Below are 57,671 nucleotides of genomic sequence, written 5' to 3'. Positions count from 1 at the left end.
ACAGGTGGTGACCTTGGTTTCTGCAGACGGCTCCAATTATTTGGAATATCAGATCGGCAATACTTTGACCTATAAAAACGGTAATCCCGTATTTATCGATGTACCTCCGGTAATCGTTGGCGGAAGAACCTATCTGCCCTTACGTGCAGTTGCAGAAGCAATGAATTGTAATGTAAACTGGAATGCAGCTACCCGTACCGTATTGATCAACAGATAATTGAATACACTAAAAAACAGAAAGATTCCAAAAGAATCTTTCTGTTTTTTAAAAGTGCCTTCCTTCAATTTTCTTGACAATATCCACCAAAAATAATATACTAAACAGGACCGATATGTTTTTGACAGCTTGTGTAAAATATATCAAAAGGAGAATCCAAATGCAAATCAAAAAACTTATTTCCTTCACGCTATGCCTTGTGATGCTGTTATCCTGCATAATCACCGTATCTGCAGCACCCACATGGACAGGCAGATTCAGTGACTTAAGCGGATACACTAATGGTTATGTTGGTGAAAACTATGCGATGACCACGTTTACCAAAACAAATGGTACCGAATCCGTTGCAGGTGTGGACTACAAAGCATCTTCCGGTGCTCCCTTCAATGCTGACGGTTCTTTTACCATGGTAGTTGGTGACTGGGGTAAATATGAAATCACCGTCCCCTACACCGGTGTGTATGCATTCCAGATTAAAACCCTTTGGATTTCCGGAAATCAGACCACTACCTTCAAAGTTTCCACCGAAGACGGTTACTACACCGAACAAAGCATCTGGCAGACCGGTTGGACCAGCGGTTCTTATGCTGACCAGCCCATCTATTTAAAAGAAGGCAAAAACACCATCAAAGTGGAACTGGTAGGTCCCAACAACTGTATTTTTTCAGCCATTGACTTAGGAAAACTGGATGCGAAGGGCGCTGCTGCCTCTTTAGACTTTTTAGAGTTAGTCAAAGCGGAAAGCTCCACCGAACCTGAAGCTACTCCTACTCCCACCACAGCACCTACGACCACTCCCGAACCCACTCCTGCACCGACCCCCACCTATGTTCCCGGTGATGCGGACGAATGGACCGGTAAATTCGGAGATTTAGAATCCCATAAAAACGGTTACTTAGGCGAAATTTACACCATGACCACTTTCACCAAATCTAACGGTACTTCTTCGGTGGCAGGTGTGGACTACAAAGCATCTTCCGGTGCTCCTTTCAATGATAACGGTTCCTTTACCATGGTGACCGGCGACTGGGGTAAATACGAAATCACTGTCCCCTACACCGGTGTGTATGCAATGCAGATTCAGTTGGGTTGGATTGGCGGTAGCGGAGATACCAAACTGATGGTTTCTGCCGACAGCGGTTACTATTCCATTCATAATATGATGCATGCAACCTGGTCCAGCGGTTCTTATGCTGACCGTCCTATCTTCTTAAACGAAGGGAAAAACGTGATTACCATTAAAGTAATTGACGGAAACAACTGTATTTTATCCGGTATTGACTTAGGTAAATTGGATAAAAACGGTGCAGCTGCATCCTTAAACTATCTGCCTTTGGTAAGCGTGAAAGAAGACAAATTCACCGATTTAAAAATCAACAGTGCTACCGGCACTGCATCTGTAACTTATCAGAAATTCTATGATGATGATGCCGCTATGCTGGTATTGGGAGAATACGAATCCTACGATAAACTGGCAAATGTGAATCTGACTCAGATTAACACCAAAAATCAGGAAATCAACTCCTTTGAAACCTATTCTATTTCCCTTGTTAATCCTAAAGGTGATTTAAAAGCAATGCTCTTGGACGACACCTTAAAACCGGTAATTACCGAATCCGTTTCCAAGGAAATCACCCGTCTGACCGGCAAAAAGGTTTCTATCTTAGGTGACAGTATTTCCACCTATAAAGGATATTCCAACAACACCTCTTACAATTCCACCCTCGGAGACAATATTGTGTACTACGATGGTGCTTATATGGGCTTCACCGATGTAAACGAAACCTGGTGGATGAAAACCATCGATGCAACCGGTATGGAATTATGTGTAGATAACGCATACTCCGGTGACAAGGTTTGTACCTACGGTATTTCCAGAGCACTGCAGCTTCACAATAACGCAGGCGAAAATCCCGACGTTATCGTGGTATTCTTAGGAGTAAACGACTTAATCGGCGGATGTTCTGCTTCCAAATTTGAAACCAACTACAACACCATGATTTCCGGCATGAGATCAAAATATCCCGATGCAGAAATTTATCTGATGTCCTTCCCCTACTATCAGAATTCTCTGATTACTTCTTACTGTGACATTATTGAAGAAACCGCAGCTACTTACAACTGCACCTTCGTTGACTTATACCGCGACGCAGGAATCAATTCCTCCAACGTATCTAATTATATGGTGGACGGATTCTTACATCCCAACTATGCAGGTATGACAAAAATCAGTGAATGCTTAGTTGCAGCAATGTTAGCTGAATAATCAAATGATCAAACAAAAAAAGGCACTTTAAAGTGCCTTTTTTTATTGTGAAATTCACGATTATTTTTTTTCTATCGTAGCGGTTATTACGCTGCTGTTACTTCCTTAGCCTTAGATACGCAGCCTACAATAATGCTGACAACCAGCATCGCCATCGTCAATAAAAGACCGGCTCCAACCGAGCCAAACGATAAGAAGAGTCCAATGGCAACCACTGCACCAGCAATCACTACCAATAAAACAATATTTAAGAGACTGTAAAGCTTTTTCATCCCTTTTGCAGCAGCAATAACCAGTACGATCCAGAAAGCGGCTAAAATCGCACAAGCAATTAAAGCAATCCTACAGTAGAATTTGAAGATAGAAATCGCTCTGATGATATTGATTTCACTCTGATCCACAAAATCCAGGATAGGTTTTGTAATTTCTTCAAACAACAGTTTTTCAGTTTCATATTCCATACTGCTACTGTATTTATTTAATTCGTTATTCACCAGATTAACCAAATCTCCTTTGTGAATCTGCTGCATATTCAACCCAATGCTAGAAACCTTCACAACATCGGTAACGTGCACAGGACAATCAGCCAACTGCGCAAATGATAACCAAGGCAACATCACCATACAAACAAAAGTGATAAAGGTCATCAAAAGCATGGTAACCGGATTTCCCTTTCGTGCTTTTTTCGGAGCCACCGAAGTTACGGGAGCGGCATAAGCATATCCATTATAAACAGGTTGGTTTGGATCTGGTTGGTATGCATTCTCATTGGGAATATATTGGGGTGCTTCTTCCAAAGGTTCAGCAGTTTGCGGCTGTTGGAAAGTCTGAGGCTGCCCGGGTGCCTGATTATATGTAACCCCACCATACATATTGTTCTGTTCAGTAGGGCTCAAAGGTTCTTGCTTGTTCATAATAATTCCTCCTCTAATATAGAATGATTTTCTATATTGTTGTTTTTTACAGTATTTTTCCTAAAATTCTGTCTGAATTCCGCTAAAAATTTCCTATTCGGTTTTAGTATAGCATTATTTCAAAAAAATGTCAACATAAATGTAATAATCTCATAGTATCGTGAGAAAATGATAAACGAAGAAATAATTATTGACTTTCTAAAGAAAAAATGATATAATTGTATTATAATGTACTGAAAAGAAAGGATGTTTCCTATGAAAAAAATAATTTCTGTATTACTGATTTTGGCAATGCTTTTCACTCTTTGTGCTTGTAATTCCACCAAAAAAGGCTCTTCTGACAGTAAATCTGCAGGAAAAAACACTGTAGTCGGAAGCGAAGAAGCTTTTTTTGTAGATGATATTCAATGGGGTGCCTCCCAAAAGGAAATCAAAAAATCCAGCACCGGAACTATGCAGATGGAAACAGATGGTTATCTTTACTATTATTACAAACAACTGGAAACCGCTAACGTTACCGATATTGGTGTAGCTTATAACTTTCAGGATGACAAATTAACCGAAGTGTTTGTAGACGCTGATTACACAGAAGAAGCTTTCCGTAGCTTGGCAGATTATTTCATAGCGGAAGAAGTTAGTGTTGATATGTTTTATACCGAGTCTGATAACTGCAGAATTTATCTGCAAAAAGACGAAACTGCAAGCAGCATCAGTATTACTCTGCAGCCGATTGAAGAATAGGATTTTTATTCAATCTTTTTGTTTTTAAAACAAAAAAGACCCGTCTTAATGACGGGTCTTTTTGATTGCCGTATAGATGAACTTAGTTTAATTTTTCCAAACTACGCAGAGACATTGCAATAGCCTGTTCCCGGGTGGCATTGGCATACAAGGTTGCTTCCTGGGAGGAAGTTGTATTTTTAGGAGCAAATAAATTGTTTCCAATACCTGCTAAAATACCATTTTTTACCATAAAATAAACGCTGGGTCTTGCATAATCGGAAATTTCGGAATCATCTGCAAAAGCGTTTACGCCGGAATAGTTGAGCGAATACTGATCATCGGTTGCAATAGTCCAATCCGGCCACTCACATCTCTTATATACACGGGTCAGCATGGTCGCAAGCTGTTCTCTGGATAATAAAGTATCGGGAGCATATTCCGTTTCACTGATTCCCAAAACTGCACCGATGTTATACGCTTTTAAAATATAGTTTCTGTTTTCGTTGGATGCAATATCGTTAAATCTACACTCGGAAGACATTACCGCTCTACCGCCTGTCATAGCTTCAAACAAATTCACACAAACTGCAGCAAATTCCCCTCTGGTGATGGGGTTAGTCATATCTTTTCCAACTAAAACATCGGGAATCAATCCCTTTTTGGCTGCTTCTTCCAATTCGGGAGTGGACCACTCTGCAGAATCAGTCCAGGTTTCCCATTCGCAAATATATCCTAAAGAATCCGCAGTAAAGGAAATCCCTCCAATCCCCTTCGCTCCTTGATTAACACTATCGTTCCACTGTCCAATGGTATTTCCTGTGGTATGATAGACGTTATACATCATCATTTTATCTTCGTAATCACCACTCTGATTAGCGTAATCAGGCTGATTTTCTCCCCAATTGGTATATTCCATAGCTTCTTCGGTAACCCACTGAAAGTCCTCATTTTGACTTGCAGCATAACCACCTAACCAATAACCGTTTTTATTTCCTTTGGCAATCAGCGTTTCCACAAAATCCTGTTCCTGTTTAGAAGTAATGGTAACCAGATGCCCGCCTTTTTGCTCACATGCAACTTTCGCTTCTTCCCAGGTTAAGCCTTCCTCAAACACTTCATATTTATGATTATTAAAAACATTATCGGCAATCTGCTGATATTCTGAATTATTTCGTATTAAAACAAAGGGCCAGGAAGTGCTTCCATCTACCAACCCCTCATAAGTATCACCGGAAAGTGAACCTTCGAGATAAACAAAGCTATAAGAGAACGGTCTTTCAATCCATTCAACACCTTCTACTTTATATCCTTTGTCTGTTTCATATGCTTTCACAGTGTAAGAGCCGTTTGCCGCATTATTTTTTCCGGGCATATTGTAAAATTCAAATTTCCCTTCCCCATTTTCAATGGTAAGGGTAAGACCAGTTTGTCCCTGAGTGGCATAATACCAGCCTTCATAAGTGCCGTCAAGACTATCGTTTGCAAAGGCTGTGATTGCCAATGATGAAATCATCAGCACAAACGCTAATAGCATTGTAATAATTCGTTTCATATAAATCTCCTCTCTGATTTTCAATTATGAAATATGCACCACAAATATTATAACATATTCTGCCTGCCTTGTCAAAAATTTTTTTGAAAAAACAGGAATAGTTTTTTCTGAATAATTCATTCCCGAAGGTTTTATATATAACAAAGGACACATCGGTTAAATGTGTCCTTTGTTGATATGAAAAATCCTTTTTCTATGACAAAATATGAGCCATTTCCATAATTTATTTCCACATATCAGATATTTTAAAAATTCTCAGAGAAAGCGCAATTGCCTGTTCTCTGGTAGCAGTTGCATAACCTAATGTTTCATCTCTGGGACTAATGTTTCTGGGGGCAAAATGGGTTGCATCAATCCCTTTGATAATGCCAAGTTTGGTCAAATAGTATACAGAAGGTTTTGCATAATCGGATATATCGCCATCATCCGCGAATTTGGTTACACCGGATGTATCCAGATAGTAATTTGCATCATTACTTAAGGTCCATTCCGGGAAGGTGTAAGCCTTAATGGTTCTGCAAAGCATGGTAGCAAGCTGTTCACGGTTAATATTGGTAGTAGGCGCAAACTGTGTTTGAGCTACCCCATCAGTAATGCCAACTCCATATGCTTTTGCAATCGCAGAAGCATCCTCGCTACCGGCAATATCGGTAAACGGTGTTTTCACAACAGATACATCTTGCTCTGTCAATTTTTCGTAAAGCTGAACTGAAATGGCTGCAAACTCAGCACGGGTAACCGGTTTAGAAAGATCTTTCTTTTTCAAAGTTTCCGGAATCAGATTGTGCATATTAGCTTCGGTCACCTCGGACATTGACCAAGCTGACGTACGTCCAAAATAGAATTTTCTGTTGCTATCGTTATTTGCAATCCCTTCCACATATAACTCACCGCTATCGGTACAATAAAATTCTCCACTAAATGGAATGGTAGACCAAATGGTGCCGGAGCTACCACTTGTAATTTTGTTACCTTTCATATAAAAGGTGTTCTTTTCCAAATCCATTTTCCCAGTGAATTCGTAATTAAACCACTCATAATCGTAACCTTGACCTTCCACGGTAGTGATTTTGGATTCGCCCTTAAAATTCCCCTTTTCATCACACTCTGTAACAGTCATATTCATATATCTTTCCACAAAAGTTCCACCGCTATGTCCTGTGTATTGACCATACCAGCTACCAACAATATCTTCATATTGTAAGCCGGTAATCGCATAGGAAGTAATACAACAAACATTCAGTAGCAAAAGTGTTGCCAATAATAACCATAATGTTTTTTTCATATTCATCATAACCTTTCTTTTTTCTATAAATCAGGAATTTTAATCGGAAAATACTGTGTTATAAACATCATAAATATGTATCTACATGTACAGTATATCACGCCTTTTCTATTTTGTTAAACCTCAAATGTGAATCAAATTTAATAGAATTTTTATCAACTTTTGTTATTCTTTTGTGAGCTGCTCCCCACTATTATTGAACACCTGCAATTCTCCGTTTTCGTATTTGTACGGAATGGCAATGCTAACTTCTCCATCGCTCGCATCAAATGTTGCTTCAATTTCAGATGTTTCGGTATTAATGGTGTATGTACTTTTCATCCGTCCACCCACTGTCAGGATATCACCTTCAAAAACAAAACTGTTGGGATTGTTACCGTATACCCATGTGCCTTGAAGGTCAGCAACAACCTGTTCTACTGAAATTCCTACACTATCAGCAGTTTCGATTCTATCCGCATTAGACTCAAGATTTAAGGTGACAGTTGTAGTCAACTCCGAATTCTTTTTATCTTTCATTGAAACTGTAATCTCTGTAGAATCCGGCAAAATAAAACCTCTTAAAAAGGTAATGGTACCATCGGTCATTGCCTCTTTAAAATAATTCCCCAAAAGCTCATAATGTTCTCCGCCATCACTATAATAGTTGGAAAGCTCATCCACTTCTACTTTGTTTTGAAAACAGTTAATTTCAAATAAATCCTGGCACTCAGCCGGATTTTTTTGTTTGTTTGTAAATTCAAACTTTACAAGATAAACATTGCTTTCTTTCGATAAGGCGGAATTTGCTTTTTCAACACCTAAGCAACGCAATGTCCCTTTCTCGGTATCAAGAATTTCCGGGTCAGCTTGTTCTGCTGCCATTTGCTCTGTTTGAGCAGTATCGCCGGTATTGGTTGTTTTGGTTGCTCCGCAACCTGCAAGTGTCATCAGCATGAAACCTGCCAATAATAAACATAGAATTTTTTTCATTGCTAGTCCCCCTAAAAACAATTTTCTTCTGTTATCATTATAAAAAAATAAACAGATTGACCATGTGCTTTTCTTTGTTTATCATACCATAAAATAACTAGTTTGTCAAATCAAACAAACAACATTTTTTGAACGATACTTTCTCCCTTTTCGGCATAAAAAAAGTTAGACACATCACTAGGGAAAAACCCAAAATGATGTGTCTAACATGAAAAATTCAGTTGAAACTTAAGATAAGTCCGAAAAGACTTTGCAAACTGCTATAAATCGCTGTAGATTGTGCTTTTTTGAAAACGAGCTATATTGCTATATGCGAAGTTTTCTAAAAAAGTGCAAGATGCGGTAATTTTAGCTGTTTTTATTATTTGCTAGCTTCTTCGATTGCAACTGCAACTGCAACAGACATACCAACCATGGGGTTGTTGCCTATATCTGTAGTAGTAATAAATAATGCGATTTTAAGCTTCTGAATCGTTGATTTGGTAATATTTACTTTGTTTTGATTAAACTTTTGTGGACAAAATGCGGACACAAACTCGTCCACGAAAACAAGATTTATTTTTCATTTATATTATACCACATATCTTTTGATTTGTCAAAACCAATTCGATTTTAATTTGCTTCCAAAAGGCAAAACACCAAGGAAAACCTTATACTTATATTGATTTTCCGATAGGGTGCTAAAAACCATATACTGTTATTATTTTCAATTTGTGTCGTATGGGTAGTTCTTTTATAGACTAACTAAAAAACAAATGACAAAAATTAGTGTTTCCTATTTAGAATACCCTCAATATTGTCACGTTCAAATTTCTTCAATTATTACATATCTTTCTTCACTTGTTCGCTTCTCTGTTATAATATATCCATTCCTCTTTAATTTTGCTTTGATTGATGGCCACTTTAATAATCTGCCATTTTTATCCTTGAATCCTAATTCTGCACAAAGTTCATCTCTATCTTTTTTATATAGTTTTCTCAATAGCCATTTAAGACTTAATTCAATGACATCCTCTTCATCTGCTTTATGCAGATACAAATTCTTCAAATCATTTCTGTACCTACCACGCACTTGAATTTGAGCATCTTTATCGGTAGTATGAATAATCATAAAATCAATAGGTCTTTGCGTTTCTTCTTCATTACCTATCGAAATACTTGTTTCGAAGGATTTGTTAATAAATAAAACATCTACATCTTTTGGAATTTCCCTATGATTTATAATATATTGCCGTTGTTTTTTCTGTTCTTCACTTAAAGGATATTTTTCGTTGCTCTTACTCCACAACGCCGCTGTTTTAACCCCTCTTTCATCAAGTAGTGCTTTATATTTTAATATTTCACTAATTCGGGTTATGTATATTACCCCTCGCTGATTGGGTTGAATTTTGTTGAGTAATAGAGACAAGTTACTATAATATTCTTCGTTTTCGTTTTCATAATGTCTTGGTATTCCATGCAATTCAATTTCATTTAAACAATAGCCAAATTCTTCGCGAATTTTATCGGGCGTTGCACTCATAGCTACAACTGTATTTCCGCCTATGTTAATTCTTGTCGCAATTAGTCCAAGTGCATATTGATGTATATTATTATCTTTTTGCCATTTTGACCACGCAATTTCATTATGAAGCTCATCGCACACAATAATTGCATCTCTTTCCCAAATGTCATATTTAGGTGCTTTTTGGTTAAGTGTAGCATATCCTGCATAGGTCATAACTCTTATCCCAGGCAATTTCCACTCTTCCTCGCCTGTCCAATAATTATAATCTAATTCAGCACCTTTACTTTGCAACAATTGTTCTTTGCCTGCACTTCCATCAATTAAATATAACATTCCTTCACTAAATATACTATCATCTAAAGACTTTAGCTGTTCTTTTGCAAATGTTGATTTTCCACTTCCACACGGAGCATAAATTAGATTTAATCCTTCGTCTTTTATATCATCAATATCAATGATATTAGATAAATATTCTCCCTGCATATTACATCACTCCTTGTTTGTTTTGTTAATATAATTATACAAAAAAAGAGCGAATTTGTCTATTGACATCGCAACTGAAAATAGTGGCTTTGAAAAAAATGCCGATATCACCTAACCTTTTCCTTAGGAGATATGCCTCTCTTTTCAGAAATGCGATTTGTGCAATATATACAAACCGCCCCACTTGAAAATAGCGGAGCGGTTTTAAATTAAATTTACTTATAATTTACAAATCCCAAATCACAAACATCTATATTGGCACTTGATAAAATACTATTGACATTAGTTAATAATGATTGGACTCCTTTTGAGGCATATTCATCTACTGATTGTCTAATAGATTGTGGAATTTCATCATCATTAAACCTAATACTCATATTTTTTTTGAAATCTATTTTATTAAGACTAATTTTAGGGTAATATGATTTAATTACATTATCAGGCGCAATAACCATTGATACATCTGCACTACTGTCATTATCATATATTTCAATAATTACATTTGCTATATCATACCCACTAACATAATCAGGGTCATATCTCATCAGAATTGAATCTGTTTTTTCTTTATACATAAGAGTTATAGTTGCATTAGAAAGGTATTTTTCAAGTTGATAAACGGTGTTGCCGTTAAGATTTTGTTCATATCCGTTTTTAATCAAGTATTCTTTTGCTTCATTAAAACCATCTTTTTCTATTGTTGTTTTATTTTGGGGCGAGTTTTGTTCAGTATATGATACTTTATTATCGTAATTATTTTTTGAAATTACTGGAAGCGCTTTTGTATGCACATATGAGCCATTTATTTTATAAAAAAAGCCTATTTCTAATTCTTCAACATTTTTTATCATATTTTTTTCTAAAGAACTTTTATATATTGTAAATCTTGCATTGGCTTTTTTCCCAGAAGAAATACCCTGTGAAAAAAGTCCATTTACCATAAATCCATTTACTGATGTATAAGAATTGTCGCTAGTTAGTGTTGTATCTTGCAAAGAATTGTTCTCCACTAGAAGATTAATTATCAAATCTCCATCTTCATCATAATTATAATTTAGGTATGTTGCTTTAATACCATTCTCGTTATATATAACCATATTAGCATTTTGATTTATTGTCTGCTCTTGTGACTTCTGTGTAGAAAGTTTTACTGTGTTTGTGTTTGCATCCCAATCAACATATAAACCTAATGCGTTAGAAATTGCTCTTACTGGCAAGTATGTAGTGCCTTCTATCGTAAAAGGCTCTACATAATTACCGTTAGTATCAGTAGGATTAATAGTCTTATTGTCTAATGTGATTTTGATGTTGTTATACCAAAGTTCCTTCACAACTGAACCATTTGTTGCGAATACACCTGTTATCGTAATAGATAATCCTAATATTAATCCAATGATAATCCCTTTAATTTTGTCTTTCATTTTTCTCTTCCTTTCATTTTTTATAATAATGTTTATAAATTATATGTATTTCCCTCGTTTCAAAGCAACATAGACATTCCACCACAAATTAAAAAAGTGCATAACCCATATTTCAGAGCCATGCACCGAAAAACGCACAAGCTCTGACATAAGGTTGCTACACTCTTATATAACTTGCATCTACACAGAGAAGTTTGTCAGATAGTACGCTTTTACCATTAACGTACTTCTACTGTGTAATTCTTTGCAAAAATACAAGATTATATAACTAACCCATTATAATTAAGAGTGTAGCATAACCATTATAACACTAATATCTGTCTTTTTCAATACTTTGATGACATTTTCGTCAGATTGCCAATAAATATATTATTAAGCACATTTGTACCTCTATTCCTTAAATCATCTGTCAAATGCTGATACACATTCAATGTAACATCTATTTTCTTATGTCCTAACCTTTGCTGAATGTATTTCAGCGGAGCATCGTTTTCAAGCAACACAGTTGCGTGGGTATGTCGCAAACTATGAAAATCAAACTCCTTTATATTTAATTCGTTATGTATTACTCTTGATGTATGTTGCATTGTTCGTGGTGTGATATATGTGCCATCTTCCCGAACACAAACAAAGTGTATTTCTTTATCTGTGGGAGCGGTTGTGATTTCTTTTCTTTCCGTTTGATAATAATGTGTATATCTATCTGCAAAATAGGAAGCGGCTTTTTCTTGTTTTTCCTTTTCTGCTGAAAGCAATGTGAACAATTCGTCATCAATCTCAATCACTCTATCAGACTTATATTTAGTTGATGTAAAATACCAACATCCCGAGTTACCAACTGCTTTTCCATTGGTTTGTTTCTTTTCTCCCTCTGTTCTTTGGTATTGTCGCCATTGAATTTGTTTGTTGATAGATATTTTCTTTTCGTGCAAATGAACATCATCCCAAGTCAAAGCAAAAGTTTCGCCTAATCTCAAACCACAATGCAAGCCAATCATCAAAGGCAAGTGGGAAGATGAAGAAACAGGAAATCTTTCAAATATAGATGCTATCCGTTCTCTTGTTAAATAAATATGTGGTGATATTCTTGTGGGTACATCTGTATTTTCATTCTTTGGTATCTTTAGACTTAGTGCTGGAGATTTCGCTAAGTAGTTGCTATAAATTGCATAATTAAAGCATTTGGTTAGTATTCCCTTAACGGCTGATAATGTGTTGCTTGAATAGCCATTATTATGCAAATATACAAGTAAATTTTGAAGTTTATCTCTATCAATAGTATTAACCTTATATTTACCCAAAGTTGGTGCTATCAGGTTTTTAATCTTCTTCCTGTAATTTTGAATTGTAACCTCGTTAAGTATTGCACTACAATCATTCACAATCCAATGTTCCAAAAAATCAGCAAAGCTCATTGATGTTGGTTCTACTACTTTCCCACAAGCGTTATATTCGTTTAATGCCTTAATGCCCTCAACTCTTGCAAGTTCTTCATTTTCAAAACCGCCTTTACTTATCCATTTTCTTTGTCCACCTACCGGTGCAGTTTCAAATCTGTATTCATAGGTAAATCCCTTTTTGACAGATTTTCTCTTTCTGATGATGATATTATTTTTCATATTCTCCTCTTTCCCCTCATTATCGTGGACAATTTGTGGACAAAAGCGGAATGTGGACAAAAAATAAAGACTCCTGAACCAAAATTCAGAAGTCTTTAAATTGTTGATACTACCTATTATTTGCTTGCTTCTTCGATTGCAACTGCAACTGCAACAGACATACCAACCATGGGGTTGTTACCTGCGCCGATCATGCCCATCATTTCAACAAACACGTGCTTTTTATGTGTTTATAAAGTTGTACCTTTGCGAACATATAGAAAAACGGAGCGGTTTTGTGCCGCTCCGTGTGTAGCATTATAAACCAAGTAATTGTTTTTTCTTTTCGTCAAATTCTTCTTGAGATATGATACCGCTATCCAACAGTTCCTTATACTTTTTCAGTTCGTCAGCGTTACTTTGTGGTATTTCCTGTTTTATTGTAAAGGAATTTCATAATAAAACCACCTTTTTTAGCATTCTTGTTACCTTTATCGTATCACACTGTATTGTCTCTGTCAAGTATGTCAACAAAATGTCATGGTCAGTTGCATCGGAGCTTGCATTGCTTTTCAAAGCGGACAGCCCCCTCTTCTTTTTTAACCGTAAAAAATATTGACTAACAATTCCAATATATTGTTGAATACTGTAAGATAAAGTAATTTCAAAAGTAAATACCCCCGTTTTCACGGGGGAGTATTTAGTTTTTCCTTTTATGATGTCGAATTAATCAAATTTCAGTAATCTTTTCGAATTGATAACAGCATAGTGAGAGAAATCTCCATTGATCACTTGACAAACCACCACACCTGTTTTCTCATCAAGTATTACACAACAAATTCTTTCATATTCCAACGGTACCCGCATTCTCTCGGGCGGTGTGATTATCAGCGCTATCAGATCGATTGACAGGTGTACAACCGCTGATAAATGTACTCAGTAAAAATACCGCTAAAATAGGAAAGTCCAATTTTTGTGTTTACTTTAATATTCTAATCTCATAGCTATTAAACGAATGTACTCCTTCACCTCTGAGGTCATCAGTAAATAAGGTATAGGCCTTAGTCTCGCCGGAATCATTTGTATATACCATTCCAAAAGACGGATAAAGATCAGAAGTATTGGCAAGTTTCGTTATGATGTACTCCCCTGAACTTAATACATCTTTCTCATATAAAACTTTATTTACCCCTTCTTTATAGTAAAATCCATCATAAACACTAAACGAATCCATAGCATCATTTTCCAGATAGAATATTTTGAAATCTGTGATATCTCCCTGTGCTTCAAACACTACTTCTTGTCCATAATTCAAATCGCTCAGTGTTACATAGCGATCAGGATCATACCTATCATAGTCATGGAAGTCCGCTATCACTTTACTTGGCTCTGTAAGATTTACGGTATTTGTCTCACCATCCCATTGTACACTCTTACCCATAGCAGAGGCAACCGCTCTTACCGGCAGATAAGTTGTGCCATCAATGATAAAAGGCTCTACAAGATTTCCGCTTGCATCCTTTGGTTCAATTTGCTTCCCGTCTATGCTTATTTTGATGTTGTTGTAATTTAATATCGCATTCTGCGTTTTGATAGCTGCAGAAACACTCGTAATTCCTGCAACAACACTCAGTGTCAAAGCAACACCCTTAATAAAACCTTTCAGTTGTTCTTTCATATGATTATTCCAACCTTTCATACAGTTTTGATTCAATTATACTATATCCCCTTGAAGTTTTCAAGACTAAAAATCAGTATGCATACTTTTCCTTTTCGGCATGAAAAAGTTAGACACATCATCGGTATAAACCTCAAAATGATGTGTCTAACATTAATGCTTAAGAAAGTCCGCAGACATTTAAAACTGCTATAAATCGCCGTAGATTGTGTTTTTTTAAAAACGAGCTATATTGCTATATGCGAAGTTTTATAAAAAAGTGCAAGATGCGGTGATTTTTGCTGTTTTTATTATTTGCTAGCTTCTTCGATTGCTACTGCAACTGCAACAGACATACCAACCATGGGGTTGTTACCTGCGCCGATCAAGCCCATCATTTCAACGTGAGCCGGAACGGAGGAAGAACCTGCGAACTGAGCGTCAGAGTGCATTCTTCCCATAGTGTCAGTTAAGCCGTAAGAAGCGGGGCCTGCAGCCATGTTATCGGGATGCAGAGTTCTTCCGGTACCGCCGCCGGATGCAACGGAGAAGTATTTTTTACCCTGCTGGATACATTCTTTTTTGTAGGTACCTGCAACAGGATGCTGGAATCTGGTGGGGTTGGTGGAGTTACCGGTGATGGAAACACCAACATTTTCTTTGTGCATGATTGCAACACCTTCACGAACGTCATCACAACCGTAGCATTTAACTTTTGCTCTTTCACCGTCGGAGTAAGCTTTTTCAGAAACTACTTTCAGTTCGCCGGTGTAGTAGTCAAACTGGGTTTTCACATAGGTGAAGCCGTTGATTCTGGAGATAATTTCAGCAGCGTCTTTACCCAGACCGTTTAAGATAACTTTTAAGGGTTCTTTTCTAACTTTGTTTGCAGATTTTGCAATACCGATTGCACCTTCAGCAGCAGCGAAAGATTCGTGACCTGCTAAGAATGCGAAACACTTGGTTTCTTCTCTTAACAACATTGCTGCTAAGTTACCGTGACCGATACCTACTTTTCTGTCGTCTGCAACGGAGCCGGGGATACAGAATGCCTGTAAACCTTCGCCGATTACTTCTGCAGCGTCAGCAGCGTTGGTAACACCACGTTTGATTGCTAAAGCGGCACCTAAAATGTATGCCCAGCAAGCGTTTTCAAAACAGATGGGCTGGATGCCTTTTACGATGTTATAAACATCGATACCTTTATCTTCACAGATTTTTCTTGCTTCTTCGATGGAAGCGATTCCGTTTTCTTCCAAGCATTTGGTAATGCCGGCGATTCTTCTTTCGTAACCTTCAAATAATGGCATAATCGTTTCCCTCCTTATTCTTTTCTGGGATCTACGTAAGACGCTGCATCAGCGAATCTTCCGTAGGTACCGGTTGCTTTCTTCATTGCTTCTTCAGGAGCAGTGCCTGCTTTGATCATATCCATCATTCTGCCGAAGCTGATGAATTCATAACCGATGATGTGTTTTTCATCATCCAAAGCAATTTTGGTAACATAACCTTCTGCCATTTCCAGATATCTGGGACCTTTTGCAGAAGAGGAGTACATGGTACCAACCTGGCTTCTTAAGCCTTTACCTAAGTCTTCTAAGCCTGCACCGATGGGTAAACCGCCTTCGGAGAATGCAGTCTGAGTTCTACCGTAGATAATCTGCAGGAACAGTTCTCTCATAGCAGTGTTGATCGCATCACAAACCAAGTCGGTATTTACTGCTTCCAGTAAGGTTTTGCCGGTTAAGATTTCTGCTGCCATAGCTGCGGAATGAGTCATACCGCTACAGCCGATGGTTTCAACCAACGCTTCTTCAATGATACCGTCTTTTACGTTTAAGGTCAGCTTACATGCACCCTGCTGAGGAGCACACCAGCCAATACCGTGAGTTAAGCCGGAAATGTCTTTTACTTCTTTTGCCTGGACCCATTTGCCTTCTTCCGGAATCGGTGCCGGACCATGGTTGGGGCCTTTGGCTACACAAGTCATTTGTTCAACTTCATGTGTAAACTTGCTCATTACTTTGAACCTCCATAAATGTATGTTAAAAATATTTTTTACCGAAATATATTATACATAATTTTACCCTGTTTGTCCACTATTTTTCCAAATTTTTTTAATTTTTTTATTGCAAATTTAAAATTGCCGAATAAATTTATATGAAACTGTATTTTTTTTCGTGCTTCTTCATATAATAAACCATACTGAGAACGTAAAAAACGAAAAAATATCAAAGATGATACTTATCTAATTTTATTTGGAGGAATCAATATGCTTATCCTAAAGGTATCCAAAAATTCCAATCCCGGTTCTGTGGCCGGCGCATTGTCGGGCATTGTGAGAGAACGTGGCTCCGCTGAGCTTCAGGCAATCGGTGCTGCTGCTGTGAATCAAGCGGTAAAAGCAGTAGCTATTGCCAGAGGTTTCTTAGCGCCCAGCGGTTTTGACATTGTGTGCGTTCCTGCTTTTTCAGAAATCGAAGTGGCAGGCGAAGAGCGCACAGCCATTAAATTTATGATTACCGATAAAAACAGCTGAATATCCGAATTATTTTTTGTGAACTTACCTCTGTTTATTTTACAGTGATTTTTAATTTTAACGCTACGAAAGGAGTCTTCTCTTGAAACATCTGAAACATATTGTAAAGGCCACCAAGGGTTGGCTCCTTGTTCTCTTATTGCTGGTGTCCGTTGGATGCAAATCTCAAAAAGAAGAAAAAACCGCCGAGGTTATCACTCCGACTCCAAATAAAACCGCGTCACCCACTCCCTCTTCACAACCAACCGAAACTCCTCCCCCTTCCCCCATACCAACCGAGCCACCTGCTCCGGTGTATGAAATGGTGGGACAAGCTTCTACCAATATTTTCGATAACATTCCCCAACGAAACAACAATCTGAAAATTGCTATTGACGCCATTGACGGAATGATACTGAATGTGGGAGAAGAGTTTTCTTTCAATCAGACTGTGGGTCCCAGAACAAAAGAAAAAGGCTACCAGGAAGCCATTGGTTATGACGAAAACGGTGATAAAGTGCCAACTGTTGGAGGAGGTATCTGTCAGATTTCTTCCACGCTGTATATGGCAACGCTGAACGGAAATTTTCCCGTGACTGAACGCCACTCTCATTCTCACAGTGTGCCCTATGCAGACTCCAATCACGATGCTACCGTATCCTACGATGGCTATGATTTCAAATTTCAGAATAATCGGGACATGCCCATTCTCATACGGATATCTACCGACGGAGCTACTGTATATGCTCGTTTTCTCCTGATGATTCAATAAGAACCCGACCCGATGACGCAATCAAAGATTGCGGTCGGGTGCCCCGGAACCTTGTTGTATTCACAATAAAAAAAGCCCGTAATGTCAAACCATTACGGGCTTTTTTGACGAAATAAAATTATCTTACGTCTTTGATGATATAAAGATTATAGAAAGTATTGTTGCTATTGCTGTTGAACACTTTTACAAACATAGTATCATGATGTTTGGTTTCATTGTCAGCATTGTTTTCAATAGTCTGTAAATCTTCTAAGAAACCTTTGATTTCATCTTTATTTTTAATCTGAATCAGTCTGTCTGCGGTGGATGCAGTTGCATCGTACACATAGATGTTTGCTAAGGATTCCAGATCATAATCATAGAAATTGTCGCCGTTATCAAGATCTGCTTCCAGTGCTTCAATGGTAGCGGTATCACCTGCTAAAACAGGTAAACCGGAATCATCTTTTGCGATTCTTAAGTTACGGATGGTACCTGCTTCATTAGTGATATAGGTCAACGGAATACCCATATAATAAGCATATACACTATTAGTGGTGGGACCTACCATATTGCTGGTATTGTTCTGGATACCAAAGAAGTTGTAATCTCTGTTGTATGCATTGGTTGCAGCATATGCATTATCGGAAGCTTCCATAACCCCTGCGGTGGGATAATTTCCGTTTGCGATTTCATCAGCACGAGCTAAAACGAATACGCATCTTAAGTTTTCAATATCGATACCGGTGGTTCCGGGGATATCATAATAGGTAAACACATCACCTTTTTTCAAATTAAGAGCGTTTACAACGGGCTGAGTAATTACCACTTCACGGAGAGCGGAACCATTCCCAGCTTTATTAACGCCGGTGAACGGATAAGCTTTTACGGTTACAACGTTTACATCATCCATGGGAACGATAGAACCAATAGAATCTACGATATAGGTTTCAGAATCCTTGGTTAATCCTTCGAAAGGACGAACGATAACATACTGCATATTATAGCTGGTACCGGATTTCTTTAAGTTTAACTGATATACTTTACCGGTGTATGCAGTATTGGTAGTTAAAGTAGTGGTTTTCGGAATAACAGTATCGGTATCATAGTGAGAACCGATTAAGATAATTTTGGTAGAAGTAGAGTTATAAGTAATTTCTTTACCGTTATCAAAAGTGATTTTGGTAGAAGAAATTTTCTTAATATCGGTTACTTCTGCATTGGTAGATTTTGCAGAAACATACTGATAGCTGTCGCTACCTGCATCAATGATTCCAAATTCATCAATCTGTCCATTTTTCAGGGTGTATTTAAAGAGTGCATCAGTAATCAGTTCACCGGAACCGTCTTTTAAAGCTGCGATACGAGCATCTCCGGAGGTTTCATCACGGAAACGTAAGGTGTCTACCTGATTGGTGCTTACATTGTAAATTTCCAACTGAGTGATTCTGTCAAAGCCGGTACCGCCGGTGGTAACAGAAACAGGAATACCAATGTTCACATCTTCAGTTTTGATGTTGGAAACATAACCAACTTCGCCGAAGGGGTCAATATGGAATTTAGCATTTACTTCAGGCTGAACCACAGAAGTCAGAGCGTATCTGTCTAATTCTTTAGACAGTAAGAAAGTGCTACCGTTTGCAACTTTAATGAAGGGACGTCCGGTTGCATCATCAGTGTAGTATTCGGTAATAGCGCCGGTTACAGCAGAGGTGGATACTAACACTTCATAGTAGTTGTTGGAAGTATCTTCAGTGTTGGTTGCAACCGCAATGATATTGCCCTTCGAGATACCGCTATATGAAGACAAGGTATTTGCATTTGCAACTGCTTTACCGGTAGAATAATCAAAGTTACCTTTTTTCATTACGGTTTCATTTAAGTAGGTATCTTTATAAGGAACAGAAATATCAAAATTAGACTGGCCGTCATTGCCTTTTACTTTAATTACTTCATTTCTGGTATCAGTGCTTTCTACCACATAAGTTTTGTAAGATTTTGCTTTTACCAGAGTCTGAGTGCCGCTTAAGTAAACAGAAACAACACCGTCCACACCGTCAGGATCCACTAAATCTGCATTGATTGCAGCGATACCGTTTGTATGCAGTCTTTCGTTATACATCACAACGGGAGTTCCGCTGAAATTCAAGCTGTTTTCTCTTTCTTTTGCTTTATCGGTGTAATAGTCAATACCGGAAGCATCTAAAGAAATCACATCGGATAATTTGATGTTTTCATATACACGAACGCCGGCATTACGAGTAATGTTGGTTAAGGTTTTCATTTCGGGATCTTCTGCGTCGGTTTTGTAGGTAATATCTACCTGCTGACCAATATAGTCAAATGCAGAAGTATTCTGAACGGTAATTTTAACGTAGCTGTTGTCTGCTTTTTTCACAAACATCGCATTGTCGTTTACGCTTTCAATTGCAGGCTGACCGGGTTCCAAGTTCACTTTAGGAGTACGAACCACGGTAACATTTTTAATGGTTTCGGTTTTTAAGAACTGCTGGCTGACAGTGTTATTACCGCTTCCAGATTTTACATAATCCACAGAACCATCTGCATTGATCTGAGGAACTAACATATCAACATCTAAAGAGTTATACAACAGCTGAGCGATAATTCCTCTGGGAGCGGGCTTGTCCTGAGTGTGAGCTGCATTTTTTAAGATACCCAGTTTGGAAGCCTGCTGAATGTATCCGTTGGGGTAACCGCCGGATTTTTCTGCAGCCGCACCGTAGTTTAATGCACAAACAATCATTTTAACTGCCTGTTCGTAAGTAACTTCCGCTTCAGGCTGGAAAGTACCATCAGGGAAACCGTTGATAATACCTCTGTTTTTCGCAGAAACAATATCAGACGCTGCCCAATAGCTAACAGTAACGTCGGAGAAAGGTTCTGCAGCTACTGCAGAGCTGCCTAAGTTAAACATTCTGGTGATCAGAGCTGCCATCTGAGCTCTGGTTACGGCTTCATCAGGCTTAAAGGTGCCATCCGGGAAACCGTTGATAATGTCCATGCCGGACAACATGTCGATTGCCTGGTATCTGTCATGCGTTGTGGGAACATCTGAGAATGTTGCCGCAAAAATGGGCGTAGACAGAATCATCAGACAAGCGAGCACAAGTGCTAACACTTTTGATTTCATTTTGAATTCCTCCTTTTAGTGAAATCAGGCAGAATTTTTACCATCTGCCAATGTATAAAAATTTTTTTTAACTGATGGAATATCCCAAATTGGATTTTATCCGTTCTGATAACGCACATCATCACCGCGGAACACAAAAATATCATAATTCCCCAAAATTCTGGAAACTAATCTGGGAGAATATTTCTGATTTAATTCATTTAAGTCCATATTGGTGGAAATCACGGTGCGTTTGTCAGAAATCATTCTGGTTTCTAAAATATCGAATAATTGAGACTGAGGATATTCGAACGCATATTCGGTCCCCAAATCGTCTATAATGAGCAAATCGCAATTACGAATCAAAGAAAGGTACTCTCCGTGTTCCGGCTCTTCGTGACGGAATTTAGCATCATCAATGATATTGGAAATGCGAGTTGCTGTCTGATACAGCACAAAATGTCCGCTATCTAAAAATTCCTTGGCAATGCAGGAAGAAAGGAATGTCTTTCCTGTTCCTGTGGGTCCTGTAAAGAGCAGGTTGTTCTTGATGGTGTCATCCTTCTTACAATATCGCTTTGCCTTTTCTATGATGCACTCCATATATTTTTTTTCAGAATGCATCGATAAAGAGAAGGTGGAAAAGTTTTCCTTCTCAATGCGGGCAGAAAGATTGGAAAGCTTGTACGCTTCGGCACGAAGCATTTTTTGATAACACTCGCACACCCGGCTTCCTACAAATCCTTCATCCCGACAAATGGGGCATTCATAGTAATCCTCCAGAAAATTGGCAGGATAGCCATGCTCCAGAAGTAATTTCTCACGTTCCGAAGCCAAATCACCTAACGCCGCCTTAACCTTGGTTACATCCCCTTCGGATGCTATCCCCATTTTAATCAAAGCACCGATTTTTTGATTGATTTGGGAGAGCGCAGGAATTTCTATGTATGCTTTTTCCTTTTTCTCGCGGGTAATCTGTTTATTCTCTTGCTGGCGTTGTTTCAGTTGTTCTGCCGCTTTTTTTAATACAACGGTTGGATATGTCATCCCTTATCCCTCCAACTGCTTCCGAATGAGATTATCGGTAATTTTCTGAAAATCAGGCACCGCCTGACTAAAATTATTTAAGGGACCTGCCTTAACAGACGTTTTTTTCGTCGGTTTGTTCCCATTTTCGTTCATAACAATTTTGTCTAAATAAGGAAAAGATAATTTCCCGATTGCCATAATCATCTTTTCATAAGCACTACGGATTTCATCTTCCGTTTTCTTTGCTTCTTCCCATTTTTTGATGTATTCTTTTTCTTTATCTACAAATTCTCTACCGGTAATTTTCAAGATTTTGGAAACTTTTTTCAGATACTTTCCAGATTGCTCCATACGGGTAAAATGTTGCTCTAAATCTTCTAACTCAGTAATCCCGTCTGCATAATTCTCAGTAACCACTTTGTAGATATATTTCATACTCTTTTTACGGATTTTCAAGCAATGAGCGATGGTAACCAACAAATGCTCTAAAGGAATTTCCTTGATTTTTACAATATCAAAAATCATCATTACGTCATCCTGGGTTAAAAGCACAGGATAAGAAGCTTCCACAATACGCAAGATTTCTTTAAAATCTTCATCACGCTGAATGGTGGAAAACACATCTTCAAAACGAACCGCTTCATAAGGCTTCTTGGTTTTGGGAGCTGATGCTGAGAAAACCATTTCTTCCGGATTTTCAAATTCTACAGAACCTTCATCAGAGAGGCTGATTAACCCCTCCTGCTCCCAATAATGCCATGCGTTTTTCACATCCGCTGTCAATATTCCCAGCGTTTTTGCAATTTCAGAATCGGTCATAGACTGATTTTCCATACAGAGCTTTAACCCAAACAAATAAATTTTTAAGTAGTCCCCATTTACCATGGGAAGGTAACGGTCAAAAAAAGTAACCGGTAATTTTACCAGACTTTTTTTCCGTCCCTTGGAAAGCTTTAAAGCCATATTCTTTCATCCTCTGCGTCTGCTAACACAGAGGGCAAGTCTGTGCTAGAGTTCTTTTCGTTCCTTCCATGCCATCAGAAGGGTTGCTTCATCTGCATACTCAATATCACTGCCCATAGGCAGTCCCTGAGCGATACGGGTCACCTTGATACCAAGCGGCTTTAACAGCTTGGCAAGATACATCGAAGTGGCATCTCCTTCCACTGTGGGGGATAGCGTTAAAATCACTTCTTCAATATGACCTTCTGAAATTCTGGAAAGAAGTTCTTTCACAGTTAAATCATCAGGAGAAACACCATCCATAGGAGAAATGAGTCCGTGAAGCACATGGTAAACACCTTGGTACTCCATTGTTTTCTCCATCGCAATCAATTCTTTGGGGCTTTTCACCACCATTACGGTGCTTTGATCCCTTTTAGAATTTTCACAAATGGGGCATATCTCCCCTGCGCAAATATTCCGACAAGTTTTGCAATAACGCACCTTTGCCTTGGCATTTAAAAGTGCGCTGCTGAAGTCACGGGCAAACTCATCCGGCTGCATCAAAATATAGTAGGCAAGCCGCTGAGCAGTTTTCTTGCCGATCCCGGGTAACTTATTAAATTGTTCGCTAAGCACCGTTAACGGCTCAAAAATCTCTGCCATTGTTATTTCTCCATTGTGATTTTGATTTCGCTGCTATTTGAAATATTACAAATTAAAATAAACCGCCAAAGTTACCCAAACCGCCGGTTAAACCGCCCAGAGTGGTTTCTTTTTCTTTATCTTTTTCGTCGATTGCCTGATTCACTGCTGCAATGACTAAATCTGCAACCATTTCTGCATCATCTAAAACAGATTCATCAATTACAAGGTCGGTCAATTTACCGGTACCGTTAATGGTAACGCTTACTGCACCGCCACCGGAAGTTGCCTGATAAGATTTGCTGGCTAAATCTTCCTGAGCCTGTTCCAGGTTCTGCTGCATTTTCTGTGCCTGTTTCATTAAGTTTGCCATATTACCGGGCATACCGCCGCCCATATTGAATTTTCCTTTTGCCATTTTTGTTTGTTTCCTTTCGTTTCTTTTATTTAAAAATTATCTGATCGGAGAATCCGCTCAACTGATTCATCAGCTTTTGAAAAGAATCTCCGTTCTCTTGTGAGGTCTCCGCGGAACGCAGTTTGACAATCAAATCCTTCCCGGTAACCTCTAAGATAGCTTGTTTTATTACTTTATCATATTGATTCATTTTCGCAATATTTAAAAATGCTTCACTTTGAATCAAAAAATCAACACCACCGTTTATTTCTTCCCGGGTGGCACTGCTCATAATCCGTTTGAAGCCGAAATCCGCTTTTTTGGAAGCAGCTTCTATCACAGCATCCCAAAAAGGAGCAAGACTTCCTTCGGACAAAATCGATTTTTCACCGACTTCTTCCGCTACCGCAATTTCCGGTTCCTGCACACTTTCAGAAATAGGTTCCGCAATTGTTGCAGGTTCACTTTCCAAAGGAATGTCTTCTTTTACAGATTCGACGGGAGCTTCGTAAATTTCTGTTGGAATCGAAGGTTCCGGCATCGGTTCGGGAATGAATGTTGGTTCTGAAACAGCATCTGCCGGCGGAATATTCCAAACAATTTCATCCGGCTCTGATTTTATCATTTCAGGCTCTGACGCAACCGGAGACACTGCCGGTATACTTTGCCCTAAACTGAAACGGGTTATTTTTTGTTCTAATTCCTGAAGCCGTTCGGTAATACCGCGAAGGTCTCCCGGATCCGGACGTTTCACCATAGCGGTAACAGCCACCTCCAGACACAGTCTGGACTGACCAAGATACCGTTTGGAAGAAACTGCTTCGCTCAAGGTATCCAGATACCGAAGCAGGCGTTCCTCTGAAATCAACTGCGACTGCTCCGCATAATTCTGAAATACACTTTTGGTAACAGATAAAATCTCCATAGCAGCTTCTGAGGTATTTAATGTTTTTACCACCAACACGCTGCGAAAATGTGCAATCAGATCTTCTAAAATCCGTTCTATATCCCGCCCATTTTCGTACGCGGTGTTGATCAAGCCAAAACACTCGGGCAAATTTCCGTCAATGATATGACGGGCAAAATGCACAATAAACTGAGGATCAGAAGCTCCGGTAATGGTTGCCAAGTGTTTACAATCAATCTCAGTGAATCCTGCAGACATACACTGATCCAAAATAGAAAGTGCATCACGCATAGAACCGTCTGCCAGACGTGCAAGCATTCCGATGGCTTCATCGGTAATGGTATATCCATCCCCTGCGATAATCTGACGGATGCGTTTTTCGGTATCATAGGGAGTGATTCTCTTAAAATCAAACCGTTGACAACGGGACAAAATGGTAACCGGGAACTTATGAGGCTCAGTAGTGGCAAAAATAAACACCACGTGTGCCGGAGGTTCTTCCAAGGTTTTTAACAATGCATTGAAGGCTGCATCGGTCAACATATGTGCTTCATCAATGATATACACCTTATATCGCAAATCTGCCGGTGCATACACCACTTCTTCCCGAATGATTCTTGCATCATCCACACGGTTATTGGAAGCTGCGTCAATCTCTACAATGTCCACAGCACTGCCGTTTAAAGCAGTTTTACAGGCATGACATTCATTACAAGGGTTCCCGTTCTGCGGATTTTCGCAGTTCATGGCGCGGGAAAGAATTTTTGCGGTGGAGGTTTTCCCTGTTCCGCGAGAACCCGAAAACAGGTAGGCATGGGAAAGCTTATGCTGCACCAGCTGACTTTTTAACGTATCTGTAATATGGCTCTGACCCAACACATCTTCAAATACGGTAGGACGCCATTTGCGATATAACGCCTGATACATACATTCTCCCCCTCTCTTCCCAACGCTATGGTCAAAAATCTTCTGTAAAAACAGAAAATCCGATACTTTTATGACTTGTATTTGGACACCGCACAGATTTCTTGTTGCTTATCGCTGCTCCGTTTCCGTCCTGACGAGGTTCACAAAAGAAAAATCGCAGGCCAAACACAAGTCATAAAAATACCGGATTACAATCGGTATAACTCCGAATTTCGTTTATTTTTTCTACTCGGCTTGGTTCCGTGAAAAAACACTTGTTGTATTATACCACGGGTAATCCGGATTGTCAAGCTGAAATTTCTGAAAACAGAAAAAACTTATAAATCACAAACCTCTTCCAAAACAAGCACAGCATCTGCCACCAATTCCGCACAGGGACGTTTCCGATAATATGCCGTTGTGCGTTCTGCGGGAATATGCGTAACCTTTTCTTTTTCTTCTCCTAAAAGTTCCCGACAGATAATGGAGCCGTTCTTCTCACGGAATTTTTCTGCCAGAGTTTGAATCAAAAGGTAATGCTCCGCTTTTTCTTCCTTGGCTTTCGGGTCACTGTAACCATAAAGTGCACCTGCCACAAAAAACATTCCGCTAACTGCGCCACACACCTCACGAAGCCGACCCATACCGCCACCGAAAGAGGACACGGTTTTCATCAAAACATCAAATTCTATGGCAAGCACGTCTGAAAAAGCTCCCACAACCGCCTGAGTACAGTTATATCCTTCCAAAAATAACGCTTTTGCACGTTCTGAACGTTCTGACATCATGACACCTCTTATCTTTACTCTTTAAAGTTATCCCGCAAATAAGGTTTTAATTGTTCCACCAAACGGTCGCTGGGGGAAAACAATACCAGCTTTTTGATATGGTTACTGTTGACAATTACGACATATCCGGTTGTTTTGTTGCCATCGGAAAAATCCAAAATTTTCTGAATATCTTTTCTCTTTTTGTATTCTGCAAAATACCGATCGGTTTTCCCCATAAATTCCACCTGGCGCGGTTTTATGGTAATCAGTCTCCGACGACTGCTTTTCCCGTAAATGACGTCGATATCCACTTCACCGCCGGTATAGATATACTCATATTCGGGGCTTAAACGCAAAAACAAAAAATAAGCACCGTAAATCACCCCGGCAGCTAAGGCAACTCCCAGCGGACCGCCAAGCAAAAAAACCAAAACACAAAGCGGAATACATCCCAGAATAATCAGTGTTTTTAAAAACACATTTTTCCCGTCAAGCTTACGTCTATGAATCTCATCAAAGTATATTTGCTCCATGCAACAAACCTCTTTTTCATATTTTATCGATTATATTGTATCATAAATGTGATAGCTTGTAAAGAAAAAAAGATAAAAAAAATAAAAAATAAGCACTTTTTCGTATTTTAAAAAACCATTTTTTATCAGGTTTTTGTTTTTTTTGCATATCCCTCATCTTTTTTCAAAGAAAACCTTGATTTTTCCAAAATCTTGTTGTATAATATTGGCAGAGAAATCATTTTTGCTATTTATGCAAACAAGGAGGAATTTTTATGAAAACTTTCGACATTCAGCTCAATTCTATCAACGATGTAAAAGTGTTTGTCAACACTGTGGCAAAATACAGTTTTGACATTGATTTAATCTCCGGCAGATATATTGTGGATGCAAAATCCATTATGGGTATTTTCAGCCTGGATCTTTCAAAACCCATTAAAGTGGAAGTACATTCCGATAATTGCGATGCACTCTTAAAAGAGATGGAAGCATTTATCCTCTAGTATCGTTTTTTTACAACAGTCACAACAGTTGGTTACAGCTGTTGTGACTTTGTTTTTTCAGGAAGTTTTGTGTTTTTCTGTATATTTCTCACGTTTTTTCAAAAAAAACTTGCAATCAAAATTAAAATATGATAAAATGGCGTAGAAAGGTGTGATGGAATGAAAAAAATCCTGTTGATTTTATCCATCGTGTTACTTACTGCTCTTTTTTACGGATGCGAAAAACAAACAGACGAGTTTGTTGCGGTATCAAAACCAATTGCTAAAGAAGAGTTATCAGAATGGGACAAGATTGTGCAGCGAAATGAGCTGAAAGTTGGTGTTCCCACCACCGCAGATACGTTTGATAATGCATTAATTGATGCCTTTGCGGCTGAACTGGAAATTGCAGTTACCAAAGTTATTGTTCCTCGGGATGCCGATGCATTAACCAAAATCCAAGATGGTACCGTGGATATGCTTTGGGGTCAGCTTCCTGCCACCTCAGATACCAGCACTGCATTCCGCTTGTCCACCCCTTACTTCAACAGCACCATCCTTTATCTTACAAAAGATCAGGATTTTGTTTTGGATAAAACCTCTGTGGTAGGTGTTATGACAGATTCTGCAGAGGAAATCAGTGTTACAAATTATTACGACACCGTATATTCTTATTCCACAGAAAATGAATTGTTTTATGCACTAAACAGTGGCATCTGTGATGTAATCTTGTATAACAAAGCTTTATACGAAAACAATTCCCGCAAATCTGATAGTTTGCATATTATAAAAGAAGTTCCTTACGAGCTGGTTGTGGCATTCGAACAAAACAATGTGGCAACCTGTACGGAAGTAGAAAAGATTTTAGCAAAAATCAAGGCAAACGGTAGGGCATCCGAAATTTGTCTAGACTGGTATCCTGTGGATTTAATTACAAAATAGTTGCAAATTCTGAAATATAAAAAAGGAGTTTTAATTATGAAACAAACATTTAATGACTGTCAAGACAGAATGAAGAAATCGGTAGATTCTCTGTTGCACGAATTCGGCCAGTTAAAAGCAGGTCGTGCAAATCCCGCAATTTTAGATAAAATCACCGTGGAATACTACGGTTCCCCCACTCCCATCCCGCAGATTGGTTCTGTTTCTGTTCCGGAAGCAAGAACGCTGGTAATCCAGCCCTGGGATGCTTCCATTTTAGGCGATATCGAAAAAGCAATCTTAAAGGCAGATATTGGTATCAACCCAACCAACGACGGCAAAGTGATTCGTTTAAACTTCCCTGCTTTAACCGAAGAAAGAAGAAAAGATCTGGCAAAAGAAATCCATAAACTTTCTGAAAATGCTAAAGTTGCAGTGAGAAATGTTCGTCGTGATGCAATTGATAAATACAAAGATATGAAGAAAAAATCTGAAATCACCGAAGACGATTTAAAAACCTGTGAAAAAGATGTTCAGGATTTAACCGATAAATTCATTAAAGAAATTGATACTCATACCGCTGCAAAAGAAAAAGAAATTATGACAGTTTAATCTGTAATAAAAACCGACATAAAGGGTAGCTGCAATCTGCAGTTACCCTCTCTCTTTGCAAATAACCAACAAAAACGGAGGACATTATGTTTAGCAAGAAAACTTTACGAGGTGATATTATCGGCGGTATCACCGTGGCAATCGTGGCGTTACCTTTGGCAATCGCTTTCGGATTGCAATCCATGCCGAATGATCCCAATGCTGCTATGGCAGGTCTCTACGGTGCTATCTTCTGCGGTCTTTTTGCCACAATTTTCGGAGCAACCAAAGGCTTAATCAACGGACCTACCGCGGCTATGATTGTGGTGCTTGCTTCCACCTACAACAAAGCTGGTTACCATGGGTTCATAATGGCAATGTTGATTGCCGCTGTGTTACAGATTCTTTTAGGTCTTTTGAAACTGGGGAAATATGTGCAATACATCCCGAAACCTGTGGTGGTGGGATTTACCAATGGGATTGGCATTTCCATCTTTATCGGCCAGTTTAAAGATTTTAATACCGCGCCTATGCTGGCATTGATCGTGATTGCAATCATGTTTATTCCCATTATTGCAAAATGGATTCTTCATTTCAAGAAACAAAATGTTGCGGCAAATAATATCAAGAAATTTTTTCAGATTATTCCTGCTTCTTTAATCGGCTTGATTATCGCAGTTACTGTTTATATGTTATGGCTTCCCGGCGCAGAAGTAATTACCAACCGTGCAACCATTACCGCAGGATTCCCCACTTTCAAAATGCCGGTATTCGCCGACTTAAACTGGGGTCCCATTATTTCCGGTGCCATTTCTTTATTCCTGCTGGCAAGTATTGAGTCTCTGCTCAGTGCAGTTGTTGTGGACGATATGTTAGATCAGAAAAGTAATCCTAATCGTGAATTGATCGGTCAAGGGATTGGAAATTTCATTGCTCCCTTATTTGGCGGCTTGATTGGTACCGGTGCTATTGTGCGTAGTGCCGTAAATGTCAATAACGGCGGAAGAACCAAATTATCCGGCATTATCCATGCGCTGATTATCTTACTGGTTGTACTTTTCTTCTCCGGTGTCACCGCCTTCATTCCTATGGCTGCATTAGCAGGTATTTTAATGGTAACCGCTTTTAATATGATAGAATTTGAAAGCTTTGCGGAAATCGGAAAAGTTCCCTACTCTGAATCCTTGATTATGATTGTAACTATGATTGTAACCGTTATTGAAGATTTGATTGTGGGGGTTGCCTGCGGTATTGCATTGACACTGATTTTAAAAGGCATTGAAAAATCACGTCAAAAAATGAAAGCAAAAACAAAAAAATAATTTTTCTTTCATAGCATTGATAAAAACAAAAAAAGGAACTGTATTGTAATACAGTTCCTTTTTATATTCCTAAAATCCAAAGCTTGGTAACTGCCAAAGATTCTCTTAAATAATTATGAACAACATTATACCACGCTGTTTTTCCGTGAAGATGGGTAATCGTTGGAAACTCAACCTGTTCTGACATCTGTTCCGAACGATAAATGTGAAAATCGTTGGTTACAAATGCCACTCGATATTCTTCGCCAAACAGCTTTTCCAAAATCTTTTTGGAATACAAGAAATTCTCATAAGTACTGGTGGCACGTTCTTCTTTCACAATCGGATTGGTCACGCCGTTTTGAATCAAGTATCTCTCCATCGCAAGCGCTTCAGTAATATCTTCTTGATTTCCTTGACCGCCGCTGACCACAATCACCGCATCAGGATTCTTTTCGGCGTACTCTATTGCACAGTCCAGACGGAATTGAAGTGGCAAGCTGACCGTTTCACCGTGTACTGCAGCTCCCAACACAATCAGAGCATCTTCTTGATAATCCACTGTGTCACGATTGCCGTAAATCCCCAAAAACAAAGAAACAATCAAAAGATAAGCTATTCCTGCCAGAAATAAACGATGAATCCAACGAAAGACACGAAAAACTTTCCCCTCAGGATGCTTCTTTTGCAGGATTCCCCATCCCAACAAATAACATCCAATGACCAAAGATAACACCAACCCAAAATGCAGGTTAGAAACTGTCGTCATCACAAGAAAATTACCAATCAGCATAATTCCGACTATGATATAAACAATCGGCATCCTCATAAGCATCACCTCATTTTCACGATTTCAAATGATTGACCAAATCAACCAGAGGTTCTTTATCAGAACAAAATTCGTGAATACCGTCAAACGCAATGAAACGAAGCCAATCAGTTCCAACATCTGAGCAAAGAGTTTTCAACCGCTCAAATTCCAAAGAACCCGTCTCAAAAGCAAATAAATCGTCACGATTACCGAGTTCGATACAAAGTTTTCTGGGATAGATCAGACAAGCGACTTCCGCATCGTCCAATAATTTAGCAGATTCAAACCAGGTCCAGTCACTGTAAGCATACTGTTTTCTCTGATTAAAAAATGCACAGGAAACCGCACTTTTGATTCGGGTATCCAATGCGGCAGTGTATAGGGTATAAAATCCGCCATACGACAGCCCAACCATTCCAAAATTAGATACAAAATCCTGTTTTTCAAAATAATCAAGTATCGAAAGAATTCCGTGAAGTTCCACAGTAGCAATGGAGGAACCTACCCGTTTTAAGCGAGCATCTGTTTCTTTACGATCGTATTCCACACCATAGGTATTATCCCACAATAACAACTGAGGTGCAAACACGTGTGCCCCCTGCTCTGCTAAAGTCTGAATCACATCATAATAATATTCGGAGGAGCCGTAAATTCCTGCTGCAAATTCAGGGGTTCCTGCACCACCATGCTGAAAAATCACCAAAGGTTTTTTTTCGCCGTTCACTTTGAAAAACAGTCCTGTCAGAAAAACACCTTTTACAATTTCAAACTGCATACGGTAAACAGAATAACCGTCTTCATCGGACAGTTTTTCTGTTTTGGGAGAAGATAAAACTTCTCCTTCATACCCAAAAAGAGGCCAACCTAACATCTTCCGAAATTCTTCCCGATATTGTTCGGGATTTTTGAAAATATCTTTCGCATAGATTGCTCTGCTTTTTTTGCTGACCAGTTCCCGTTCCAGAATCAAAGCATCAAGACCTGAAACATACTGTTGTTTATAACTTTTTGAAGCTTCTTTTTCTTCCCGATAATTCATAACTTGACCTTTCTCATTATTCATAAAAATTCATGCTATGGATGGTACCAAAATATGGTCTGTTTTTAGCCGCCCAAGAATAAGAAGCAGCTTGTTTATCGATAAAATAAAGTGAATTTCCAACCACATTGATTCCGCGAAGTGCACACTTTGCCGCAATAATACAAGACTTCGTGGGGGTCACATCAAATTGACTTGTATGAGCAGGAGGAAACTGAACACCATATTTTTTATCCAAAATAACTCCCTTCACCGTATTGGGAAATTTAGATGATTTCATACGGTTCACCACAACATCTGCCACACCAAGCTGAACCGCAAAGGGTTCGTAGCCGCTTTCAATCTGCGTAATTTTCCCAAGATATAAAATATCCTCGTAGGTGTATGAATAATCTCTGTAATAATCAGGCACCACAACACCCGGAGCAGAAATATTCACAACCAAATAAAAATCATCCCAGGAAACACCATATCCTAATGTTTCCGAAATTGCCCGTACGGGAACAAAGGTCAAATTGGCATAAAGAACAGAATTATATGGCTTTAAAACACCATCAATCCAACAACTTCCCTGATTGGGATAAAATTCAAAATAATGTCCACCTTTTTCCAAAACGGCTAATTTTCGACCTGCATCCCAGGAGATTGCTCCACCTACCGCATCCGAAAAGGCACGAAGAGGAATATAAGTGGTTCCGCCAATGATAATCGGCTTCTGTGAACATTTCACAAAACAACCGTTCACTGCAATATCAAGGGGAATATTATAGCCTCCATAGGTATCTGCCGCAGAAGCTGTTGCACACACAAGCAGAATCATTGTAACAAGCAAACAAATTATCTTTTTCAAGGCATCATACCTCCTATTGAAAATCATTATATCACAAAAGTTTCCATTTTTCAAGAAAAAAGGTTTTTTTCCTGAAAAATGGGTTTGACAAGCTTTTAAAATGGTGCTATACTAATAACAGATAAGTTATATTACCCTTTGAAAGGAAGAGAACCATGAGCGAAAATTGCACACACGATTGCAGCAGTTGTCAGGAAAACTGTGCATCCCGTGATCCCAAAAGTTTTTTAGAAAAACCCCATACACTTTCCAATATTAAGAAAGTAATCGGTGTTGTCAGCGGAAAAGGCGGCGTTGGAAAATCCTTAGTCACCTCTTTAATGGCAATCACCTCCCGCAAGGCAGGTTATGAAACTGCCATTTTAGATGCGGATATCACAGGTCCCTCCATCCCCAAAGTATTCGGCTTAACCGAAAAAGCTACCGGTGATGAAGTGGGAATGTATCCTGTGGTAACCAAAAGCGGTATCAAAACCATCTCCATCAATTCCCTGCTCCCCGACGAAACCGAACCTGTAGTATGGAGAGGTCCCGTCATTGGCGGTGCGGTAAGACAGTTCTGGACCGATGTGGTTTGGAAAGATGTGGACTTTATGTTCATTGATATGCCTCCCGGAACCGGAGATGTGGCATTGACAGTATTTCAATCCATTCCCGTAGACGGCATTATCATTGTGACCACCCCTCAGGACTTGGTTTCTATGATTGTGACCAAAGCGGTAAGAATGGCACAGTTGATGAATATTCCTATTTTAGGCTTAATTGAAAACTACAGTTATCTGGAATGCCCTGACTGTGGCAAAAAAATCAATGTATTCGGTGAAAGCCACATTGATGATATTGCAGAAAACTTCGGTATTCCCGTGCTGGCAAAACTGCCCATCAATCCCGAAATTGCTTCCTTATGTGATGCAGGGAATTTGGAAGATGCCAAAATTGACTTCTTCTCCGATATGAAAGCACTGCTGGATGCTATTCATAACAACTAAATACAAAGCTAAAAAAGGATGAACCGATTTGGTTCATCCTTTTTACTTGCTATTTTACCACATAAATCTCTTCGTTATCAATTAACTTAACAGCTTCTTCACTGAGTTCTTCTCCAACGGTTACAATGGGAACGCAGGGCGGAAAACGGGTAATGTTTTCTTTGGAAATTCGTCCAACAGCTTCCTTGGCAGAAATCCATTCTCCCTCTGCAAAGTAAGCGTCTCTGGGAGCCATTACCTGCTTTAGTTTCAAAAGCGAATAGCTCGTTTTAGTTGTTTCTTTTTCTTTCCAATCCAATTTAAAAAGTGCTTTGGAAAGAGTTTTGATTTCTTCCATTTTATTGCAAGGCGAAAACATCAAAAGAAGATTATTGCCGAATACTCCTTCTGCATAGATTTTGTAATTCTTTTGCAGATACTTATCTAATTCTTCTGCCGAATAATTGGTGCCGTCACAGTTTAAAAGCAACTTATAGGAATCCTGATTGGCTAAAATCTTAAGAGGAGTTTTCTCGGTTAATTCTTTGGATAATTCTTTGATTTTTTCTGCAACCAAAGTATTTTGATACAGTTTCCTCCCGTAAGTCCCCGAATAATCCAAGGAAGATAAAATGGGATAGGACGGACTTGTGGTGTGCACCATATTGATTGCCTGCTTGATTTTTTTGGAAGGGATTCTTGCGGTATTACAACATAACACAGCCCCCTGATTCAGGGTAGGCATGGTTTTATGGAAACTAAGTACCGTCAAATCCGACTCGTTTGTTCGGCACGATGCCAAAGCATCATCAAAATAAAAATGGGCACCGTGTGCTTCGTCCTGAATGATGGTAATATCCCCCACTGTTTCACGGATTTCTTTGATATTCGCCACCTCACCGTAGTAGGTTGGAGAGGTGACAATCAAAATCTTTTCGCCATTATAATCAATATCTTCTGCCGATAAGGGACAAGGAATCCCGAATTCCTCATTGATTTTGGGATACACAAATTTGGGAATTCCACCTGCTAAAATCAGCCCGTAAATCACCGAAGCGTGACAATTTCTGTCCACCAAAACTCTTTCACCGGGGGTAATGGTTGCCAAAACACTTGCTAAAATTCCGCCGGTGGCACCGCCTGTTAAAAAGAATGTTTCCTTTTTTCCAAGCACCTTTGCCATCTTCTCCTGCGCCTCTTTGATGATGCCCTCAGGACACATCAAATTATCGGTACCGGAAAGTTCGGTAACGTCTACAATGGGCACGGGAATGTTTCCTTTATGCCCCGGCATATGAAAAGAAATTTCAGAAAATTCGTTTAAGTATTCATAAATCGACATGGTTTTTGTCCTTTATTCTGACATCGTATTTGCCATATCACGGTAGCTGATGGCTTCCGCTAAATGATGTACGTCAATCTGTTCGGATTCTTCCAAATCCGCTATGGTTCTTGCCACTTTAATAATTTTATCGTAACCTCTGGCAGTTAAGCCAAGTACGGAAAATGCCTGTTTCAACATTGCTTCCGCATCTTTTGTTAAAGGGCAATATTTTTTCACCAAAGGAGCGGTTAATTCTGCATTGGTTAAAATGCCTTCGCCTTCGTAGCGTTTCTTTTGCAGTTCACGGCAACGAATGACACGTTGTCTGATATCCGAGGAAGATTCTGCCCTCTCCAGCGATGAAATTTCATCATAATTTACGGCAGGCACCTCAATCTGAATGTCGATTCTGTCCAGAAGGGGTCCTGAAATTTTCTTCTGATAGCGCTTAATCTGGTCTATGGTACAAGTGCATTCTTTCACGGCGGAACCGTGATATCCGCAGGGACAAGGGTTCATCGCAGCAATAATCATAAAATTGCAGGGATATTCTGCTGAACGGCTCACACGGGTCACATTGATTTTCTTATCTTCTAAGGGTTGTCGTAACACTTCTAAGGCTTCCCGCTTAAATTCGGGAAGTTCGTCTAAAAACAAAACACCGTTATGCGCCAAGGAAATTTCACCGGGCATCGCTTTGGTACCGCCACCGATAATCGAAACGGTGGATGCAGTATGGTGGAGTGCTCGAAAGGGTCGTTCCACAATCATAGGCTTGTCCTTAGAAACCAAAGAGCAAACCGAATAAATTTTGGTCACTTCCATAGATTCGGAAAATGTGAGAGGCGGTAAAATCCCCGGTACCCGCTTGGATAACATAGTTTTCCCGGAGCCCGGAGTTCCGCTCATCAAGATACTGTGTCCGCCGCTACAAGCCACTTCCAAGGCACGTTTGGCGTTTTCCTGACCTTTCACGTCGGCAAAATCTAATTTAGAATCTATCACATCAAACTGAAGTTCGTTTTCATTTTCAAAAGGGAAGATTTCCAGTTCTCCTTTTAAGAAAGAAATCACTTCCCGAAGATTGTTCACAGCATATACCGAAAGTCCCGGCACCAACGCCGCTTCTTTAGCGTTATCTAAGGGAACAATAATTTTTTGGTAACCTTTTTTCAGTGCAGCATCTGCCATAGGAAGCACACCGCTGACCCCTCGGATTTCCCCTGATAAAGACAGTTCCCCCAGCATAATATACTGGTTAAGGTTGGGGATTTCCTCCATGGCACCGATTAAGGCAACTGCCATGGGCAAATCATAATGTGTTCCCTCTTTTCTTACGGCTGCCGGTGCTAAATTGATGGTAATTTTTCTGGCAGGAAATGTGAATCCCGAGTTTTTGATTCCGCTTCTGACACGCTCTTTGGATTCTTTGATAGCAGTATCTGCCAATCCCACCACATCATACTGAGGCAGAGATTTCGTCACATCCGCTTCGATGTCCACAATATAGGATTCAATTCCGTTTAATCCGCAAGTATAACAAGTAACCATTTTCTTTGATCCTCTGTTTCTTTACTTTTTTTGCATCCTTTCAACACGCTTGGCATCGGGTTCCACAATGATGGTTTCAAAATTATCATATATCACCATACCGGGTTTGGCTCCCGACGGCTTTTTCACATATTTCACTTTGGTATATTCCACGCTGACCTTGGTATCATTGGCAACTTTGGAATACTGGGCTGCCACGAGTGCCGCTTCATATAAAGTTTCATCTGAAACGCTCTCCCCTTGATTTCTGATTACTACGTGAGAGCCTGCCACGTTCCGAACATGAAGCCAGGTGTCGTATTTGGAGGCAATTTTTAAAGTTAATTCTTCGTTCTGACGGTTATTTCGACCGCAAAGAATGAGCGTTCCGTCGGAAGATAAAAACTCCATAGGACGGGTAATTTTGGTATCATTCTTTTTCTTGTTTTTATTGTTTTTACTATAGTTATGGTCGGATGCATATCCGCCCAACACCAATTCTTCCTTGATTTCTGCGGTGGTTTTTTCGTCATCGCTTAAGTCCAGCAAATCACGGACACTTTCCAAATAACGAATTTCCTCGTGAAGTTCCGTAAGCATTTCACGGGAAATTTTTTCCATTGTTTTTTCTTTGTTGTATTTTTCAAAATACTTTTTGGCATTTCGGGAAGGCGAAATGGTTTCGTCTAAGGGGATGGTCAACGGTGCATTTTCTTCGTAATAATTAGGCAAAGTGACCTCTTTTTTGTTTTCGGTAAGCTGGTATAAATTAGCGGTTAAAAGCTCCGCATAAATACGGTAGCGGTCTTTTGTTTCCGCTTTTTTCAGATTCTTTTCGTGAATGTCAATTTTCTTATATAAACGGCTTAAATTCTTTGTAATAATCTGAGAAACAGCGTCTTTCTTTTCTTCCAAGCGACGTTTGGTTTCCTTGCTTTTATAAAACAAATCCACGCACTCGTTGACCGAGTTGCAAGGCTCTTTATCAAAGAAATCTCCGTATTGCAAAATATCCCAGATATATAAATCTTTGGGTTCTTTTGTGCCCTTTTTAAAAAGCAAGGTAGGTTCGAATTTCTTTTGGGAAAGTTTGGTTAAATATTCCCAATAAATTTCTCCTGCTTTTTTGAAATCTCCACCGCTTTGGTGCTCGATTTCTCTTGCTAGGATGGGTGACATTCCTAAAAAATCGTCCATCAGTTTTTTGGAAATTTCATCTCTTGGACATTCTTCGTTAAAATGAGAGAAGAATTCTTCTTCCGATAAGGAATGAACATCGATTTTTTCCTGCACGGGCGGTAATTCATAAAACAGACCGGGTAACACCTGTCGTTTTTCCGACAAGGTAAAATCAATATGACGAATGGCATCAATAATGCGGTTATTTTCGTCGGTTAAAATGATATTGGAATGTTTACCCATTGGCTCTAAAATGAGTTTTTTGGGAGTCACTTCAAATAGCTCATTGGTGCTCTCCACAGTAACTATCACGATTCTCTCATTGGGAACTGCTTCCACGCTTAGCAATTTTCCGCCTGCTAAATGTTTTCGCATCAGCATACAGAATACCGGCGGCATATCGGGATTTTCAAAGGTTTGTTTGGTAAGGCAAATTCGCCCTTTGGAAGCATCGCAGGATAATAACAAACGATAATTCTCTCCCAAAGAACGCACTGTCAGAAGCACAGAAGACCTGGACATCTGATAAATTTTGTCAATTCGCCCGCCTCGAAGCTTACAATCAAGCTCAAAAGCTAAAGCCGCCAATGTGTTGGCATCTAATGCCATAGTAATTTCTCCTTAAATAATTTCGGGACGGGCAAAAGCCGCCATCAATGTTTTTTTGCCGAATTCGTCAAATTGAATTTCTAATTTTACGTCGTTTCCTAAAGGTTGCACAGTCAGCACAGTGCCGTCGCCAAACTTCTTATGACGCACACGGCATCCCACCTGATAGTCGGGTAAATTGCCCGATGTACTGGGTTTTGCAGGAGTGGAAGGTGCCGTTAAATGAATGGCGTTGGAATTGTAGGAATCTCCACGGTAACCGCCAACAGAGCTTGCTTGATAACCGCTGTAAGAAGATGTGGAAGACGAACCAAAAGAAGCAAAGGAATCCACCTTTTTCTTTTGTTCTCGTTCCAGAGTTTCTTCGGGAATTTCTTTTAAAAACTGGGAAGGTAAGCTATGCATATAGGAACCAAACAGCATACGCTCATCCGCGTAGGAAAGATACAACCTTTTTTTTGCACGGGTTATGCCCACATAGCAAAGACGCCGTTCTTCTTCCAGTCCACCTGCTTCAATTTTAGACTGCATAGACGGGAAAATCCCTTCTTCAAAGCCAACTAAGAACACCACGGGAAACTCTAAGCCTTTAGAGCTGTGGAGCGTCATTAAGGTGACTGCATCTTCTTCTGCATCATAGTTATCAATATCGGATAATAAAGAAACATTTTCCAAAAAGGCAGACAAATCACGATTCTCTTCATCTTCCTTAATCATGGAAAGAAGTTCTTTCATATTCTGAATTCTGGCGTTTGCTTCGTCGGTGTCTTCTTTCTGCAATGCTTCCATATAACCCGAACCGTAAAGGACAGAATTCACCAACGCTTCGGTGTCATTCACATTTTCACGGAAGTCGGCAATCATTTTTGCAAAATTGGTAAGCTTTGCTTTTGGATGAGAAAGTTCCGGATACTCCCCTGCTTTTTCACACACCTCCAGCATAGAAATGCCGTTGGCAATTGCTAAGCCTTGCACTTTTTCCACGGAAGTTTTTCCAATCCCGCGGGCAGGTTCGTTGATGATTCGCACGAGTGCCGCATCGTCATTCTGATTTAATACCAAACGAAGGTATGCCACAATATCTTTAATTTCCTTGCGGTCAAAGAAACGGGTACCGCCCACAATTCTATGGGGAATTGCAGTTTGCAAAAATGTCTGCTCAAAGGTACGGGACAAAGAGTTCATACGGTATAACACCGCCATGTCACGGTAAGAAAATCCTTCCCGCTTCAAGGATTCAATCAGAGAACCAACTTTGTTGGCTTCATCGTAGTTGTTGTTGGGATTTAATACTTTTACCTTGGCACCGCCCTCTTGCTGGGTCCAGAGTTTTTTCGCTTTTCGGTGCAAATTGTTGGCAATGACGCCGTTTGCTGCATCCAAGATATTTTTGGTGCTTCTGTAGTTTTCTTCAAGCTTAATAATTTTCGTGTCGGCAAACTGTTCTTCAAAGCTTAAAATATTGGTAATATCAGCACCACGGAACCGATAGATAGACTGGTCATCATCCCCCACCACACAAAGATTTTTGTTCTTTTTGGCAAGGTATGATGCCAACAAATACTGTATTCTGTTAGTATCCTGATACTCGTCAATCATAATGTGGGTAAAACGATTCTGATAATCTGCTAAAACCTGGGGAAATTTTTCAAAAATTTTCACGGTATAGCATAAAATATCGTCAAAATCCAAAGCGTTATACTTCTGCAATTTTTCCATATACAGCGCATACACTTTGGCAATTAAGGTCTGTTTATAGTTGGCACCTGCCAGACGGAGATATTCCTCGGCATCCACACCGTCGTTTTTGGATTTGGAAATTTCACTGTAACAAAGCTTGTGGTTTAGTACTTCTTCGGAAATATTTAATTCCTTAATACATTCTTTCACTAAGTTTTTGGCATCAGAGGCATCAAAAATGGTGAAATAACGGTTTAATCCACCGCCAAGTAACCAGATGTTTTCTCTTAAAATACGAACGCAGGCAGAGTGGAAAGTCATTGCCCAGATGCCCTGTGCCTTCTCTCCCAATTTTGCTTCCAAACGTTCCTTTAATTCATTTGCCGCTTTGTTGGTAAAGGTGATGGCTAAAATATTTTGAGGATGGATGGGATTTTTTGCAAATAATGCTTCCTCTTCTTCCGTAAAGGAGCCAACACTTTTTGCCTCCAAACGAGCTAAATCCTCCTCGTCCAAAAATGCAGGACAAGGAGTTTCGGTAAAGTAGGAATCCCCATATTTCACCATATAATGGATACGGGAAATTAAGGTAGTGGTTTTTCCGCTACCTGCACCTGCTAAAATAAGCACGGGACCTGTTACCGTGAAACAAGCTTCTCTCTGCATCGGGTTTAAGTTACTGTATTCTTCGTTAAATATTCTCTTTTTTAATTGATTCCATCTTGTATTCATCTTGGAGTCTCACATTTCTTCTAAGTATTTCGATGCCTTTATAGGCAAAGGCGTAATCCTGATATTTTTCTTGAAATTCTTCTTCACTAAGCGCAAGAATTTCTTCTTTGGTTAAGGTTAAGGATGCTTGTTTGAATGCATCAATGGGTGTTTTCCCCACACTTTGGTTCACAGGGCAAGCAAGTTGACAAACATCGCATCCCCATGCCAATTTGGATTTAACATACAGAGCTTCTTCTTCATCGGTGAGCTGTTTTTTCTGACTTAAATGCGAAAGACACTTCCCTCTTTCAAACCCCTCTTCCAAAGCATTGGTCGGACAAGCTTTTTTGCAGTTTCCGCAATGGGTACAAAGTTTCGGAAAATTTCCCGTTTTTTCGGGAAGTTCTTCTTTTAAAAGCACTTCTCCCAAAAACACAAAGGAACCATATTCTTCGGTTAAAAGCAGATTATGCTCCCCAATTTCACCAAGACCTAAGTCCTCTGCCAGTTTTTTCTCTCCAAAAGGCGAAATATCGGCAAAGCTTAGGTATTCTATCCCAAGGGGCGCAAAGATTTTTTCAAACTCATCTTTTACCACTTTGTGATAATCATACACGGTGCAATATTTGGAAAACAGCTCGTTTTCACCCACGCAATAATAAGGAAATACCGCCACGATTAATGTGCGGTATCCCTGCTTTAAATATTTTGAATTGGTGTTTTTCGTCACACCATAGGAAAGATAGGACGGAAAATGGTCAGCTATCTGCTTCGCAAGTTTTAAGTTCATTGGTATTTTTTTCCTGATGTTTCTTATCTACATAATTTTTAAATAAAGTATACGCTACTGCGGTAAAGGGAACGCCTAAAATCATTCCCGCAAAACCTAAAATTTTACTGCCTGCCATAATACCAAACAGTACCCAGATGGGAGAGATTCCTGTGGATTCTCCCAGAATTTTGGGACCTAACACATTACCATCAAACTGCTGTAGCACAAGCACGAAAATGATAAACCACAAACACTTATCGGGTGCTACCAACAAAATCAGAATTGCCGACGGAATCGCACCGATAAAGGGCCCAAAAAACGGAATTACATTGGTGACACCGATAATTACACTGATTAAAAGTGCATAGGGAGGATAAATCAGAAGCATAAAGGGGAAAGAAATGAGTCCAATGATGAAAGAATCAACAATTTTCCCTACGATGAATCCTGATAAAGTTTTATCAGTGAGGCGAGAAACCGCCATCACTTTATCAGCTTTTTCTTTTTTCACAAAGGCATAAAGCACCTTGGTAATCCCTGTGAGAAACTGTTCTTTGTCAAACAGAAAATACACAGAAACGAAAAATCCCACAATCACATTGGTGAATCCCACAGTCAGATTCATCGGCACATTCACCAACCATCCGAAACAAGAATTTAAGAAAACGTTAAGATATTCAGATAAGGTTTCATAAGGAATCATCTGTTCCAACCATGCAATATCCCAATCGTTTTTCTCAAACATCACGGTAACATCATTAAACATTTGCTGGAAATAAGTGGGAACATTCACAATCAACGATTCCACGGTTTCCACCACCTGCGGAATCAAAAGCACAATTAAATAAATCAGGGTGGCAAATACCAACACATATGTGGTGCAAATACTGCAAGTTCTTTTCAGTCGGGAAACCCCTTCCTTTGTTGATTTGACACCGATTTTTTTATAAATGGTTCTTTCAAAAAAGACCATAACGGGATTTAGCAGATATGCAATGGAAAAGCCTATCAGAAACGGTGAAAGAATCGATAATACGAACCGAAAGGCCTCCTCTAATCTATGAAATTTTAAAAACAAAAAATATACAGCAATTGCAATTACCGCAACCAGCGAATAAAGCAATATGGATTGTTTGTTTTTCTTAATAAAATGCTTCATATCAATCTCTCCATTGAATACACAGGCATAAGCCCATCAAAAGCGGACTTATGCCTGCACCTTGCTATTTTCTTATTTTACGGCGATTTCTTTTAATTTGGCTTCATCGGTTTTAATCTCGACACTGCCTCTTAATTCTTCCACCAACTTAGCTACTTCTACTTCCTTATACATATCTTGTACCTGTTCCCTGTTTGCTTCGAGATCTGCATCCACATCCAGAGGTAATCGCTTAATAATATGATATCCGAAAGCAGTTTCAATCACTTCAGAAATGCTGTTTTCTTCCAGTGTCACAGTAGCTTCATAAAATTCAGGAGCCATTCCACTATATTTGGAAAAAACATATCCGCCGGGGAGCTGTTCCATGCCGGGATCTTCATTATGCTCCTGCATCATAGCTTCAAAATCGGCTCCGTCTTTTAAAGATAGCAGGATATTATCGATTTCCACACGGGCAGCATCTTTTTCTTCCTGAGATAAGGGTTCATTGGTTTCAGGATTCACCGTCATCTTCAAAATATGCTGTGCTTTATAATAATCTTTCTGGAAAATTTCTTTCAACTGTTCGTCAGTAGGATTATAGCGTTCATCCACGGCTAAAACAGTCTGATCGTATTTACCGTACAGTAATTCCTTTCTGTAAATGGCTTTTAAGGATTCTTCACTTACTCCATAAGTGTCCATAATGTTTGCCATCATATCTTTATTCTGTGTAAAAAAGCCGTCGATCTCTTCCGCTGCAACAGTAATCCCTGCATCATTGGCAACCTGTGCTAACAAAGTTCTGTCGACCAAAATTTCAAATGCTTCCTTACGAATATAATCTGCAGGATCCACCCCATCAATCAGAGTATTCCAAAAGTCCTCCAATGCCTGACCTTCCATTCCTGTGATCATACTACTTTTCACAAAACCAATCATATATTTCATTTCGTCTTCGGTAATCACTTCATCACCGACAGTTGCCACAACATTTTCTTTGGTTTCTGAAGACGCAGATTCCTTGGAATCATCTTTGTTGTTCTGACAAGCACTCAAGATTCCGAATGCAAGCACCAAAACCAAGAGCAGTGCCACTATTTTCTTCATAACATTTATCCTCCTTATTGAAATTACCATTTGCAAAGGGTATACTAACTCCTTTTGCACCATTTTTCAAAACAATTATACATCATTTCATCAGACATTGTCAATTCTTTTTCACGTTGTAACAAATATTTAATATTTTAAAGTTTTTAACTTTTTTCTGTTCTGTTTTCAAAACAACAACCATATCATAAAACCATAAACGATTCTCTTTGAAAGGAGGATGTCTGTCACCTTTCTCGGCAGACAAAAGCCATTGTGAAATTCTTTGGAAATTTTATGGTCATTTCATTAAAAAAATTAGTGATGTGTGCCCTGCTGTTGGTACTGGCAATCACTGTTACAATCGGATTGGTCGGTAATGTCATCCCCAATGCTATTTCGACCGCAAAAATGAATATAGACTGGGGTCTGTCTCATTCTCAGAACGGAAGCCAGCCTGTAGGAAACAGAAGTCAGGCAGAGCTTTTAAAATACGATGCCTATTACCTGGGTTCTCCCGAAAAAAAAGTGATGTATCTTACCTTTGATGCGGGATACGAAGCAGGGTATACTCCCAAAATTTTGGAAGTACTAAAAAAGCATCAGATACCTGCCGCATTTTTTCTGGTAGGAAACTATTTAGACACCAAACCGGAATTGGTCAAACAAATGGTACAAGACGGTCATATTGTGGCAAATCATACCACACATCACCCCGATATGTCCAAAATATCAAATATCGAAAATTTCAAAAAAGAGTTATCCGAATTAGAAACAAAATACCAACAAATCACAGGTCAGCCCATGCCCAAATACTACCGCCCTCCTCAGGGAAAATTTAACATCGAAAACCTGCAGCAAGCAAAACAACTGGGCTATAAAACAATATTCTGGAGCTTAGCTTATGCCGATTGGGAACAGAATAACCAACCCACCCGTGATGAAGCACTGGAAAAATTACTGCCTCGTACCCATAACGGTGCCATTATTCTGCTTCATTCCACCTCAAAAACCAATGCTGAAATCTTAGACGAATTACTAACCAAATGGAAAGAAATGGGTTATACTTTCGGCACATTGGAACAGCTTTGCAATTCATAAAAACAAAAAACAGAGGTCAAAGCCTCTGTTTTTTCAATTAGAGCAAATTATATCAAACCGTTTTTCTTCATTTCTTCCACAGTGAGCATCAGTCCTGCTTTACCGTATCCATAGGATAAAGAACCTTGCATAAAAGCAGTATAAGGCGGCTTGATGGGAGCATCCGCAGAAAGCTCGATGGAAGCCCCCTGCACAAAAGCACCTGCCGCCATGATTACCTGATCCTGATAACCGGGCATATCCCATGGCTCTGGAGAAACAAAGGAATCCACGGGAGCACCTTTCTGAATCCCCTTACAAAATGTGATAACGCCTTCGGGTTTTAAGAAATCAATTGCCTGAATAATACAATTTCTATCTTCTTCCGGCTGGGGTGTTACACGGTAACCGGAATCTTTAAAAATCTGAGCGCAAAGAGCAGCAGTTTTTAGTGCCTGACACACCACAAACGGTGCAAAATAAAGCCCCTGAATCATAGAACGGGTTAACCCCAAAGACGCCCCCACTTCTTTGCCCAATCCGGGGGAAGTAAGACGCATTGCGCAAAGCTCAATATATTTTTGTTTTCCTGCAATATAACCGCCGGTTAAAGCCAGTCCGCCACCGGGATTTTTGATAAGAGAACCGCAGGCTAAATCAGCACCGTATTTGGTGGGTTCTGAGGTGTTGACAAATTCACCGTAACAGTTATCCACAATCACAATAATATTCTCGTCAATTCCCTTCACCACCTTGATGATTTCGCCAATTTCTTCGGAAGATAAAGACACACGGCTTTCATATCCTTTAGAACGCTGAATCAGTACTGCTTTGGTTCCTTTGGGAACGCCGTTCCGGATAGCTTCCAAATCAGGAGCACCGTCTTTTAGAGGAATTTCTCCGTAAGACACGCCAAACTCTTTTAAGGAACCGGAATTTTCTCCGCGGATACCGATTACTTCCTCTAAAGTGTCATAAGGTCTTCCCGTTACGGAAATGAGGGTATCCCCGGGACGGAGGACACCGAAAAATGCAGTGGTCAACGCATGGGTACCCGAAATAATGGTGTGACGAACCAAAGCATCCTCACATTCAAAAATTTCGGCATAGAGACGGTCTAACGTATCACGACCGTGGTCATCGTAACCATACCCGGTAGAAAAATTAAAATGCGTGTCCGAAATACGGCACTCAGAAAAAGCACGAAGCACTCTTGCCTGATTGTATTCAGCAATACGCTCCAACTTTTCAAATACTTTTGTCAGTTTTTTTTCACTTGCCTCCACCCGGGCAACCGTTTCTTCGGATACTCCCAAAACAGAAGCAAAATTCATATCCATCACTGTTTATATACCTCATTTTCATACAAATTCTGTTCCAAAAAACAATCCGTTTTTTCGTCCCTCATTATACCGCGTTCCAAGAATGTTGTCAATGAATTTCAGTCAAAAATTTTTTCACCCCTCTTTTTTTGTCAATTTTTTTATCAAAAAGCACAAAAACAAACTTTTTTGTGTCTTCAATTTGCAAGTTTTTTAGAAAATACCAAAAAATAGTAAAATTTTTTAAAAAATCTTGATTTTTTCGAAATGTGTGTTATAATAGATTAGTATATAATTGTTGAAAAGCAAATTGGAGGAAACAAAACAATGAGTATCAAAATCAAAGATTTAGGCAAAAATCAGGTTGAATTTTCCCTGAAAGTAAGTGCTGAAAAATTCAACGAAGGCATCGAAAAAGCGTACAGAAAAAATGTGAAGAGCATCACTCTTCCCGGTTTCCGTAAAGGAAAAGCTCCCAAGAATATGATTGAAAAAATGTACGGAGAAGGCATTTTCTTTGACGATGCAGTAAACTCCATCCTGCCCGAATTATATGAAGAAGCAATCAAAGAAGCAAAATTAGATGTTGTTTCTCAGCCCGATGTGGATATTCCCGAAATTTCCAAAGAAGCAGGTTTCACCGCTGTGTTCAAAGTGTTTGTAAGACCTGTTGCAACTGTGGAAAACTATAAAGGTATCACTGCGAAAAAAGTTGTCTATACTGTGAAAGATGAAGCAGTTGACGCTGAAATCGAAAGAATCAGAGAAAGAAATTCCAGAATGGTTCCCGTAGAAGACAGAGGTATTGAAAACGGCGATATCGCCAACATCGACTTTGAAGGTTTTGTTGATGGCGTTGCATTCCCCGGCGGAAAAGGCGATGCTTTCGATTTAACCATCGGCAGCGGTCAGTTCATCCCCGGTTTTGAAGAACAGTTAATCGGAAGCGGCACCAATGATGACGTTTTAGTAAAAGTAACCTTCCCCGAAGAATACCATGCAGAAGAATTAAAAGGTAAAGCTGCAGAATTTAAAGTAAAAATCAACAAAGTTACCAAAAAAGAACTTCCCGAAGCTGATGACGAACTGGCAAAAGACGTTTCTGAATTTGATACCTTAGCGGAATTAAAAGAAGATATCAAAGCAAAAATGGCAAAACAGCTGTCCGAACGTGCAGACATCCAGTTTGAAAATGAAGTGGTTGACCAGATTGCAAATAGCGTAGAAATCGATATTCCCCAGGCTATGATTGATGAAAGAGTAAACATGCTAGCAAGAGATTTCGATAACGGCTTAATGCAGCAGGGTATCAACAGAGAAATGTATTTAAAATACACCGGTATGGATGAAGCAACCTACTTAGGTCAGTTCAAACAGAACGCTGAAATCCAGGTAAAATCTATGCTGGTATTGGAAGCAATCGCTCGTCAGGAAAAAATCGAAGCAACTGACGCTGACTTAGATGCAGAAAAAGATAAATTAAGCGAACACTACGGTATTGAAAAAGAAAAAATTGCGAATTTCGTTCCCGATGAAGATCTGAAAAAAGATATCATCATCAGAAAAGCAGTTGATTTCGTAAGAGATAACGCTGTTTGTCAGGAAATCTCCGAAGAAGAAGCAAAAGCGGAAGCAGAAGCTAAAAAGGCAGAAACCGAAAAGAAAGCTCCTGCAAAAAAAACCACCGCTAAGAAAACCACTAAAAAAGCAGACGGTGAAGAAAAAGAAGCAGCTCCCAAAAAGACTGCTACTAAAAAAACCACCAAAAAAGCAGACGGGGAAGAAGCTCCCAAAAAAGCTCCTGCGAAAAAAACCACCACTGCTAAAAAAACTGCAACCAAAAAAATCGAAGAATAATACCCCACCCCGAAAGGATTTGACTAAAATATGAGTTTAGTTCCCTATGTTGTTGAACAGACCAGCCGCGGCGAAAGAACTTATGATATTTTTTCCCGCCTGTTAAAAGACAGAATCATTTTTTTAGCAGATGAAGTAAATGACGCTACCGCAAGCTTGGTAGTTGCTCAACTTCTGTTCTTAGAAGCGGAAGATCCGGACAAAGATATCCAACTGTATATCAACAGTCCCGGCGGTTCCATCACTGCAGGTATGGCAATTTATGATACCATGCAGTATGTAAAACCCGATGTTTCCACCATCTGTATCGGGATGGCAGCATCTATGGGTGCTTTCCTGTTAAGCGCAGGTGCACCCGGCAAACGTATGGCCCTGCCCAATTCCGAAATTATGATTCATCAGCCTTTAGGCGGTATGCAAGGTCAGGCAACCGACATTAAAATTCACGCAGAACGTATCTTAAAAATGAAAGACCACTTAAATCAGATTTTAAGCGAAAGAACCGGTCAGCCCTTAGAGGTGATTCAAAAAGATACCGAACGTGACAACTTTATGTCCGCAGCCGAAGCAAAAGCATACGGTCTGATTGACAAAGTGATCGAAAAAAGATAAGAACAGGATGGCGTGACGGTTTGGCGTTACGCCATTGTTTTTCAAAAGAAACTGAGCAAAGAAAAGCAAAAAGGAAAGCAGGTAAACTATGTCTAACAGAAGAGATGAAGATCAGCAGTTTTGTTACTTCTGCGGCAAATCCACCGCTGAGGTGGATCAGATTGTAACCGGTGGCGCCGCAAACATCTGCGACGAATGTATTATGAGCTGTTATGAGCTGATTACCGGAAATCGCATCGGTTACCCAAAAAGCAAAAAGAAAGCGGATGACGAAAAAGAAGTATTCACCGTTTTAAAGCCCAAGGAAATCAAAGCAAAGCTGGATGAATACGTTATTGGACAGGAAAAAGCCAAAATTGCTCTGTCCGTGGCGGTATATAACCATTATAAACGTGTGCAGGAACAAAAAACTGACGATGATACCGAATTAAAGAAAAGCAATGTGTTGCTCTTAGGTCCTACCGGTTCAGGGAAAACTCTGTTGGCACAAACATTAGCAAAAATCTTAAATGTGCCTTTTGCCATTACCGACGCTACCACCTTAACCGAAGCAGGCTATGTGGGTGAAGACGTGGAAAATATTTTGTTACGCTTGATTCAAGCAGCAGACTTCGATATTGAAAAAGCACAAAAAGGTATCATCTATATTGACGAAATTGATAAAATTGCAAGAAAATCCGAAAACCCGTCTATTACCCGTGATGTCAGCGGTGAAGGGGTTCAGCAGGCATTGTTAAAAATCATTGAGGGTACAGTAGCAAATGTTCCTCCTCAGGGTGGCAGAAAACATCCCCATCAGGATTTTTTATCCATTGATACCTCCAACATCTTATTCATCTGCGGCGGCGCATTTGACGGTATTGAAAAGATTATCGAGAAAAGAAGCAAGGAATCCTCTTTAGGCTTCAACGCTCCCATTTCTTCTAAAAAAGACAACAATAAATCCAAACTCCTTGCCGATATCACTCCCCAAGACTTATTGAAATACGGCTTAATTCCTGAATTTGCAGGCCGTATTCCAGTGATTGTAGCATTGGAAGAATTAGGAAGAGAAGCGCTGTTACGAGTTTTGTTAGAACCCAAAAACTCCGTCATCAAACAGTATCAAAAATTGATGCAGTTAGATAATGTGGACTTAGAATTCGAACCCGAAGCGTTGGACGAAATCGTGGCAAAAGCACAGGAAAGAAACACCGGTGCCCGCGGCCTTCGCTCCATCGTGGAAAACGCTTTGATGGACGTGATGTATGAAACTCCGTCAGACGATACTATTGAAAAAGTGGTTATCACAAAAGATGCCATCAACGGCACCACTCCCCCAAAAGTAATTAAATCCGCATAAGCAAAAAAGAGATATCCGGTCGGATATCTCTTTTTTGATCCTTCCGTTGAAAAAACATTGACAACTACCTAAAAGTATGCTATACTGTTTTAGCATGTGCGCCTGTGGCGGAATTGGCAGACGCGCTGGATTTAGGTTCCAGTGGGAGACCGTGGGGGTTCAAGTCCCTTCAGGCGCACCATATAAAAAAACTATCCATATTTGGGTAGTTTTTTTATATTCTGAAGGGGCTTGAACCCTAAGAGGGCAAAAAGCGACAGAAAAAGGCACCGGTGTGTGCGTTTTTCCGCTTTTTGGAGCGACGACGGGTACCGAAGCCATAGGCTTGGGTCGTCAAGCTGATAGGGTGCGAAGCGACCGTGTCCCTTCAGGCGCACCATATAAAAAAACTATCCATCCTTGGGTAGTTTTTTATATTTTGAAGGGGCTTGAACCCTAAGAGGGCAAAAAGCGACAGAAAAAGGCACCGGTGTGTGCGTTTTTCCGTTTTTGGGAGCGACGACGGGTACCGAAGCCATAGGCTTGGGTCGTCAAGCTGATAGGGTGCGAAGCGACCGTGTCCCTTCAGGCGCACCATATAAAAAAACTATCCATATTTGGGTAGTTTTTTTATATTTTGAAGGGGCTTGAACCCTAAGAGGGCAAAACAAACAGGTACTTTCCCCCTATTTTTAATATTTCTCTTGATAACTTCTCCAACATATGGTATGATATTTTTATCAATGAGATTATTTTTATCCACAAGGAGAATACTTATGAATATTTTGAAACGTAATACCGCCCTGGATATTGTGCGAATTGTGGCGTTTTTCTCGGTGGTCGCCATTCACTTCTGGTTATATACCGGGTATTACGAAGTGAATTTGTCAGGAATCCCCATGCTCTTCTTTACAGTGCTTCGGGGTGCAGTTTCTTACTGTGTTCCTTTATTTATTATGTTAAGCGGATATCTTCTCAATCAAAAAAAACTGTCCAAACGATATTATCTGGGCATTGTGAAAATATTGGGAACATACGTCCTATCTGCTATTATCTGCATGATATTCAAACATCTGTACTTTGGAGATGATCTAACCTTCCAGCTAACCCTCTTCAGTATTTTGGATTATAAAGGTGCCAACTACGCCTGGTATATTGAGATGTATATCGGGTTGTTCCTTCTGATTCCCTTTTTAAATACCATGTATCACGGATTGGAAGGAAAAGGACAAAAGAAAACACTGATTTGGACCTTGATTGGTTTATCCGCTCTGCCCACCATTGCCAACATTTATAATTTTATGGAACCCGGTTGGTTTATGAATCCCACCATTTCTGATTCCTATCAGAAACTGATTCCTGATTGGTGGATGATGATATACCCTGTCACTTACTATATGATTGGAGCATACCTTAGGGAATATCCCATCAAAATGAAAAAACGTTACAACCTGTTGCTATTTGTAGTGGCGGCTTGTCTGTTTGGACTTTTTAACTATTATCGGGATTACGGTCGCAACTATTCCTGGGGGCTTTACACCGAATGGCACAGTGTTCAGGCATTGGTACTGGCTGTTTTGGTATTTCTGTTTTTCTCGCAGAGAAACTTAACAAAATGCCCCACCCCAGTGAAAAAAACACTTGCACACCTTTCGGATTTATGTTTGGGTGCATATCTGATGTCTTATATTGCAGATTGCATCTTCTATCCTTTCTTATATAAAGTTGCTCCCACATTAAATCACAGAGCTCTTTATTTTATCCCGATGGTGCTTTTGGTAGGGTGTGCTTCCCTGTTGCTTTCTGAAGTTCTTCATTTGCTTTATAAAGCATTGGAATGGCTGATTACCGCTATATTCAAGCAAAAAAAGAAATCCACAGATGCCAAAGAATTGGTCAAAACAAAAAGCTAACCAAAAAAGGAAATCCGAATCCCTTGATTCAGATTTCCTTTTTTTCATTTTTCTAATCACCTTGCAAGGCATCTTTTAATTTTTCCAATGCCCGCTTTTCAATACGGGACACATAAGAACGTGAGATGCCAAATTTTTTTGCAACCTCTCTTTGGGGCATTGGATTTTTATCTAAAAGCCCGTATCGAAGCAGAATAATCTCCCTTTCCCGCTTGGTAAGACAGGATGAAATTGCGCCATAGAGTTTTTGCTGATGGATACCTTTTAATGCTTCCAAAAAGACTGATTCTTCGTCGTTTGCCAAGATATCTATCAATGAAATTTCGTTTCCTTCCGCATCCTTACCGATGGGTTCTTCCAACGACACCTCATTGACCAGTTTTTTCTCGGCACGAATCACCATTAAAATTTCATTTTCGATACACCGCACCGCATAGGTTGCCAAGCGGATGTTTTTATCGGGATTAAAAGAATTGACCGCTTTAATAAGACCAATGGTACCGATGGATATAAAATCTTCGGAGTCTTTATTTTCTTTGCGGTACTTTTTTACCACATAGGCAACAAGACGCAAGTTGGATTCAATCAGTTCATCCCGTGCCGACAAGTCCCCATCTTTGAATCTTTTGAAAAGCTCTTCCTCCTGCTGTTTGGACAACGCCTTGGGAAAGCTTCCCGAGGCGAAATATCCGAAAAGGAATACCACATTCCGAAGTGCCGATAGCACCAACTGCCACATACGAAATCCCTCTTTCAGTATTGATATTTAATCGTATGTGGTGATACAAAAAAACTTGCAAGTCCGCTAAAAGCGAATTTCTAGAAAATTGAAAATTTTCATGGTATCGGGCGTAATATCACAATTGACAGCATATATGTTTACCCCATTTTCTTTGGCGATTTGCAGTGCTTGTGCAAATTTGGGGTCTGTTGCAGTATTCGGCGTAAAGTAAGATACATCTTTCATCTGCACCACAAAAAACAGATGAGCAATCAATCCGTTTTTTACGCAGTCGCATAACTCCAAAATATGCTTTCTGCCACGCTCTGTGGGTGCATCGGGAAATAAAACCACTCCGTCACGCTCTAAAGTAACCCCTTTTACTTCCACAAAATGACGGTTACCATCCTCAGTTTCCACATAAAAATCAAATCTTGATTTTCCATAAGTTTTTTCAGGAATGATTTTAGCATTCTCTCCAAAAAAATTAGGTGCCCATTCCAAAAAAGCACGATTAGGCGCCTGAGAATCCATGTTTATGACAACGTTCCCCTTTTCCACGGCAATCAAATCGTACTTTGTTTTTCTCTCTGGATTTTTAGCCACTTCCAGATAAACGGTTGCACCGGGAATTAACAGTTCACGGCATCTGCCTGTGTTTTTTACGTGACAGACTTCTTCCTTTCCATCCACATTCACATAGGCAATAAACCGATTGGGTCGGGCGCAAAAGATTCCTTTTTTGACAGTTTGATAGTTCATAACAACAAGCTCTTTTCTTAAAAAACTTATCTATATCATAGCACAGTTTTTATACATTGTCAAAAAAGTATTGACAATTTTTTAAAAAAGTGCTATAATAAATCTAAATTGAATCCGATAAACCGTTGAGGCAGAAAAAAAGCAGGGCGAGGTTTTTAAGAGCGAGTGGATTACGGTGTGAGTTCCGCAAAAATCTTCTGCATAATATGGACTGTTGAGGGCAGTGTCAAATGCACTGACGTTTCGACCCACGTTAGTTTGGTCGGGAGTATGATAGTACTCTAAAAAGCGCACGGAATTCCCGTGAACACAAGGTGGCACCGCGGATTGTTACTGATTCGTCCTTGATAGATTTTTTGTATTCTGTCGGGGGCTTTTTTATTACCCCGACCACTTTGGCAAAAGAAGGAGGCATTTTTAAAATGCAATTGAATGGCGTAAATTTTGATACTTATTTTCACAATTACCCCGATAAAGACGGTTACTTTGGCAAATACGGTGGCGTCTATATCGAAGAAAAATTAAAAGATGCAATGGCAGAAATTACCGAAGCTTATTTCTCCATCTGCCAGTCCCGTAAGTTTATCGCAGAACTGCGCAGAATCCGTAAAGAATTCCAGGGACGTCCTACCCCTGTTTCTCACTTGGAACGTCTGTCTGATGCTTTGGGCGGAAAAGTGCAGCTTTATGCGAAACGTGAAGACTTAAACCATTCCGGTGCTCACAAATTAAACCATTGTATGGGTGAAGGCCTTTTGGCAAAATATATGGGCAAAAAGAAAATCATTGCAGAAACCGGTGCAGGTCAGCACGGAGTTGCATTGGCAACTGCAGCTGCATACTTCGGTCTGGAATGTGATATCTATATGGGTGCGGTGGACATTAAAAAACAAGCTCCCAACGTTGCCAGAATGAAAATTTTAGGTGCAAACGTGGTAGAAGTTACCCACGGTCTGCAAACCTTAAAAGAAGCAGTAGACGCTGCTTTTGATGCTTACAGTAAAGAATATAAAGATTCTATCTATTGTATCGGATCTGTGCTTGGTCCCCATCCCTTCCCCATGATGGTAAGAGATTTCCAGAGTGTGGTTGGGATTGAAGCAAGAGAACAGTTCTTGGAAATGACCGGTCACTTACCTAATGCTGTGGTAGCCTGTGTAGGCGGCGGTTCCAATGCGGCAGGGATGTTCTCCGGCTTCTTAAATGACCCCGTGGATATCTACGGTGTGGAACCCTTAGGAAAAGGTCCGAAATTGGGCGACCACGCTGCAAGTTTAAAATATGGTACCGAAGGGATTATGCACGGCTTTAACAGTATTATGTTAAAAGATGAAAACGGTGAACCTGCTCCTGTTTATTCCGTGGCAAGTGGCTTGGACTATCCCTCTTCCGGTCCCGAACACGCATTCTGGCAGGAAATCGGTAGAGTGAAATATGATGTGATTGACGATGAAGAGTCCATTGATGCATTCTTTAAACTGGCTCGCATGGAAGGTATCATCCCTGCAATTGAAAGCTCTCACGCTGTCGCTTATGCTATGAAACTGGCAAAAACCATGGATCATGGTTCCATTCTTATTAACCTCTCCGGCAGAGGCGATAAAGATATGGACTTTGTCATTGAAAATTACGGAATCAGATAAACTGAAAATAACATAAAAAACGCTGAGTTTTAAAAACTCAGCGTTTTTTTTACTCAAAAGCAATCGTGACAATTTGAGAGTTTGATTTTTCGACTTTGAAAAATATAAAATATATCTTCCACCTTTTCAAAATCATCCAACTTGGGATTTTCTAAAATTTCTTTGATTTCTTCCAGCATTGTCATGGCAATGCTTTCCCTTGCCTTGTCAATATCCATAGGAAATTCCTGCAAATACTGAGCAAGTGCTTCTGCAAGATAAGATTTTAATAATTCAGACTGTATTTTCATAGGCGCCTCCTTTTTTATGGTGCCATTTGGTACCATTTCAGTAATATTATAGTACCATATGGTAACATTAAAGTCAAGAGGTGATTTTAATGTATTTTCCAAGAATTTACGAATTAAGAGTTGACCATGATATGACTCAACAACAGGTAGCAGATTATTTAACCTGCAATCGCCAAGTGTATGCAAGATATGAAAAAGGGGTTCGTGAAATTCCTGTTTCTATGGTCATTAAACTTGCCAAGCTTTATCATGTTACTGTTGACCATTTGCTGGGACTGGAATAAACCAACATAACAAAAACGCTGAGTTTTAAAAACTCAGCGTTTTTTTCTTTTGATAAAGTTATTCAGTAACTTCAGTAGCTTCTTCGGTGATGGTTTCTTCTGCTACACAAGCTTCATCTTCTGCTTCGATTTCTTCATAGATGTCTTCTAAGAATTCATCCAGATCTTCTGCTTCTTCTGCATCTTCTTCACGAATGGTAACTTCGCATTTTTTGCCGGGGATTGCCACAAGCAATACGCCCAAAATAAGCATTACAGCAGAAGCCATCCATAAATACATGGAAGGATGACAGAAGCCAACTCTGTAATAATCATACACCTGTCTGGGAATCTGATCACCCTGCCAGTAAGAGAACATACCGGGAGTAACGCTGCATTCCATCATCACAGGTTCCACAGAAGAATCGCCCTGTTCTTCCATCTGTTTTTTCTGTTCAGGAGTGGGCTGATATTCCAGCTTCAAGCTTCCTTTTTCAAAAGAATAACGGAAGGTGCTTTCGATTGTTTTCTGATCTTTGGTATAGCCTACTTCTTCATAATTGAGTAAATCTTCGGCAATTTTTAATTCACCGGAAGGGGTAAATTTCATCACAGAATCAATCTGCATTACCATCATCTTGCCATTTTCGTCCATACCGGCCGGCATATCTTGATGCATTTTCCATTCGCCGAGAATCGCAACAGGTTTCAACAAAGAAACGACCAAAGCCGCTACCGCTAAAACCAAAGCAACAATCCCAATGACAACACGGGCAGTTCCGCGTTTTTGACGAACGATTTTAGAAACGGGAGTTTCCAATTCTTCCAAATCATTAGCAACTTCTTCGGTAATTTCTGTTTGCTCTAATACAGCTTCTTCCTCACTGCAATAAGGACAAACTTTTTCATCTTGGGAAAATTCTTTTCCACATTTTTCACAAATCATAATAAATTATCCTCCTTAACTGTAACAGTATAGCACGAGATAGCAATATTGTCAATAAAAATTATATTAAATTACATAAAACAGAATCGAAAAGAAAAAACAAATACTTCCCCCTAACACAAACAGATGCCAGATTGGATGCATATATTTTACTTTCCAAAGATAGAAAATAATTCCTAAAATATAAACAAGACCTGCAATACCCATCCAAACAATGCCGCCAAAATCCAATGTTGCAAGCAGAGTGGGAAGTTTCAGCAAAATTGCCAACCCCATCACCACATAAAAAATTAAACTTGCAATTTTCACTTTCTCTAAGGCAATGGCATTAAACACGATTCCTAAAATCGCACAACTCCAAATGGCAATTAAAATACCTAATCCCCCGTTCCCCCACAACGGGCCAAGACAATAAGGTGTGTAGGTACCCGCAATCAGCAAAAAGATGGAACAGTGATCAAAAATGCGGAATACTTTTTTTGCTGTTTCATTCGTTAATGCGTGATAAAGAGTGCTCATCGTATATAAAATAATCATCGTACCGCCATAAACAGAACTACCGATTACCCCCATCGTGTTCCCTTTGATTGCAGAAAATACAATCAGAAGAACGGTTGCTGCAATGGAAAGAAGACTTCCTACACAATGTGCCACTGCACTGAAGATTTCTTCTCCCACAGAATATTTTTTTAAAGAAACGCCCATAACGGCTCCTTTCATATCAAGAAGATGTGATCGATACATTTTATCACATTTTTATGGAAAAGGCAAGTATTTTATGAAAGCTTTTCGCTTTGATACGCTCTTAAAAAATCTTCTGCATTCTCTGACGGTAACG

Annotated in this window: 52 protein-coding genes, 1 tRNA gene, 1 other RNA gene and 2 pseudogenes (2 of these 56 cut by a window edge); 18 read left to right on the top strand and 38 right to left on the bottom strand. The window is 39.5% G+C overall.

Translation table 11 applies throughout. The features are described 5' to 3' along the window. Together E7413_04630 and E7413_04625 are read left to right on the top strand one after the other, a co-directional pair. On the top strand, positions 1–217 hold the final stretch of the coding sequence (locus E7413_04630) for a copper amine oxidase N-terminal domain-containing protein (GenBank protein ID MBE7019142.1). It extends 701 nt beyond the left edge of the window; 217 of the gene's 918 nt are visible here — the last part of the coding sequence; its start codon lies beyond the left edge, outside the window; its stop codon occupies positions 215–217. Positions 218–377: 160 nt separating this feature from the next. Beyond that, positions 378–2,483: a hypothetical protein gene (locus E7413_04625; protein MBE7019141.1), complete on the top strand. Its 2,106-nt coding sequence runs from the start codon at positions 378–380 to the stop codon at positions 2,481–2,483. An 86-nt stretch (positions 2,484–2,569) separates the two neighbouring features. Here the strand turns inward: E7413_04625 and E7413_04620 are convergent, their stop codons facing one another. Continuing rightward, on the bottom strand, positions 2,570–3,397 hold the full coding sequence (locus E7413_04620; protein ID MBE7019140.1) for a hypothetical protein: 828 nt from the start codon (positions 3,395–3,397) through the stop codon (positions 2,570–2,572). Positions 3,398–3,652: 255 nt separating this feature from the next. On the opposite strand from E7413_04620, the gene E7413_04615 reads away from it, so the two are divergent. Next, on the top strand, positions 3,653–4,138 hold the full coding sequence (locus E7413_04615; protein ID MBE7019139.1) for a hypothetical protein: 486 nt from the start codon (positions 3,653–3,655) through the stop codon (positions 4,136–4,138). An 82-nt stretch (positions 4,139–4,220) separates the two neighbouring features. Here E7413_04615 and E7413_04610 read toward each other — a convergent pair whose 3' ends face one another. The 11 genes and pseudogenes from E7413_04610 to E7413_04560 form a co-directional block, all read right to left on the bottom strand. Then, the gene (locus E7413_04610) at positions 4,221–5,672 is read right to left on the bottom strand and encodes a C-type lectin domain-containing protein (protein ID MBE7019138.1); all 1,452 of its coding nucleotides are present in this window, start codon (positions 5,670–5,672) and stop codon (positions 4,221–4,223) included. A gap of 223 nt (positions 5,673–5,895) precedes the next feature. Next, positions 5,896–6,966 (bottom strand): S-layer homology domain-containing protein, encoded by a 1,071-nt coding sequence (locus tag E7413_04605; GenBank protein MBE7019137.1) that lies wholly within the window; start codon positions 6,964–6,966, stop codon positions 5,896–5,898. 156 nt (positions 6,967–7,122) lie between these two features. Next, positions 7,123–7,929, bottom strand: coding sequence for a DUF5067 domain-containing protein (locus E7413_04600; protein ID MBE7019136.1), 807 nt, complete (start codon positions 7,927–7,929; stop codon positions 7,123–7,125). Between the two features lie 805 nt (positions 7,930–8,734). Beyond that, positions 8,735–9,919: a hypothetical protein gene (locus E7413_04595; GenBank protein MBE7019135.1), complete on the bottom strand. Its 1,185-nt coding sequence runs from the start codon at positions 9,917–9,919 to the stop codon at positions 8,735–8,737. Positions 9,920–10,134: 215 nt separating this feature from the next. Next, positions 10,135–11,340, bottom strand: coding sequence for a copper amine oxidase N-terminal domain-containing protein (locus E7413_04590; protein ID MBE7019134.1), 1,206 nt, complete (start codon positions 11,338–11,340; stop codon positions 10,135–10,137). A gap of 326 nt (positions 11,341–11,666) precedes the next feature. Continuing rightward, positions 11,667–12,959 carry a site-specific integrase gene (locus tag E7413_04585; protein MBE7019133.1) on the bottom strand — a complete coding sequence of 431 codons (1,293 nt, stop codon included), beginning with the start codon at positions 12,957–12,959 and terminating at the stop codon, positions 11,667–11,669. A 116-nt stretch (positions 12,960–13,075) separates the two neighbouring features. Then, positions 13,076–13,168 (bottom strand): annotated as a pseudogene (locus E7413_04580) (hypothetical protein). 88 nt (positions 13,169–13,256) lie between these two features. Then, positions 13,257–13,358 (bottom strand): annotated as a pseudogene (locus E7413_04575) (SHOCT domain-containing protein). Positions 13,359–13,917: 559 nt separating this feature from the next. Beyond that, positions 13,918–14,652 carry a copper amine oxidase N-terminal domain-containing protein gene (locus E7413_04570; GenBank protein MBE7019132.1) on the bottom strand — a complete coding sequence of 245 codons (735 nt, stop codon included), beginning with the start codon at positions 14,650–14,652 and terminating at the stop codon, positions 13,918–13,920. Between the two features lie 254 nt (positions 14,653–14,906). Then, positions 14,907–15,905: a GGGtGRT protein gene (locus E7413_04565; protein ID MBE7019131.1), complete on the bottom strand. Its 999-nt coding sequence runs from the start codon at positions 15,903–15,905 to the stop codon at positions 14,907–14,909. 14 nt (positions 15,906–15,919) lie between these two features. After that, positions 15,920–16,615 (bottom strand): hypothetical protein, encoded by a 696-nt coding sequence (locus E7413_04560; protein MBE7019130.1) that lies wholly within the window; start codon positions 16,613–16,615, stop codon positions 15,920–15,922. 252 nt (positions 16,616–16,867) lie between these two features. Between E7413_04560 and E7413_04555 the strand changes: the two genes are divergently transcribed. Both E7413_04555 and E7413_04550 read left to right on the top strand, forming a co-directional pair. After that, entirely contained in the window at positions 16,868–17,134 is a 267-nt protein-coding gene (locus tag E7413_04555) for a stage V sporulation protein S (GenBank protein MBE7019129.1), read from the top strand. An 82-nt stretch (positions 17,135–17,216) separates the two neighbouring features. Continuing rightward, the gene (locus E7413_04550; GenBank protein ID MBE7019128.1) at positions 17,217–17,885 is read left to right on the top strand and encodes a hypothetical protein; all 669 of its coding nucleotides are present in this window, start codon (positions 17,217–17,219) and stop codon (positions 17,883–17,885) included. 118 nt (positions 17,886–18,003) lie between these two features. Here the strand turns inward: E7413_04550 and E7413_04545 are convergent, their stop codons facing one another. The 9 genes from E7413_04545 to E7413_04505 form a co-directional block, all read right to left on the bottom strand. Further along, on the bottom strand, positions 18,004–21,015 hold the full coding sequence (locus E7413_04545; GenBank protein ID MBE7019127.1) for an S-layer homology domain-containing protein: 3,012 nt from the start codon (positions 21,013–21,015) through the stop codon (positions 18,004–18,006). 96 nt (positions 21,016–21,111) lie between these two features. Beyond that, positions 21,112–22,041, bottom strand: coding sequence for a hypothetical protein (locus E7413_04540; protein MBE7019126.1), 930 nt, complete (start codon positions 22,039–22,041; stop codon positions 21,112–21,114). A 3-nt stretch (positions 22,042–22,044) separates the two neighbouring features. Next, positions 22,045–22,986, bottom strand: a complete 942-nt coding sequence (locus E7413_04535) for a hypothetical protein (protein ID MBE7019125.1) — start codon at positions 22,984–22,986, stop codon at positions 22,045–22,047. Positions 22,987–23,031: 45 nt separating this feature from the next. Then, a complete protein-coding gene (recR, locus tag E7413_04530) occupies positions 23,032–23,631 on the bottom strand; it encodes a recombination protein RecR (protein MBE7019124.1) in 600 nt (199 codons plus the stop codon). A gap of 52 nt (positions 23,632–23,683) precedes the next feature. Beyond that, the gene (locus tag E7413_04525; protein ID MBE7019123.1) at positions 23,684–24,028 is read right to left on the bottom strand and encodes a YbaB/EbfC family nucleoid-associated protein; all 345 of its coding nucleotides are present in this window, start codon (positions 24,026–24,028) and stop codon (positions 23,684–23,686) included. 25 nt (positions 24,029–24,053) lie between these two features. Next, the gene (dnaX, locus tag E7413_04520) at positions 24,054–25,841 is read right to left on the bottom strand and encodes a DNA polymerase III subunit gamma/tau (protein MBE7019122.1); all 1,788 of its coding nucleotides are present in this window, start codon (positions 25,839–25,841) and stop codon (positions 24,054–24,056) included. 75 nt (positions 25,842–25,916) lie between these two features. Continuing rightward, positions 25,917–26,009: signal recognition particle sRNA small type (gene ffs, locus E7413_04515), an RNA gene on the bottom strand. Between the two features lie 149 nt (positions 26,010–26,158). Beyond that, entirely contained in the window at positions 26,159–26,605 is a 447-nt protein-coding gene (locus E7413_04510; GenBank protein ID MBE7019121.1) for a C_GCAxxG_C_C family protein, read from the bottom strand. Positions 26,606–26,622: 17 nt separating this feature from the next. Beyond that, entirely contained in the window at positions 26,623–27,123 is a 501-nt protein-coding gene (locus E7413_04505) for a hypothetical protein (protein MBE7019120.1), read from the bottom strand. Positions 27,124–27,377: 254 nt separating this feature from the next. On the opposite strand from E7413_04505, the gene E7413_04500 reads away from it, so the two are divergent. From E7413_04500 to E7413_04485, 4 genes are all read left to right on the top strand, one after another. Beyond that, a complete protein-coding gene (locus tag E7413_04500) occupies positions 27,378–27,605 on the top strand; it encodes an HPr family phosphocarrier protein (protein ID MBE7019119.1) in 228 nt (75 codons plus the stop codon). A gap of 159 nt (positions 27,606–27,764) precedes the next feature. After that, positions 27,765–28,526, top strand: coding sequence for an amino acid ABC transporter substrate-binding protein (locus E7413_04495; GenBank protein MBE7019118.1), 762 nt, complete (start codon positions 27,765–27,767; stop codon positions 28,524–28,526). 36 nt (positions 28,527–28,562) lie between these two features. Next, positions 28,563–29,117, top strand: coding sequence for a ribosome recycling factor (locus E7413_04490; protein ID MBE7019117.1), 555 nt, complete (start codon positions 28,563–28,565; stop codon positions 29,115–29,117). Between the two features lie 86 nt (positions 29,118–29,203). Beyond that, complete coding sequence (locus E7413_04485) at positions 29,204–30,418, top strand: SulP family inorganic anion transporter (GenBank protein MBE7019116.1); 1,215 nt, start codon at positions 29,204–29,206, stop codon at positions 30,416–30,418. A gap of 61 nt (positions 30,419–30,479) precedes the next feature. Here the strand turns inward: E7413_04485 and E7413_04480 are convergent, their stop codons facing one another. From E7413_04480 to E7413_04470, 3 genes are read right to left on the bottom strand one after another with little or no spacing between them, the layout of a single operon-like run. Beyond that, positions 30,480–31,232, bottom strand: a complete 753-nt coding sequence (locus tag E7413_04480) for a YdcF family protein (protein ID MBE7019115.1) — start codon at positions 31,230–31,232, stop codon at positions 30,480–30,482. A 10-nt stretch (positions 31,233–31,242) separates the two neighbouring features. Continuing rightward, positions 31,243–32,271: a hypothetical protein gene (locus tag E7413_04475; protein MBE7019114.1), complete on the bottom strand. Its 1,029-nt coding sequence runs from the start codon at positions 32,269–32,271 to the stop codon at positions 31,243–31,245. Beyond that, positions 32,264–33,124, bottom strand: coding sequence for a hypothetical protein (locus E7413_04470; GenBank protein MBE7019113.1), 861 nt, complete (start codon positions 33,122–33,124; stop codon positions 32,264–32,266). Before E7413_04470 ends, E7413_04475 begins: the two co-directional genes overlap by 8 nt. A gap of 128 nt (positions 33,125–33,252) precedes the next feature. Here E7413_04470 and E7413_04465 point away from each other — a divergent pair, with 128 nt between their 5' ends. Then, on the top strand, positions 33,253–34,086 hold the full coding sequence (locus E7413_04465; GenBank protein MBE7019112.1) for an Mrp/NBP35 family ATP-binding protein: 834 nt from the start codon (positions 33,253–33,255) through the stop codon (positions 34,084–34,086). Between the two features lie 49 nt (positions 34,087–34,135). On the opposite strand, the gene E7413_04460 is transcribed toward E7413_04465, so the two are convergent. The 7 genes from E7413_04460 to E7413_04430 form a co-directional block, all read right to left on the bottom strand. Continuing rightward, positions 34,136–35,407, bottom strand: coding sequence for an aminotransferase class I/II-fold pyridoxal phosphate-dependent enzyme (locus E7413_04460; GenBank protein MBE7019111.1), 1,272 nt, complete (start codon positions 35,405–35,407; stop codon positions 34,136–34,138). Positions 35,408–35,419: 12 nt separating this feature from the next. Further along, positions 35,420–36,940, bottom strand: a complete 1,521-nt coding sequence (locus tag E7413_04455) for an ATP-binding protein (protein MBE7019110.1) — start codon at positions 36,938–36,940, stop codon at positions 35,420–35,422. Between the two features lie 21 nt (positions 36,941–36,961). Continuing rightward, the gene (locus E7413_04450; protein ID MBE7019109.1) at positions 36,962–38,707 is read right to left on the bottom strand and encodes a fibronectin/fibrinogen-binding protein; all 1,746 of its coding nucleotides are present in this window, start codon (positions 38,705–38,707) and stop codon (positions 36,962–36,964) included. Between the two features lie 12 nt (positions 38,708–38,719). Continuing rightward, positions 38,720–41,119, bottom strand: a complete 2,400-nt coding sequence (locus tag E7413_04445; protein MBE7019108.1) for an ATP-dependent DNA helicase PcrA — start codon at positions 41,117–41,119, stop codon at positions 38,720–38,722. Further along, positions 41,079–41,891 carry an epoxyqueuosine reductase gene (locus E7413_04440; protein ID MBE7019107.1) on the bottom strand — a complete coding sequence of 271 codons (813 nt, stop codon included), beginning with the start codon at positions 41,889–41,891 and terminating at the stop codon, positions 41,079–41,081. Before E7413_04440 ends, E7413_04445 begins: the two co-directional genes overlap by 41 nt. After that, on the bottom strand, positions 41,860–43,032 hold the full coding sequence (locus tag E7413_04435) for an AI-2E family transporter (protein MBE7019106.1): 1,173 nt from the start codon (positions 43,030–43,032) through the stop codon (positions 41,860–41,862). The genes E7413_04440 and E7413_04435 overlap by 32 nt, the downstream gene beginning before the upstream one ends. Before the next feature lie 72 nt (positions 43,033–43,104). After that, positions 43,105–44,187, bottom strand: a complete 1,083-nt coding sequence (locus E7413_04430; protein MBE7019105.1) for a hypothetical protein — start codon at positions 44,185–44,187, stop codon at positions 43,105–43,107. A gap of 213 nt (positions 44,188–44,400) precedes the next feature. On the opposite strand from E7413_04430, the gene E7413_04425 reads away from it, so the two are divergent. Further along, on the top strand, positions 44,401–45,204 hold the full coding sequence (locus tag E7413_04425; protein MBE7019104.1) for a delta-lactam-biosynthetic de-N-acetylase: 804 nt from the start codon (positions 44,401–44,403) through the stop codon (positions 45,202–45,204). A 47-nt stretch (positions 45,205–45,251) separates the two neighbouring features. Here E7413_04425 and E7413_04420 read toward each other — a convergent pair whose 3' ends face one another. Then, positions 45,252–46,523: a hypothetical protein gene (locus E7413_04420; GenBank protein ID MBE7019103.1), complete on the bottom strand. Its 1,272-nt coding sequence runs from the start codon at positions 46,521–46,523 to the stop codon at positions 45,252–45,254. 309 nt (positions 46,524–46,832) lie between these two features. On the opposite strand from E7413_04420, the gene E7413_04415 reads away from it, so the two are divergent. From E7413_04415 to E7413_04395, 5 genes are all read left to right on the top strand, one after another. Next, the gene (locus E7413_04415) at positions 46,833–48,362 is read left to right on the top strand and encodes a trigger factor (GenBank protein ID MBE7019102.1); all 1,530 of its coding nucleotides are present in this window, start codon (positions 46,833–46,835) and stop codon (positions 48,360–48,362) included. 30 nt (positions 48,363–48,392) lie between these two features. Next, entirely contained in the window at positions 48,393–48,974 is a 582-nt protein-coding gene (gene clpP / locus E7413_04410; protein ID MBE7019101.1) for an ATP-dependent Clp endopeptidase proteolytic subunit ClpP, read from the top strand. A gap of 88 nt (positions 48,975–49,062) precedes the next feature. After that, positions 49,063–50,316, top strand: a complete 1,254-nt coding sequence (gene clpX / locus E7413_04405) for an ATP-dependent Clp protease ATP-binding subunit ClpX (GenBank protein ID MBE7019100.1) — start codon at positions 49,063–49,065, stop codon at positions 50,314–50,316. Positions 50,317–50,414: 98 nt separating this feature from the next. Further along, positions 50,415–50,497: transfer RNA gene (locus E7413_04400), tRNA-Leu, on the top strand. A gap of 526 nt (positions 50,498–51,023) precedes the next feature. Continuing rightward, positions 51,024–52,208, top strand: a complete 1,185-nt coding sequence (locus E7413_04395; protein ID MBE7019099.1) for a hypothetical protein — start codon at positions 51,024–51,026, stop codon at positions 52,206–52,208. A gap of 52 nt (positions 52,209–52,260) precedes the next feature. Here the strand turns inward: E7413_04395 and E7413_04390 are convergent, their stop codons facing one another. Both E7413_04390 and sfsA read right to left on the bottom strand, forming a co-directional pair. Beyond that, positions 52,261–52,947 carry a sigma-70 family RNA polymerase sigma factor gene (locus tag E7413_04390; protein MBE7019098.1) on the bottom strand — a complete coding sequence of 229 codons (687 nt, stop codon included), beginning with the start codon at positions 52,945–52,947 and terminating at the stop codon, positions 52,261–52,263. A gap of 66 nt (positions 52,948–53,013) precedes the next feature. Further along, positions 53,014–53,691: a DNA/RNA nuclease SfsA gene (gene sfsA, locus E7413_04385; protein ID MBE7019097.1), complete on the bottom strand. Its 678-nt coding sequence runs from the start codon at positions 53,689–53,691 to the stop codon at positions 53,014–53,016. 422 nt (positions 53,692–54,113) lie between these two features. On the opposite strand from sfsA, the gene trpB reads away from it, so the two are divergent. Beyond that, positions 54,114–55,334, top strand: coding sequence for a tryptophan synthase subunit beta (gene trpB, locus E7413_04380; GenBank protein MBE7019096.1), 1,221 nt, complete (start codon positions 54,114–54,116; stop codon positions 55,332–55,334). 53 nt (positions 55,335–55,387) lie between these two features. On the opposite strand, the gene E7413_04375 is transcribed toward trpB, so the two are convergent. Then, on the bottom strand, positions 55,388–55,624 hold the full coding sequence (locus E7413_04375; GenBank protein MBE7019095.1) for a hypothetical protein: 237 nt from the start codon (positions 55,622–55,624) through the stop codon (positions 55,388–55,390). 89 nt (positions 55,625–55,713) lie between these two features. Here E7413_04375 and E7413_04370 point away from each other — a divergent pair, with 89 nt between their 5' ends. After that, the gene (locus E7413_04370; protein MBE7019094.1) at positions 55,714–55,908 is read left to right on the top strand and encodes a helix-turn-helix transcriptional regulator; all 195 of its coding nucleotides are present in this window, start codon (positions 55,714–55,716) and stop codon (positions 55,906–55,908) included. 58 nt (positions 55,909–55,966) lie between these two features. On the opposite strand, the gene E7413_04365 is transcribed toward E7413_04370, so the two are convergent. The 3 genes from E7413_04365 to E7413_04355 all read right to left on the bottom strand — a co-directional run. Next, positions 55,967–56,833 (bottom strand): hypothetical protein, encoded by an 867-nt coding sequence (locus tag E7413_04365; GenBank protein MBE7019093.1) that lies wholly within the window; start codon positions 56,831–56,833, stop codon positions 55,967–55,969. Between the two features lie 66 nt (positions 56,834–56,899). Next, complete coding sequence (locus tag E7413_04360; protein ID MBE7019092.1) at positions 56,900–57,538, bottom strand: hemolysin III family protein; 639 nt, start codon at positions 57,536–57,538, stop codon at positions 56,900–56,902. Positions 57,539–57,609: 71 nt separating this feature from the next. Then, positions 57,610–57,671, bottom strand: partial view of a GGDEF domain-containing protein gene (locus tag E7413_04355; protein MBE7019091.1) — the 3' portion only. Its footprint extends 1,330 nt past the window's final position; only the last 62 of its 1,392 coding nucleotides appear in the window; its start codon lies beyond the right edge, outside the window; its stop codon occupies positions 57,610–57,612.

The sequence above is a fragment of the Oscillospiraceae bacterium genome, assembly GCA_015068645.1.
GTDB lineage: Bacteria > Bacillota > Clostridia > UMGS1840 > UMGS1840 > SIG452.
The sequence above is the reverse complement of the archived record's forward strand: the minus strand, read 5'-3'. Positions and strand labels throughout refer to the sequence as shown.

Coding starts and splice junctions, on each gene's coding strand:
- E7413_04625 (MBE7019141.1), top strand. CDS start 378: ATGCAAATCAAAAAACTTATTTCCTTCACGCTATGCCTTGTGATGCTG.
- E7413_04620 (MBE7019140.1), bottom strand. CDS start 3,397: ATGAACAAGCAAGAACCTTTGAGCCCTACTGAACAGAACAATATGTAT.
- E7413_04615 (MBE7019139.1), top strand. CDS start 3,653: ATGAAAAAAATAATTTCTGTATTACTGATTTTGGCAATGCTTTTCACT.
- E7413_04610 (MBE7019138.1), bottom strand. CDS start 5,672: ATGAAACGAATTATTACAATGCTATTAGCGTTTGTGCTGATGATTTCA.
- E7413_04605 (MBE7019137.1), bottom strand. CDS start 6,966: ATGATGAATATGAAAAAAACATTATGGTTATTATTGGCAACACTTTTG.
- E7413_04600 (MBE7019136.1), bottom strand. CDS start 7,929: ATGAAAAAAATTCTATGTTTATTATTGGCAGGTTTCATGCTGATGACA.
- E7413_04595 (MBE7019135.1), bottom strand. CDS start 9,919: ATGCAGGGAGAATATTTATCTAATATCATTGATATTGATGATATAAAA.
- E7413_04590 (MBE7019134.1), bottom strand. CDS start 11,340: ATGAAAGACAAAATTAAAGGGATTATCATTGGATTAATATTAGGATTA.
- E7413_04585 (MBE7019133.1), bottom strand. CDS start 12,959: ATGAAAAATAATATCATCATCAGAAAGAGAAAATCTGTCAAAAAGGGA.
- E7413_04565 (MBE7019131.1), bottom strand. CDS start 15,905: ATGCCATTATTTGAAGGTTACGAAAGAAGAATCGCCGGCATTACCAAA.
- E7413_04560 (MBE7019130.1), bottom strand. CDS start 16,615: ATGAGCAAGTTTACACATGAAGTTGAACAAATGACTTGTGTAGCCAAA.
- E7413_04555 (MBE7019129.1), top strand. CDS start 16,868: ATGCTTATCCTAAAGGTATCCAAAAATTCCAATCCCGGTTCTGTGGCC.
- E7413_04545 (MBE7019127.1), bottom strand. CDS start 21,015: ATGAAATCAAAAGTGTTAGCACTTGTGCTCGCTTGTCTGATGATTCTG.
- E7413_04540 (MBE7019126.1), bottom strand. CDS start 22,041: ATGACATATCCAACCGTTGTATTAAAAAAAGCGGCAGAACAACTGAAA.
- E7413_04535 (MBE7019125.1), bottom strand. CDS start 22,986: ATGGCTTTAAAGCTTTCCAAGGGACGGAAAAAAAGTCTGGTAAAATTA.
- recR (MBE7019124.1), bottom strand. CDS start 23,631: ATGGCAGAGATTTTTGAGCCGTTAACGGTGCTTAGCGAACAATTTAAT.
- E7413_04525 (MBE7019123.1), bottom strand. CDS start 24,028: ATGGCAAAAGGAAAATTCAATATGGGCGGCGGTATGCCCGGTAATATG.
- dnaX (MBE7019122.1), bottom strand. CDS start 25,841: ATGTATCAGGCGTTATATCGCAAATGGCGTCCTACCGTATTTGAAGAT.
- E7413_04510 (MBE7019121.1), bottom strand. CDS start 26,605: ATGTCAGAACGTTCAGAACGTGCAAAAGCGTTATTTTTGGAAGGATAT.
- E7413_04505 (MBE7019120.1), bottom strand. CDS start 27,123: ATGGAGCAAATATACTTTGATGAGATTCATAGACGTAAGCTTGACGGG.
- E7413_04500 (MBE7019119.1), top strand. CDS start 27,378: ATGAAAACTTTCGACATTCAGCTCAATTCTATCAACGATGTAAAAGTG.
- E7413_04495 (MBE7019118.1), top strand. CDS start 27,765: ATGAAAAAAATCCTGTTGATTTTATCCATCGTGTTACTTACTGCTCTT.
- E7413_04490 (MBE7019117.1), top strand. CDS start 28,563: ATGAAACAAACATTTAATGACTGTCAAGACAGAATGAAGAAATCGGTA.
- E7413_04485 (MBE7019116.1), top strand. CDS start 29,204: ATGTTTAGCAAGAAAACTTTACGAGGTGATATTATCGGCGGTATCACC.
- E7413_04480 (MBE7019115.1), bottom strand. CDS start 31,232: ATGCTTATGAGGATGCCGATTGTTTATATCATAGTCGGAATTATGCTG.
- E7413_04475 (MBE7019114.1), bottom strand. CDS start 32,271: ATGAATAATGAGAAAGGTCAAGTTATGAATTATCGGGAAGAAAAAGAA.
- E7413_04470 (MBE7019113.1), bottom strand. CDS start 33,124: ATGATTTTCAATAGGAGGTATGATGCCTTGAAAAAGATAATTTGTTTG.
- E7413_04465 (MBE7019112.1), top strand. CDS start 33,253: ATGAGCGAAAATTGCACACACGATTGCAGCAGTTGTCAGGAAAACTGT.
- E7413_04460 (MBE7019111.1), bottom strand. CDS start 35,407: ATGTCGATTTATGAATACTTAAACGAATTTTCTGAAATTTCTTTTCAT.
- E7413_04455 (MBE7019110.1), bottom strand. CDS start 36,940: ATGGTTACTTGTTATACTTGCGGATTAAACGGAATTGAATCCTATATT.
- E7413_04450 (MBE7019109.1), bottom strand. CDS start 38,707: ATGGCATTAGATGCCAACACATTGGCGGCTTTAGCTTTTGAGCTTGAT.
- E7413_04445 (MBE7019108.1), bottom strand. CDS start 41,119: ATGAATACAAGATGGAATCAATTAAAAAAGAGAATATTTAACGAAGAA.
- E7413_04440 (MBE7019107.1), bottom strand. CDS start 41,891: ATGAACTTAAAACTTGCGAAGCAGATAGCTGACCATTTTCCGTCCTAT.
- E7413_04435 (MBE7019106.1), bottom strand. CDS start 43,032: ATGAAGCATTTTATTAAGAAAAACAAACAATCCATATTGCTTTATTCG.
- E7413_04430 (MBE7019105.1), bottom strand. CDS start 44,187: ATGGTGCAAAAGGAGTTAGTATACCCTTTGCAAATGGTAATTTCAATA.
- E7413_04425 (MBE7019104.1), top strand. CDS start 44,401: ATGGTCATTTCATTAAAAAAATTAGTGATGTGTGCCCTGCTGTTGGTA.
- E7413_04420 (MBE7019103.1), bottom strand. CDS start 46,523: ATGGATATGAATTTTGCTTCTGTTTTGGGAGTATCCGAAGAAACGGTT.
- E7413_04415 (MBE7019102.1), top strand. CDS start 46,833: ATGAGTATCAAAATCAAAGATTTAGGCAAAAATCAGGTTGAATTTTCC.
- clpP (MBE7019101.1), top strand. CDS start 48,393: ATGAGTTTAGTTCCCTATGTTGTTGAACAGACCAGCCGCGGCGAAAGA.
- clpX (MBE7019100.1), top strand. CDS start 49,063: ATGTCTAACAGAAGAGATGAAGATCAGCAGTTTTGTTACTTCTGCGGC.
- E7413_04395 (MBE7019099.1), top strand. CDS start 51,024: ATGATATTTTTATCAATGAGATTATTTTTATCCACAAGGAGAATACTT.
- E7413_04390 (MBE7019098.1), bottom strand. CDS start 52,947: ATGTGGCAGTTGGTGCTATCGGCACTTCGGAATGTGGTATTCCTTTTC.
- sfsA (MBE7019097.1), bottom strand. CDS start 53,691: ATGAACTATCAAACTGTCAAAAAAGGAATCTTTTGCGCCCGACCCAAT.
- trpB (MBE7019096.1), top strand. CDS start 54,114: ATGCAATTGAATGGCGTAAATTTTGATACTTATTTTCACAATTACCCC.
- E7413_04375 (MBE7019095.1), bottom strand. CDS start 55,624: ATGAAAATACAGTCTGAATTATTAAAATCTTATCTTGCAGAAGCACTT.
- E7413_04370 (MBE7019094.1), top strand. CDS start 55,714: ATGTATTTTCCAAGAATTTACGAATTAAGAGTTGACCATGATATGACT.
- E7413_04365 (MBE7019093.1), bottom strand. CDS start 56,833: ATGATTTGTGAAAAATGTGGAAAAGAATTTTCCCAAGATGAAAAAGTT.
- E7413_04360 (MBE7019092.1), bottom strand. CDS start 57,538: ATGGGCGTTTCTTTAAAAAAATATTCTGTGGGAGAAGAAATCTTCAGT.